General features: G+C 66.0%; 54 protein-coding genes (2 of these 54 only partly in view). 28 read left to right on the top strand and 26 right to left on the bottom strand.

The features are described 5' to 3' along the window. On the top strand, positions 1 to 582 hold the 3' portion of the coding sequence (locus ACNSN4_RS02755) for an energy-coupling factor ABC transporter ATP-binding protein (protein WP_418284229.1). Its footprint begins 210 nt before the window's first position; the window shows 582 of its 792 coding nt (coding positions 211–792); the start codon falls outside the window, past its left edge; it ends in the stop codon at positions 580 to 582. Beyond that, positions 579 to 1292, top strand: a complete 714-nt coding sequence (locus tag ACNSN4_RS02750; RefSeq protein WP_418284228.1) for an energy-coupling factor transporter transmembrane component T family protein — start codon at positions 579 to 581, stop codon at positions 1290 to 1292. Before ACNSN4_RS02755 ends, ACNSN4_RS02750 begins: the two co-directional genes overlap by 4 nt. 23 nt (positions 1293 to 1315) lie before the next feature. On the opposite strand, the gene ACNSN4_RS02745 is transcribed toward ACNSN4_RS02750, so the two are convergent. Continuing rightward, positions 1316 to 1669, bottom strand: coding sequence for a hypothetical protein (locus ACNSN4_RS02745; RefSeq protein WP_418284227.1), 354 nt, complete (start codon positions 1667 to 1669; stop codon positions 1316 to 1318). A 233-nt stretch (positions 1670 to 1902) separates the two neighbouring features. Here ACNSN4_RS02745 and ACNSN4_RS02740 point away from each other — a divergent pair, with 233 nt between their 5' ends. Further along, positions 1903 to 4095 (top strand): (Fe-S)-binding protein, encoded by a 2193-nt coding sequence (locus ACNSN4_RS02740; protein WP_418284226.1) that lies wholly within the window; start codon positions 1903 to 1905, stop codon positions 4093 to 4095. Between the two features lie 43 nt (positions 4096 to 4138). Here the strand turns inward: ACNSN4_RS02740 and ACNSN4_RS02735 are convergent, their stop codons facing one another. Both ACNSN4_RS02735 and ACNSN4_RS02730 read right to left on the bottom strand, forming a co-directional pair. Continuing rightward, on the bottom strand, positions 4139 to 4468 hold the full coding sequence (locus ACNSN4_RS02735) for a DUF7853 family protein (protein ID WP_418284225.1): 330 nt from the start codon (positions 4466 to 4468) through the stop codon (positions 4139 to 4141). Between the two features lie 85 nt (positions 4469 to 4553). Next, positions 4554 to 5411, bottom strand: a complete 858-nt coding sequence (locus ACNSN4_RS02730) for a DUF7260 family protein (RefSeq protein WP_418284224.1) — start codon at positions 5409 to 5411, stop codon at positions 4554 to 4556. A 250-nt stretch (positions 5412 to 5661) separates the two neighbouring features. On the opposite strand from ACNSN4_RS02730, the gene ACNSN4_RS02725 reads away from it, so the two are divergent. The 8 genes from ACNSN4_RS02725 (at position 5662) to ACNSN4_RS02690 (ending at position 14101) form a co-directional block, all read left to right on the top strand. Next, positions 5662 to 6729, top strand: coding sequence for a PstS family phosphate ABC transporter substrate-binding protein (locus ACNSN4_RS02725; RefSeq protein WP_418284223.1), 1068 nt, complete (start codon positions 5662 to 5664; stop codon positions 6727 to 6729). Between the two features lie 52 nt (positions 6730 to 6781). Further along, positions 6782 to 7756, top strand: a complete 975-nt coding sequence (gene pstC / locus ACNSN4_RS02720) for a phosphate ABC transporter permease subunit PstC (protein ID WP_418284222.1) — start codon at positions 6782 to 6784, stop codon at positions 7754 to 7756. Next, a complete protein-coding gene (gene pstA, locus ACNSN4_RS02715) occupies positions 7756 to 9534 on the top strand; it encodes a phosphate ABC transporter permease PstA (RefSeq protein ID WP_418284221.1) in 1779 nt (592 codons plus the stop codon). The genes pstC and pstA overlap by 1 nt, the downstream gene beginning before the upstream one ends. 1 nt (position 9535) lies before the next feature. After that, the gene (pstB, locus tag ACNSN4_RS02710; protein ID WP_418284220.1) at positions 9536 to 10378 is read left to right on the top strand and encodes a phosphate ABC transporter ATP-binding protein PstB; all 843 of its coding nucleotides are present in this window, start codon (positions 9536 to 9538) and stop codon (positions 10376 to 10378) included. Further along, on the top strand, positions 10378 to 11064 hold the full coding sequence (gene phoU, locus ACNSN4_RS02705) for a phosphate signaling complex protein PhoU (RefSeq protein WP_418284219.1): 687 nt from the start codon (positions 10378 to 10380) through the stop codon (positions 11062 to 11064). The genes pstB and phoU overlap by 1 nt, the downstream gene beginning before the upstream one ends. Positions 11065 to 11121: 57 nt before the next feature. After that, positions 11122 to 12153 carry a PhoU domain-containing protein gene (locus ACNSN4_RS02700; protein WP_418284218.1) on the top strand — a complete coding sequence of 344 codons (1032 nt, stop codon included), beginning with the start codon at positions 11122 to 11124 and terminating at the stop codon, positions 12151 to 12153. A gap of 32 nt (positions 12154 to 12185) precedes the next feature. After that, the gene (locus ACNSN4_RS02695) at positions 12186 to 12701 is read left to right on the top strand and encodes an arsenate-mycothiol transferase ArsC (RefSeq protein WP_418284217.1); all 516 of its coding nucleotides are present in this window, start codon (positions 12186 to 12188) and stop codon (positions 12699 to 12701) included. A gap of 143 nt (positions 12702 to 12844) precedes the next feature. Further along, on the top strand, positions 12845 to 14101 hold the full coding sequence (locus tag ACNSN4_RS02690) for an RNA-guided endonuclease InsQ/TnpB family protein (protein WP_418284216.1): 1257 nt from the start codon (positions 12845 to 12847) through the stop codon (positions 14099 to 14101). Between the two features lie 35 nt (positions 14102 to 14136). Here the strand turns inward: ACNSN4_RS02690 and ACNSN4_RS02685 are convergent, their stop codons facing one another. The 3 genes from ACNSN4_RS02685 to ACNSN4_RS02675 form a co-directional block, all read right to left on the bottom strand. Then, entirely contained in the window at positions 14137 to 14466 is a 330-nt protein-coding gene (locus tag ACNSN4_RS02685; RefSeq protein WP_418284215.1) for an ArsR family transcriptional regulator, read from the bottom strand. A 276-nt stretch (positions 14467 to 14742) separates the two neighbouring features. Then, positions 14743 to 15102: a hypothetical protein gene (locus ACNSN4_RS02680; RefSeq protein WP_418284214.1), complete on the bottom strand. Its 360-nt coding sequence runs from the start codon at positions 15100 to 15102 to the stop codon at positions 14743 to 14745. A gap of 411 nt (positions 15103 to 15513) precedes the next feature. Further along, a complete protein-coding gene (locus ACNSN4_RS02675) occupies positions 15514 to 16461 on the bottom strand; it encodes a VOC family protein (RefSeq protein WP_418284213.1) in 948 nt (315 codons plus the stop codon). 129 nt (positions 16462 to 16590) lie between these two features. Here ACNSN4_RS02675 and ACNSN4_RS02670 point away from each other — a divergent pair, with 129 nt between their 5' ends. From ACNSN4_RS02670 to ACNSN4_RS02660, 3 genes are read left to right on the top strand one after another with little or no spacing between them, the layout of a single operon-like run. After that, entirely contained in the window at positions 16591 to 17010 is a 420-nt protein-coding gene (locus ACNSN4_RS02670; RefSeq protein ID WP_418284212.1) for a cobalamin B12-binding domain-containing protein, read from the top strand. Next, positions 17011 to 18111, top strand: a complete 1101-nt coding sequence (gene meaB, locus ACNSN4_RS02665; RefSeq protein ID WP_418284211.1) for a methylmalonyl Co-A mutase-associated GTPase MeaB — start codon at positions 17011 to 17013, stop codon at positions 18109 to 18111. 47 nt (positions 18112 to 18158) lie between these two features. Then, positions 18159 to 19115, top strand: a complete 957-nt coding sequence (locus ACNSN4_RS02660; protein ID WP_418284210.1) for an alpha/beta fold hydrolase — start codon at positions 18159 to 18161, stop codon at positions 19113 to 19115. Positions 19116 to 19120: 5 nt separating this feature from the next. On the opposite strand, the gene ACNSN4_RS02655 is transcribed toward ACNSN4_RS02660, so the two are convergent. Continuing rightward, the gene (locus ACNSN4_RS02655; RefSeq protein WP_418284209.1) at positions 19121 to 19702 is read right to left on the bottom strand and encodes a DUF4442 domain-containing protein; all 582 of its coding nucleotides are present in this window, start codon (positions 19700 to 19702) and stop codon (positions 19121 to 19123) included. A gap of 183 nt (positions 19703 to 19885) precedes the next feature. Between ACNSN4_RS02655 and ncsA the strand changes: the two genes are divergently transcribed. Further along, complete coding sequence (gene ncsA / locus ACNSN4_RS02650; RefSeq protein WP_418284208.1) at positions 19886 to 20860, top strand: tRNA 2-thiolation protein NcsA; 975 nt, start codon at positions 19886 to 19888, stop codon at positions 20858 to 20860. Positions 20861 to 20904: 44 nt separating this feature from the next. Here the strand turns inward: ncsA and ACNSN4_RS02645 are convergent, their stop codons facing one another. From ACNSN4_RS02645 to ACNSN4_RS02630, 4 genes are all read right to left on the bottom strand, one after another. Next, complete coding sequence (locus ACNSN4_RS02645; RefSeq protein WP_418284207.1) at positions 20905 to 21522, bottom strand: hypothetical protein; 618 nt, start codon at positions 21520 to 21522, stop codon at positions 20905 to 20907. Between the two features lie 88 nt (positions 21523 to 21610). Further along, positions 21611 to 22825 (bottom strand): cell division protein FtsZ, encoded by a 1215-nt coding sequence (gene ftsZ, locus ACNSN4_RS02640; RefSeq protein WP_418284206.1) that lies wholly within the window; start codon positions 22823 to 22825, stop codon positions 21611 to 21613. Between the two features lie 4 nt (positions 22826 to 22829). Then, positions 22830 to 23009 carry a transcriptional regulator CdrS gene (cdrS, locus tag ACNSN4_RS02635; protein ID WP_418284205.1) on the bottom strand — a complete coding sequence of 60 codons (180 nt, stop codon included), beginning with the start codon at positions 23007 to 23009 and terminating at the stop codon, positions 22830 to 22832. A 216-nt stretch (positions 23010 to 23225) separates the two neighbouring features. After that, positions 23226 to 23813 carry a double zinc ribbon domain-containing protein gene (locus ACNSN4_RS02630; protein WP_418284204.1) on the bottom strand — a complete coding sequence of 196 codons (588 nt, stop codon included), beginning with the start codon at positions 23811 to 23813 and terminating at the stop codon, positions 23226 to 23228. Between the two features lie 172 nt (positions 23814 to 23985). Here ACNSN4_RS02630 and ACNSN4_RS02625 point away from each other — a divergent pair, with 172 nt between their 5' ends. The 3 genes from ACNSN4_RS02625 to ACNSN4_RS02615 are packed head-to-tail and all read left to right on the top strand — an operon-like array spanning position 23986 to position 28987. Further along, positions 23986 to 24381, top strand: a complete 396-nt coding sequence (locus ACNSN4_RS02625) for a DUF7518 family protein (RefSeq protein ID WP_418284203.1) — start codon at positions 23986 to 23988, stop codon at positions 24379 to 24381. A gap of 21 nt (positions 24382 to 24402) precedes the next feature. After that, entirely contained in the window at positions 24403 to 27987 is a 3585-nt protein-coding gene (smc, locus tag ACNSN4_RS02620; protein WP_418284202.1) for a chromosome segregation protein SMC, read from the top strand. Then, positions 27980 to 28987 (top strand): segregation/condensation protein A, encoded by a 1008-nt coding sequence (locus ACNSN4_RS02615; RefSeq protein WP_418284201.1) that lies wholly within the window; start codon positions 27980 to 27982, stop codon positions 28985 to 28987. Before smc ends, ACNSN4_RS02615 begins: the two co-directional genes overlap by 8 nt. Positions 28988 to 29186: 199 nt before the next feature. Here the strand turns inward: ACNSN4_RS02615 and ACNSN4_RS02610 are convergent, their stop codons facing one another. The 4 genes from ACNSN4_RS02610 to ACNSN4_RS02595 all read right to left on the bottom strand — a co-directional run bounded on the left by ACNSN4_RS02610 (position 29187) and on the right by ACNSN4_RS02595 (position 31900). Further along, positions 29187 to 29606 carry a CBS domain-containing protein gene (locus ACNSN4_RS02610; RefSeq protein ID WP_418284200.1) on the bottom strand — a complete coding sequence of 140 codons (420 nt, stop codon included), beginning with the start codon at positions 29604 to 29606 and terminating at the stop codon, positions 29187 to 29189. Positions 29607 to 29786: 180 nt separating this feature from the next. Continuing rightward, a complete protein-coding gene (mtnP, locus tag ACNSN4_RS02605) occupies positions 29787 to 30653 on the bottom strand; it encodes an S-methyl-5'-thioadenosine phosphorylase (protein ID WP_418284199.1) in 867 nt (288 codons plus the stop codon). Between the two features lie 45 nt (positions 30654 to 30698). Beyond that, positions 30699 to 31694 carry a YeiH family protein gene (locus ACNSN4_RS02600; RefSeq protein WP_418284198.1) on the bottom strand — a complete coding sequence of 332 codons (996 nt, stop codon included), beginning with the start codon at positions 31692 to 31694 and terminating at the stop codon, positions 30699 to 30701. Next, entirely contained in the window at positions 31694 to 31900 is a 207-nt protein-coding gene (locus tag ACNSN4_RS02595) for a hypothetical protein (protein WP_418284197.1), read from the bottom strand. The genes ACNSN4_RS02600 and ACNSN4_RS02595 overlap by 1 nt, the downstream gene beginning before the upstream one ends. A gap of 184 nt (positions 31901 to 32084) precedes the next feature. Here ACNSN4_RS02595 and ACNSN4_RS02590 point away from each other — a divergent pair, with 184 nt between their 5' ends. Then, on the top strand, positions 32085 to 33524 hold the full coding sequence (locus tag ACNSN4_RS02590) for an HD domain-containing protein (RefSeq protein ID WP_418284196.1): 1440 nt from the start codon (positions 32085 to 32087) through the stop codon (positions 33522 to 33524). Positions 33525 to 33583: 59 nt separating this feature from the next. Here the strand turns inward: ACNSN4_RS02590 and ACNSN4_RS02585 are convergent, their stop codons facing one another. The 4 genes from ACNSN4_RS02585 to ACNSN4_RS02570 form a co-directional block, all read right to left on the bottom strand. Beyond that, positions 33584 to 33847 (bottom strand): hypothetical protein, encoded by a 264-nt coding sequence (locus ACNSN4_RS02585; RefSeq protein ID WP_418284195.1) that lies wholly within the window; start codon positions 33845 to 33847, stop codon positions 33584 to 33586. A gap of 306 nt (positions 33848 to 34153) precedes the next feature. Next, on the bottom strand, positions 34154 to 35557 hold the full coding sequence (locus ACNSN4_RS02580; RefSeq protein ID WP_418284194.1) for an FAD-dependent oxidoreductase: 1404 nt from the start codon (positions 35555 to 35557) through the stop codon (positions 34154 to 34156). A gap of 167 nt (positions 35558 to 35724) precedes the next feature. After that, positions 35725 to 36357, bottom strand: a complete 633-nt coding sequence (locus tag ACNSN4_RS02575) for an HD domain-containing protein (protein WP_418284193.1) — start codon at positions 36355 to 36357, stop codon at positions 35725 to 35727. Between the two features lie 9 nt (positions 36358 to 36366). Beyond that, positions 36367 to 37062 carry a phosphoribosyltransferase gene (locus tag ACNSN4_RS02570; protein ID WP_418284192.1) on the bottom strand — a complete coding sequence of 232 codons (696 nt, stop codon included), beginning with the start codon at positions 37060 to 37062 and terminating at the stop codon, positions 36367 to 36369. Between the two features lie 490 nt (positions 37063 to 37552). Here ACNSN4_RS02570 and gatB point away from each other — a divergent pair, with 490 nt between their 5' ends. Genes gatB through ACNSN4_RS02550 form a run of 4 tightly spaced genes read left to right on the top strand, consistent with a single transcriptional unit; the run spans position 37553 to position 40637 of the window. Then, positions 37553 to 39040 carry an Asp-tRNA(Asn)/Glu-tRNA(Gln) amidotransferase subunit GatB gene (gene gatB / locus ACNSN4_RS02565; protein ID WP_418284191.1) on the top strand — a complete coding sequence of 496 codons (1488 nt, stop codon included), beginning with the start codon at positions 37553 to 37555 and terminating at the stop codon, positions 39038 to 39040. A 39-nt stretch (positions 39041 to 39079) separates the two neighbouring features. Beyond that, positions 39080 to 39313: a ubiquitin-like small modifier protein SAMP2 gene (gene samp2 / locus ACNSN4_RS02560; RefSeq protein ID WP_418284190.1), complete on the top strand. Its 234-nt coding sequence runs from the start codon at positions 39080 to 39082 to the stop codon at positions 39311 to 39313. Next, entirely contained in the window at positions 39310 to 39810 is a 501-nt protein-coding gene (locus ACNSN4_RS02555; RefSeq protein WP_418284189.1) for a GNAT family N-acetyltransferase, read from the top strand. The genes samp2 and ACNSN4_RS02555 overlap by 4 nt, the downstream gene beginning before the upstream one ends. A 26-nt stretch (positions 39811 to 39836) precedes the next feature. Beyond that, positions 39837 to 40637, top strand: coding sequence for an RlmE family RNA methyltransferase (locus ACNSN4_RS02550; protein WP_418284188.1), 801 nt, complete (start codon positions 39837 to 39839; stop codon positions 40635 to 40637). 11 nt (positions 40638 to 40648) lie between these two features. On the opposite strand, the gene ACNSN4_RS02545 is transcribed toward ACNSN4_RS02550, so the two are convergent. Further along, complete coding sequence (locus ACNSN4_RS02545) at positions 40649 to 41155, bottom strand: dihydrofolate reductase (protein ID WP_418284187.1); 507 nt, start codon at positions 41153 to 41155, stop codon at positions 40649 to 40651. Between the two features lie 119 nt (positions 41156 to 41274). Continuing rightward, complete coding sequence (locus tag ACNSN4_RS02540) at positions 41275 to 42315, bottom strand: ornithine cyclodeaminase family protein (protein ID WP_418284186.1); 1041 nt, start codon at positions 42313 to 42315, stop codon at positions 41275 to 41277. Between the two features lie 172 nt (positions 42316 to 42487). Between ACNSN4_RS02540 and ACNSN4_RS02535 the strand changes: the two genes are divergently transcribed. Beyond that, positions 42488 to 45280: a CARDB domain-containing protein gene (locus tag ACNSN4_RS02535; protein WP_418284185.1), complete on the top strand. Its 2793-nt coding sequence runs from the start codon at positions 42488 to 42490 to the stop codon at positions 45278 to 45280. Between the two features lie 55 nt (positions 45281 to 45335). Here the strand turns inward: ACNSN4_RS02535 and ACNSN4_RS02530 are convergent, their stop codons facing one another. The 3 genes from ACNSN4_RS02530 to ACNSN4_RS02520 all read right to left on the bottom strand — a co-directional run bounded on the left by ACNSN4_RS02530 (position 45336) and on the right by ACNSN4_RS02520 (position 48280). Next, positions 45336 to 46172, bottom strand: a complete 837-nt coding sequence (locus tag ACNSN4_RS02530) for an undecaprenyl-diphosphate phosphatase (RefSeq protein WP_418284184.1) — start codon at positions 46170 to 46172, stop codon at positions 45336 to 45338. 220 nt (positions 46173 to 46392) lie between these two features. After that, the gene (locus ACNSN4_RS02525; RefSeq protein ID WP_418284183.1) at positions 46393 to 47109 is read right to left on the bottom strand and encodes a hypothetical protein; all 717 of its coding nucleotides are present in this window, start codon (positions 47107 to 47109) and stop codon (positions 46393 to 46395) included. 67 nt (positions 47110 to 47176) lie between these two features. Continuing rightward, entirely contained in the window at positions 47177 to 48280 is a 1104-nt protein-coding gene (locus ACNSN4_RS02520; RefSeq protein ID WP_418284182.1) for a DUF4330 family protein, read from the bottom strand. Positions 48281 to 48409: 129 nt separating this feature from the next. Between ACNSN4_RS02520 and ACNSN4_RS02515 the strand changes: the two genes are divergently transcribed. From ACNSN4_RS02515 to ACNSN4_RS02505, 3 genes are all read left to right on the top strand, one after another. Next, on the top strand, positions 48410 to 48856 hold the full coding sequence (locus ACNSN4_RS02515) for a VanZ family protein (RefSeq protein WP_418284181.1): 447 nt from the start codon (positions 48410 to 48412) through the stop codon (positions 48854 to 48856). Positions 48857 to 49037: 181 nt separating this feature from the next. Further along, positions 49038 to 50024: an NAD-dependent epimerase/dehydratase family protein gene (locus tag ACNSN4_RS02510; protein ID WP_418284180.1), complete on the top strand. Its 987-nt coding sequence runs from the start codon at positions 49038 to 49040 to the stop codon at positions 50022 to 50024. A 124-nt stretch (positions 50025 to 50148) separates the two neighbouring features. Then, complete coding sequence (locus ACNSN4_RS02505; RefSeq protein ID WP_418284179.1) at positions 50149 to 50901, top strand: sugar phosphate nucleotidyltransferase; 753 nt, start codon at positions 50149 to 50151, stop codon at positions 50899 to 50901. Between the two features lie 2277 nt (positions 50902 to 53178). Here the strand turns inward: ACNSN4_RS02505 and ACNSN4_RS02500 are convergent. Further along, positions 53179 to 53784, bottom strand: a complete 606-nt coding sequence (locus ACNSN4_RS02500; RefSeq protein ID WP_418284178.1) for a PD-(D/E)XK family putative nuclease — start codon at positions 53782 to 53784, stop codon at positions 53179 to 53181. Positions 53785 to 54274: 490 nt separating this feature from the next. Then, a complete protein-coding gene (locus ACNSN4_RS02495; RefSeq protein ID WP_418284177.1) occupies positions 54275 to 54595 on the bottom strand; it encodes an antibiotic biosynthesis monooxygenase family protein in 321 nt (106 codons plus the stop codon). Positions 54596 to 54755: 160 nt separating this feature from the next. Here ACNSN4_RS02495 and ACNSN4_RS02490 point away from each other — a divergent pair, with 160 nt between their 5' ends. Next, a protein-coding gene (locus ACNSN4_RS02490) for a DUF6498-containing protein (protein ID WP_418284176.1) crosses the window boundary here: on the top strand, positions 54756 to 55528 show its 5' portion. The gene runs 694 nt beyond the window's last position; the window shows 773 of its 1467 coding nt (coding positions 1–773); its start codon is at positions 54756 to 54758; the stop codon falls past the right edge of the window.

Genomic DNA, 55528 nt, shown 5'->3' with positions numbered 1-55528 from the left:
GGACTCGTGACGCCCGACTCCGGAACGGTGCGGGTCAACGGGACCCCCGTCGGGGACGACCTCGTCGCCGCCCGGACCGCCGTGGGAATGGTGTTTCAGGACCCCCGAGACCAGATCGTCGCGGCGACCGTGGGCGCGGACGTGGCGTTCGGGCCGGAGAACCTCGGACTCCCCCACGCCGAGATCGACCGCCGAGTCGACGCCGCTCTCGCGGCCGTGAACCTGACCGGACGCGAGGCGGATCGGGTGGAGACGCTCTCGGGCGGCGAGCGCGAACGGGTCGCGATCGCCGGTGCGCTCGCGATGGAGCCGGACCACCTCGTCTTCGACGAGCCGTTTACCGGCCTCGACGAACCGGCGCGGCGGTCAGTGCTCGGCCGCCTTCGGGCGCTCCGTCGCGAGGGGACGAGCGTCATCGTCGTCACCCACGACCTCCGGGACGTGTTCGGGCTCGCGGACCGGATCGTCGGGCTCGCCGACGGGCGAGTCGCGGTGGACGCGCCCCCGGACGAGGCCGCGGAGCGCCTGCCCGCGCTCGACGTGCGCGTGCCCGACGCCGACGCGCGGGTACGCGGAAAGTGACTCTCGCGTACGTCCCGTGCGAGTCGGTCGCGCACCGGCTCGACCCGCGATCGAAGCTGCTGGTGCAGGTCGGGTTCGCGGCGGCCGCGTACGCGTACACCACCCCGCGTGGGCTCGCCGTCTTGACCGCGGTCGCCGCGAGCTGTCTGTGGCTCGCCGGGGGGGGTCCGAGGGACCTGTGGGGGTATCGGTTCGCGTTCCCGTTTCTCCTCATCGCGCCGCTCGTCGCCGGAGCGACCCTCGGCGCGCCGTGGTTTCGGTTCGACCGCGCGGCGGACACCGGGCTCGCGAGCTACCGGGTGCTGCTCATCCTCGTCGTCGCCGCTGCGTACGTCAGATCGACGCCGATCAGGGAGTCGCGGGCCGCGATCCAACACTCGATTCCCGGGAAGCCCGGGCAGTTCCTCGGGGTCGGCGTCTCGCTCGTCTTCCGGTTCCTACCGCTGTTGAAACGCGATCTGCTCGCGACGCGGGAGGCGATTCGCGCCAGAGTCGGCGACGCCCGGCCGCTACGGGACCGGATGCGGCTCGTCGCCGTCGGCGGAATCAATCGGGCGTTCGGACGCGCCGACCGGCTGGGGACCGCGCTGAACGCGCGGTGTTTCGCGTGGAATCCGACGCTGCCGCGGCTCGCGTTCGAGCGACTCGACGCGGTCGCGCTCGCGGTCGGTCTCGCGTTGCTGGCGGCGGCCGCGGTCGCCGGGGTGTGAGGGGCGATCGTCGCGCTGTGGCCCTACGGCTCGACCCGCGGAGCCGCTGGCTCCGTCCGCTCGACGACGCGGCTCAGCGCGACGCCGAGCACGAACGAGACGGCGAGCCACAGCCCGATCAACTCGAACCGGAGCGTGGGCTCGATGAGCGGCGGGATAAGCACCGACGCGGAGACGGCCTCCGCGAGGAACACCCCCTCGGCGACGGCGATCGCCCGGAGGATGCCCACGGAGACGAACGCGAGCGCCACACCGACTCCGGCGACCGCGACGAGTTCGATACCGCCGAAGTGGAACCCCTCCAGCGCGCCAGCGACGAGCGCGGTGACGATCAGCAGCGTGATCGCCTCGGTACGGTACCGTTCGGCATATCTCATCTCTGTTACCTATCTACCCGAATCCCATTAGCGTTTCGCCGGTGTGACCGCAACCGTCTCGACGAGCGCGGGGAGGTCGCCGTTCGACACGGGTCACGACGGACTCAGCGCGGCGGTTCCCTCGATCACCTCCTTCTCCAGTCGGTCGGATCCGGCTCTCGTTGCCGGAAACTGACGACGACGGGCTCCGTGTTGTGGCAAGGTTTAACCCTGCTGTATCCGGGTGATCGATCATGATCGCTTTGCAGGCGGCCACCCGCGAGACGTTCTGGACGATCGGTCCCGTCGGGAAGGCCGCGTTCTACTGGCTCGCCGCGGTCGCGATCCTCGTCTTCCTGTACGGAGTGTACGCCCGGTTCGCGGCGTACGCGCAGGGGAGCGCCGACCCGCGCGACCGCCTCGCCGACCTCCCGTCGCGAACCCTCGCCGCGACGAAGACGGTCCTGTCGAACGAGAACCAGTTCGACCGGGACCTGTACGCCGGCGTGATGCACACGTTCGTGCTCTGGGGTTTTCTGGTGTTGGTCGTCGCGACCGCCATCCTCGGGTTCGACATCGACGTGTACCGCCCGCTCGCGGGCGAGTCGTTCTGGGTCGGCGACTTCTATCTGGCCTACCAGTTCACCGTCGACGCGTTCGGCCTGCTGTTCGTCGTCGGCGTCGGCATGGCGATGTATCGTCGCTACCGGAACCGAGAGGGTCGCCTCTGGGGGAAACACACCTCGCTGGAGGACGACGCGTTCGTCTGGACGCTCTTCGCGCTCGGCGTCGGCGGCTTCCTCGTGCAGGCGGTCGGCATCGTCGGCCAGCCCGCCCGCGCGACGGAGACGGTGAGCTTCGTCGGCATGGCGATGGCGGCGGGCTTCCGGTGGGCCGGGCTGACCCAAGCGGGCGCCGAGGCGGCCTACGGCGTCGTCTGGTGGAGCCACTCGCTGCTCGCGTTCGCCTTCATCGCGTGGATCCCCTACGCGAAGCCGTTCCACATGATCTCGTCGTTCGCGAACGTCGTCGCCCGCGACGAGAAGGCGGGTGCACGGCTCCCGAACGTCCCCGCCGACCTCGATCACACGAACGCGGAGTCCATCGAGGACTTCACCTGGAAGGAGCTGCTGGACGGCGACGCCTGCACGAAGTGCGGACGGTGCACCGACGCCTGTCCGGCCGACACCGTCGGGCGGAACCTCGACCCGCGCGACGTGATTTTGGACCTGAAGGCGTACCGCGAGTCGCTGAGCGACGACCCGGTCGCGGGCGCGGGCGGCGGGGGATCGGTGGCGACCGACGGCGGCGTGGACGGCTCCGCCGCCGTCGCTGACGGCGGCACGGTCCCCATCGTCGCCGACGAGGGCGGCGTCATCGCCAGCGAGTCGATGGAGTCGTGCATGTCGTGTATGGCCTGTATGGACGCCTGCCCGGTCGACATCGAACACCTCACCTCGTTCACGAAGCTGAACCGCCAGCTCGTCGACGAGGGCGCGGTCGATTCGAACCTCCAGGGCGTGTTCCAAGACGTGATGCAGAAGGGGAACACCTTCGGGGAATCGCAGTCGAGCCGCGGCGACTGGGCGGACGACCTGGACGACGTGGAGGTCCCGGACGCCCGCGAGCACGAGGTCGAGTACCTCTGGTACGTCGGCGACTACCCGAGCTTCGACGACCGGAACAAGACGGTCGCCCGCGCGCTCGCCCGGCTGTTCGACGAGGCCGACGTGTCGTTCGGGATTCTGTTCGACGACGAGAAGACCGACGGCAACGACATCCGCCGGATCGGCGAGGAGTTCCTCTACCTCGAACTGGCGGGCCACCACGTCGAGACGTTCGCTGACTGCGAGTTCGACTCGATCGTGTGTACGGACCCGCACTCGTATAACACCATCAAGAACGAGTACCCCGCGGTCGACTTCGCCGAGTTCGCCGACGACCCGATGATGCCGTTCGACCGCGAGGAGCCGTGGAACCCGGAGGGAGACGTCGACGTGTTCCACTGGACGCAGGTCGTCGAACGACTGGTCGACGAGGGCCGACTCGGCCTGTCGGGCGACGAACTCGACTACACCGTCACCTACCACGACCCGTGTCACCTCGGACGCTACAACGACGAGTACGAGGCGCCCCGCGAGCTGATCCGCGCGACCGGCGCGGAGCTGTACGAGATGCCGCGCTCGCGGGACAGCTCGTTCTGCTGTGGCGGCGGCGGGGGCGGCCTCTGGACCGAACACGACGAGGAGATCAAGCCGAGCGAGGAACGGCTCCGCGAGGCGGTCGAAGACACCGACGCGGGCGGGGCGATCGAGAAGTTCGTCGTCGCCTGTCCGATGTGTACGACGATGTTCGAAGACGGACGGAAGACGGGGAACTTCGAGGACGACGTGGAGATCGTCGACGTCGCGGAGCTGTTGATCGAAGCGGTGGAGGCCGGATCGTAGGCGGATCGGGGAGAGGCGGGAGGCGTGTGTGAGACGGTCGCGGCTAGACCTTTCGACTCGCGTCGGGTGAGGCCGAGGACGACTGGGATTCGACCGCGTCGTCGATCCGGCGCAGCAGCGAGCGTCCGGGTGCGCGGTCGCGGATCGGCGCGTCGCCGAGGTACTCGATCAGCGCGTCTCGGAGGACGTCGATGTCATCTGAGTACAACGGTCGCCCGCGTTCGAGACGGCGGAGCGGGCGGCACTGCGGCGGGTCGGAATCGCCTCCCTCGGCCGCCAGCGCGCCCGCATCGAGCAGCGCGGCGTGGGCCACCCACGCCTCTTCGTCGGAGGCTACCGGTGCGGGGGTGTCAGCGTTCGTCGACGGGGACATTCGTTCGCGTTCTCCACGGTAGGGTACTTAAATATACGGCTTGGAGAACTCGGTTCGCGCGGTCGTCGGGGGCGGACGGGCGCCGTCACCGGCGACGGATGAGCGCGCGTTCGATCGACCGCCGCAGCCCCTCGAGCCGGTCGCCGACCGCGCCGACCGTCGCGAGCACGGGATACGTCACGGGGAGGTCGTGGTACAGATACGTCGCGAGGTCCGGGACCGCGTCGCTCAACCGTAGCGATCGACCGATTCCGGCGAGTTCGCGCTGTCTGCGAGCCGCGACCGAGTCGCAGCCCTCTCGGAGCGTCAGCGTCCGAACCCGGTACGCGTCGAGCGCGCCGAACCCCAGCTCGGAGCGGTCCGTCCCCGAGAGCGTCGCGATCTCGCCGAGGATCGAACACAGCCGGTCGGCCGCGCGGTCGATCGACTCGGACTCGGTGTCGAGCGCGTCGAGCAGTCGCTCGCGCTCCTCGATCGCCTCGTCCGTCTCCGAGAGCAGCGCCGACTTGGACCGGTCGTCGAGGGTCGGCTCCCGCGTCAGCGCGACCGCGAGGTCGGGGCCGAACTCCGCGGCGAGGCTGCTCTCGTAGGTGTCGTCGTACTCCGCCTCGTAGTGGGGGACGGACATCACCGTGTCGGCGTACGCGTCCCGTATCGCCACGAGGGGGCTGCCGGCGACCGCGCCGCGGTCGGTCCCGGGCAGTCGGCCGAGTCGGCCGGGAGCGCCGAACCCGCCGGCGGTGTCGACTTCCGCCCCGGACCCGTCGCTTCGGAGCCGCGGATCGGTTCCGGTGGCCGTCCCCGTCGAGACGCGCCGAACCCGGGTCCGAAACGCCTCGAACGCCTCCCGCTCGTCGACGGTTCGGCGGCGCTCGACGCGGAGCGTCTGGCGGGCGGCGCGCAGGACGTCGGCGGGGTCGTCGCCGGAGGGGTCCGTCGTCATACGCGGGGACACAGCGAAAGGGCGTTTAAACGATTATATGAGGGGTATCGTACGGATCGGACCGCTCCGGAGCGGTCAATAGCCGAGTCGGGAGCGGAGCGACACGAATACAAAAAGTCCGACACGAACTATATAGGGCTATATTGGCCACTGTTGCGTGTATAGCCGCCCGTACCGGTACCGAGAACTACTACGTCCCGTATATATCTCATAGCATACTACTTAACCGAAAATCGGTCATAGACGGGTGATGGCATCAAGCCACGACGCGGAGACTCAGGGCATCACGCGGCGGAAATCGCTCGCGGCGCTCGCGGGTGCGGGGGCGTTGGCGCTTGCCGGGTGTACGGAGACCGAGGGAGAGGACGGGTCCGGAGACGACGGCTCCGGAGACGACGGCTCTGGAGACGGTGGCTCCGGCGACGGGAGTTCCGGCGACGGCGGCTCCGGTTCGCTCTCCGGGTCGATCAACATCGCCGGATCGTCGACCGTGTTCCCGCTGATGAGCGCGGTCGCGGAGGACTTCGCCCGCGACAACCCGGATGTCGCGGTTGACATCAGTTCGACGGGCTCGGGCGGGGGGTTCTCGAACTTCTTCTGTGTCGGCGAGACGGACTTCAACAACGCCAGTCGACCGATCGCGCAAGAAGAGCAGGATCTCTGTGCCGAGAACGGCGTCGAGTACGTCGAGCTGATCGCGGCGACGGACGCGCTGACCGTCGTGATCAACAACGACAACGACTTCGTCGATTACCTCACCGTCGAAGAGCTGGCGCGTATCTGGGAGGCGGACGCCGCTGAGACGTGGGACGAGGTCCGTGAGGAGTGGCCGAACGAGCCGATCGACCGCTACGGTGCCGACGACACCTCCGGGACGTTCGATTACTTCATCGAGAACGTCCAAGGCGAAGAGCGCGGCCACACGGACGACTACCAGGCGACCGAGCAGGACAACACCATCGTGCAGGGAGTCCAGGGCAACGAGTACGCCATCGGCTACTTCGGCTTCTCGTACTACTACCTCAACCCCGACTCCGTGACGGCCGTCCCGATCGACGACGGGAACGGACCGGTCGAACCGACCCTCGAAACGGCGGCGTCCGGCGAGTACAGTCCGCTCTCGCGGCCGCTGTTCACCTACCCGTCGATGGACGCGCTCGCCGAAGAACACATCGCGGAGTTCGCCCGCTACTTCGTCGAGCAGACGACCAACGAGGAACTCGTCGCCGGCGACGTCGGCTACGTTCCCGCGACCGAGGAGACGCAGGCGGAGCAGATGCAGCGTCTCGAGGACGCGATCGAGCAGGCACAGGGGTAACGGAGACGATGACTCGGCGCACTGAACGACGACAATTCGATCGCGATCGGCCATGAGCGGAGGCACCGACGGCCCCGACCTGCAGCGACGGAGCGGGCTCGGGCGACTAAAGGAGGGAACTTACGGCGGGTTCTTCGCCGCGTGCGCCGCGGTCACTCTGCTCACCACCGTCGCGATCTTCGTGACGCTGCTGTCCGACGCGGTGGTGTTCTTTTCGGAAGTACCGATCGTCGAGTTCCTCACGAGCACCGACTGGAGCCCGAATCCGCGGGGCGGCCGACAGGTGTTCGGGATCGTCCCGCTCGTGATCGGGACGCTCACCGTGACGATCACGGCGGCGTTCGTCGCACTGCCCGTCGGGACGCTGACCGCGATCTACCTCAGCGAGTACGCCACCCAGAACGCGCGCTCGGTACTGAAGCCCCTCTTGGAGATACTCGCCGGGATCCCGACGGTCGTGTACGGCTACTTCGCGTTGGTGTACGTGACTCCGGCGCTGAAGGCGACGCTCTTCCCGGAAATGAGCACGTTTAACGCGCTTTCGGCGGCGCTGATGGTCGGTATCATGACGATTCCGATGGTGTCCTCTATCTCCGAGGACGCCATGAGCGCGGTGCCGGACGACCTGCGACAGGCCGGTTACGGGCTCGGCGCAACGAAGTTCGAGGTGTCGACGGGGATCGTCGTTCCCGCGTCCATCTCCGGGATCGCTTCCTCGTACATCCTCGCCGTCTCCCGCGCCATCGGCGAGACGATGATCGTCGTCGTCGCGATGGGCGCGCAGGCGCGGATGCCGGAAGTCCGAGAGGCCGCGTTCGGCGTCCCGTTCGTCAACCCCGCCGACGTCCTGCTCGACTCCGGAATGACGATCACCGTCGCGATGGTGCAGATCGCGAAAGGCGACCTGACGGGCGGGACGTTGCCGTACGACGCGATGTTCGCGCTCGGTCTCACGCTGTTCGTGGTGACGCTCGTAATGAACGTACTCAGTGACATTATCGCGGAACGATATCGGGAGGAGTACTGATGGCGACGGATACTGACACCGCTCGCGGCGGGGGGTTCGGCGAGGTGAGTCGCGTCCGAGGGGTTGCCTTCGAGTACCTCTCGCTCGGGGCGAGCGTCCTTGGCATCGTCGCGCTCGCGGCGCTGCTCGTGTACGTGACGATCGACGCGTTCGATCTGGTGAACGCGAACCCCCTCTGGCTGTTGACGTACTTCCTCACGCTCGTCGTTCCGTTCCTCGGATTCTGCCTGTACAGCGCCCGTGACCGAGCGGTGACGCGCCGCGCGGTCGCCGTGGCCGGCGGCGGACTCGTCGCGGTCGCCGCGGTCTTCACCGCGGTCGAGACGTTCGTCGGCCAGATCCCGCGACTCAACTGGCAGCTCGCGTACCTATTCGTCGTCGTCGTCCCCCTCACCGGATACCTCACGTACATGGGAGCGCGCGGCCGACCCGGATCGGTCGGCTTCGGGCTCATCGGACGGCTGATCGGCGGCACCGCCATCGGGCTGGCGCTCACCGTCCTCTTTTTGGTGTTCGACGCGCGGCTCTGGTTCCTCGCCTACACGCTCGGGGTCGCCCCGGCGGTGCTCGTCTACGGATACGGTCGACTCCGGGACGCCCCGCTCGCGCTGACGGCCGCGGTCCCGATTGCGCTCCTCGGAACCTTCGCGGCGGCGCTCTTACGACCCGTCGTCGACACGTACCCGACGACGATATTCATCTACCTCTGGACGCTAGCGATCCCGATCGCGGCGGCCGGAGCCCTCGTCGTGAACGCCCGGGCGAGCCGGACGGCGGCACTGGCCGTGGGGGGCGTTCCGCTCGTTCTCGCGACCGCCGCCGGACTCTTCGGAGAGACGCTCGGTCTGGGAGTCGGAGGGCCGAACGCGCTGGTGGTACTCGCCGTCGCCGGTACACCGACGGCCGTGTATCTCCACCGCGTGTTCGACGTCGGCGAGGGCGTCGTCGGGGTCGGGCTCCCTGTCCTGCTCGTCGGCGGTGCACTCGTCGGTGCGCTCGTCGTCGAGACGTTCGGCTTCCCGGCGCCCGACCCGTGGCTCGACGCGTCGTTCGTCACGAGCGCGCCGTCGAGACGGGCGGTCGACGCCGGTCTCTACCCGGCGATCGTCGGATCGGTCATCATCATCGCGATGGTCGCGGTGCTTTCGTTCGTCCTCGGCGTGGCGACCTCCGTGTTCTTGGAGGAGTACACCGCGGACAGCGGCGTCGTCGGCGCACTGACGCGTCTTCTCCAGATCAACATCGCGAACCTCGCCGCAATTCCGTCGGTCGTGTACGGGCTGCTCGGGCTCGCGGTGTTCGCGAACCTCCTCGGGTTCGGCTTCGGGACCGCGGTGACCGCGTCGCTGACGCTGTCGCTGCTGATCCTTCCCATCACGATCATCTCCGCGCAGGAGGCGATCCGGTCGGTCCCGGACGATCTGCGTCGCGGATCCGACGCGATGGGCGCGACTCGGTGGCAGACGACGAAGAACGTCGTGCTGCCCGAGGCGCTCCCCGGTATTCTGACGGGGACCATCCTCGCGCTCGGACGGGCGATCGGCGAGACGGCCCCCCTCATCATGATCGGAGCGGCGACGACGGTGTTCAGCACGCCGACGAGCCTGTTCAGTCGGTTCAGCGCGATGCCGATGCAGATCTTCGCGTGGTCGGACTTCCCGCAAGCGGAGTTCCGCTACGGCGTCGTCGCTGCCGGAGTTATCACTCTGCTAATAATCCTTATTGGCATGAACGGAACCGCAATTCTGCTACGGAACCGCGCGGAGCGCGGGAGCTAACATGAGTAACACCGAAACCAAAACGGAAACGAACGACTCGCTCATCACGACAGACGTACAGACCGGATCGAGCAGACGAGCCGACGCGACCGCGGAGACGGCGGTCGCCGCGCGCGACCTGAACGTCTTCTACGGCGACGAACAGGCGATCGACGACGTGTCGATAGAGATTCCGGAAAAGCGGGTCACCGCCCTGATCGGACCCTCCGGGTGTGGCAAGTCGACGTTCCTCCGGTGTATCAACCGGATGAACGATATGATCGACGTCTGTCGAGTCGAGGGGGACGTGGAGTTCGGGGGGAAGAACGTGTACGACGACGACGTCGACCCCGTCGCGCTGCGTCGGAAGATCGGGATGGTGTTCCAGAAGCCGAACCCGTTCCCGAAATCGATCCGCGACAACGTCGCGTACGGCCTGAATATACAGGGGTTCGACGGCGACGTCGACGAGCGCGTCGAGGAGTCGCTGAAGAGCGCCGCCCTCTGGGACGAGGTGAAAGACCAGCTCGATTCCTCCGGGCTCGACCTCTCTGGCGGGCAGCAACAGCGGCTCTGTATCGCTCGCGCCATCGCGCCCGACCCGGAGGTCATCCTGATGGACGAGCCGACCTCCGCGCTCGACCCGGTCGCGGCCTCGAAGATAGAGGACCTGATCGACGAGCTCGTCGAGGACTACACGGTGATCATCGTCACGCACAACATGCAGCAGGCGGCTCGCATCTCCGATAAGACGGCCGTCTTCCTCACCGGCGGCGAGTTGGTGGAGTTCGACGACACGAGCACTATCTTCGAGAACCCCGACGACCAACGCGTCGAGGACTACATCACGGGGAAGTTCGGATAATGCCCCGCGAGAACTACCAGCGCCGGCTCGACGCGCTCCGAGACGAGGTCGTCGAGATGGGCGAGCTGGTCGGCGAGCGGTACGACGCGGCGATCGACGCCGTCGAGACGGGCGACGACGCCCTCGCTCGCGAGGTGATCGAGGGCGACCACGAGGTGAACGAGCGGTACCTCGCGATCGAAGACGAGTGTACGGACCTCATCGCGCTCCAGCAGCCGGTGGCGGGAGACCTGCGTTTCATCGCGGCCTCGTTCAAGATCATCACCGACCTCGAGCGCGTCGCGGACCTCGCGACCAACATCGCCGGGTACGGCGGACCGGACGGCGGCGTCCATCCGGCGGTCAACCTCCGCGAGCTGGCCGAGACCGCCGGAGCGATGCTCGCCGACGCGGTCGCGGCCTACGAGGCCGGTGACATCGCGGCGTGCCGCGAGATCGCCGCCCGCGACGACGACTTCGACGAGCGGTGCCGACGCGCCAGCGAAGCGGTCGTTCGAGAGCTCCTCGAGACCGACCGCGCTCGGAACGGACACGCACGTGACGATGAGGGCCTCGAAGTCCCCCTCGACGAAGTCTCGCGGGCGTTGTTGGCGGTTCGCGACCTCGAACGCGTGGCCGACCACGCCGTCAACATCGCCGCGCGTACCCTCTACATGGTCGAGAACGACGACGAGCTGATCTACTGAGCCGAGAACCGATGGACGATCACACGCGGGCGGCGGCACACGGACCGACAAACGCTCATGACTAACATCGACGGGCCGTACGACCGGAAGATGCAGCTAACGGGGGGTGCGACGTACACCATCTCGTTGCCGAAGGCGTGGGCCGACGAACACGAGCTCGACGTCGGCAGCCGTCTGCGGATCCACCCGCGAGGCGAGCGACTGCTCGTCACGCAGCCCGACGCACGCGACGCCGACGTGACGGTCATTTCCGCCGATCTCGACGAGACAACGGCGATCTCGAGAGCTATCACCGCGGCGTACGTCGCGGGCGTAGAGACGATCCGAATCGTCGACATCGACGCCGCGAACGGCGAGACGGAGCGGATGACGAGAGCCGCGGTCCGGAGCGCCGTGGACTCGCTCGTCGGCCTCCAGCTGACCGAGGAAACGGACGAGACGGCGGTCGCGCGGGCGATGCTCGACGCCGATGACCTCTCCGCTGCGCGCACCGTCGCGCAGATGAAACGGATCGCACTCGACATGCACGCCGACGCGATGCGCGCTGCCCTGACCGGGGATGAAGACGCAGGGCAGGTGATAGCCGCTCGGGACGACACCATCGACCGGTTGTTCGGGCTGGTCTCACGGGAGTTTCACCGGTCGCTGGGTGACGTTGCCGGTCGCGAGGACGGACTGACCCGCTTCGAGTATTACACGATCGCCAGACAGCTCGAACGGACCGGCGACCACGCCGAGAACGTCGCAGAGGCCGCCGCGCTGATCGACTCGCCGCCGTCGGACGCCCTCGCGACGAGAATCGAGGACCTCGCCGCCGAAGCGCGGGACGTCGTCGGCGACGCGGTCGACGAGATGCTCGCCGGATACGACCCCGATCGGCTCAACGCCGTGATCGCCGACGGTACCGCAGTGGCGGAATTGGCGGCCACGCTCGACCGCGATCTGTACGAGCAGAACCCGACGAGCGGATACGCGCTCGCGACCGTCCTCGACAGCGTGTCACGGACCGCGGAGTACGGCGTTAACGTCGCAGAAATCGGTCTCAGGGCCGCACACCGGCCGACCGGGACCGATCCGGAGAGCCACTAGAGTTCCGACGGGCACTCAACGGACATTCAACCATGACTGACACAACCGATCTGACGGACGACGAACCGACCGCGAACGACGAACCGACTGAAAAGGAACGAGCAGGAGACGCGGCGGACGAAGGCGACGAGACCACGCTCACGTTCATGTGCGTCCGCAACGCCGGCCGGAGCCAGATGGCGACGGCGTTCGCGGAGCGCGAGCGCGACCTGCGCGGCCTCGGCGACCGCGTCGCGATCGTGACGGGCGGCACGATGCCCGCGGAGAGCGTGCACGACGTCGTCGTCGAGGCGCTCGCTGAGGTCGGTCTCGACGTGAACGGGCGAGAGCCACAGCACGTCTCCGACGAGACGCTCGCGGCGTCCGACTTCGTCGCGACGATGGGCTGTTCCACGCTCGAACTGGACGGCGTCGATACCGACGACTGGGACCTCGACGATCCGGGCGAGCGCCCGATCGAGGAGGTTCGCCCGATTCGCGACGAGATCGAACGCCGCGTGATCGCCGTCTTCGACGAGCGGTTCGGCGAGTACGACGGCGAGCGGTAACGGAGACCGCCTTCAACTGAAGCGGCAGCGCGGAGTCCCCTTCCTCAAGGAGCGACCAAAGGGAGAGAGTAGGGAGGGGAAGAGCGCGTTTGTGTCGGTCACAGAAACCAGTCTATAAGAAGCCACAATATTACATTGAAACTGTGGCAGACGACTACGTGCGTCGGACGGCAATCACTCGTCTCTCGGTAGATGGTAAGCAACGCGAGTTGCTTGAGGAAACCATCTCTGAGTGGAAGCGTGGTTGCCAGCTCGCCACCGACATTGCGTGGGGCAAGTGCAACGCCAAGAGCGACGTACAGCCCCTCGCCTATGACGACGTGCGTGAGCAAACCGGCCTCGGGAGTCAGCACGCGATTCTCGCCACCCACCAAGCCGCACAAGCTATCACCGGCTGTATCGAACGTCGGTCCAACGGCAAGAAGGTCAGCAAGCCGACGTTCACCGCACCCACGGTGAAGTACGACACCCGAACGATGACGCTGTTCGATGACGACACAGTTTCTCTCTCCACCACGGAGAGCCGCGTCCGGTGTTCGCTCGCCCTTCCCGATGCCGAGGATGGCTACCAACGGCAGTACCTCAACTCTGAGGAATGGAGCGTCACGGAAAGCACGCTCACCGCCCGTGGCGGCGACTACTTCTTGCATATCGGCTTCCGCCGACCGAAGACCGACACCGAACAGAAAACCGCCGAGGACGGAACGGTCCTCGGGGTTGACCTTGGCATCGAAAACCTCGCCGTCACCAGCACCGCCTACTTCTTTAGCGGACGGGAATTAACCCATAATCTCCGCGAGTTCGAGAAGGTGCGTGCCGGGCTCCAACAGGCCGGAACGCGAAGCGCCCACCGAACGCTCGAACAATCAAGTGGTCGGGAGATTCGGTACATCCGCGACGTACTCCACCGGGCGTCGAACGCCATCGTAGACGAAGCACTCCGATACGAGTGCGATGTGATCGCGTTCGAGGACCTAACCCAAATCCGCGAACGCACGGGTGCGTCGTGGGGGCACAAGTGGGCGTTCCGAACGCTGTACGAACAAGTCGAGTACAAAGCCGAAGTGAACGGTATCTCGGTGCGGCAGGTGGGTTCAGCGTACACGTCGAAACGATGCGCCGAGTGTGGCTTCACAGCCGACGAGAATCGCCCGAGTCGAAACAATTTCTGCTGTCAGAAGTGCGAGTCGGAAGCGAATGCAGACTACAACGCGGCGAAGAATATCGGTATGCGGTACGTCCGTCGAGGCCAACAGTCGTCTCGGCGGACGGGCGACAGTCAGCTCGCCCTGAAGTCTGGAACGGTGACGCTGAGTGGCGGATTTACCGCCCACCCGGACGGGTTCGAGGTCAAGGACACGGACAAGCCCCACCCTCAACGAGCGAAGTCGACAGACTGAGCGAAGTAGGGTGGGGTAGTTGACAGCCTACCCGCTTACAGCCACTCGTCGGGGAGTTCGTCTTCGTGGGCAGCGAGCATTTCGAGCAGCGGGCGGATCTCTTTGAACTTCGCACCCTTCGAAATCTCGTTGCTGTCTCGGTTCCAGTCGATGTACCCGTAGTCCTCCAGTTTGGGGAGGTGAACGTGTTTCATCCCGACGATCCGCTTAAGCTCCTCGTCGTCCGATTCGTCCGCGTCGACTTGTACCGACTCATCGTCCTGCGGATTGTGAACGAGTAATGCACGGAGCAACTTCCGGCGCTGAACGTGCCCGAGAGCATCGAGGCACTCATCAAGTGTTCTCTCAACTGCGACGCTTTCCATACGCTCTGCAGATGTCACAAGCGGAAGTAATCACGCGGTATTCACTGCAGACTGTTTGAGGAGTAAGTGAGTGACACCGAGGGGGATTCGCTGAACGGAAGGCGCCGAGACGAGTTCGCTGAACGGAAGTCCGACACTCGCGCGATCGACGAGGGGTCAGCCGGTTGAACTATCGAGCGCGCTCGATGTCTGTGTGACACAGACACCGAGAAGTTCGTTCAGAGAACACCGCAAAGCGCGTATCCATCAGAGATCCGAAACGATGTTGCAGTGCACTCAGTCGATAGTCGGATTCGTCGGGTGGAACACCCCCGCGGGATTTCCGCGGTGAACCCAGACGTGCAGCGCCCAGAACGGTGATCCGGGAATCGGTCCCCAGCCGTTTTCTTCTGACACTGCAAGGCTGCGACCGGCGGACTCGTCTGAGAAGATATTGCCGGGGACACCGGTCTCGGAGTGGGCGAATTCGACGCCGCCGAGCCGAAGTTTGTCATCGTGAGCCGGGTCGTGAATATCGCTGGGTCCCGGATTGTAGCTGCCAGTCGTGTAGTAGACCAGAATTGGTGGTTCCGAGAGATCGACCGGCGTACTCGCATCACCAGCGAAGAGCGCCGAATTGACGAAATGGAATCCCATGTTCGGGACGTACGGAGACACCATGGTATCGTATCCGTCCTCTCGTGCAGTGGCCACGTCCCGGTACTTCCGTGTCGCCGCTCGAACCTCGTTGAGTTCGCACGCGAATGTGTCGCTCTGTGCGCTCGCTGCCCCGACGGGACCAGTGAGAAGGGCCGTACCGGCCGACCCAAGCCCTACCGTCTTCAGTAACGGGCGTCGTCCGACTGCGAGACTCTCGTCTACCGATGCGTTGTGTATCATTGATACTCAGGACTCTTAGTGGCTTTGTGAGCCGTTAACTCATTCCACATGTAGTATGCTAGCATGAGTTAGCTGAGATCAGTCCTCCAACCGGTGACGGGTACACGCGCCGTATTGACCACCGCGGGTCACAACGCGTTATAACTCAGTACGTCGCCGCGTGTCCGGTCACTCCGTTCGAACGCGAACCTCGATACCGTCGGCGTCCGTCACGGCGATCCCGTCTTCCCGTTCGTCGACGGCGAGGTCGACGTCGCCACCGGACGCCACCGCGTCGAGCCGGGTCCGTACCGCGTTCAGGGCGGTCGCGTCGGGAACGATCACCTCGAACCACGCGAGCCCGCGCCCCGCAGCGGGCGTCGTCCGTCCCCGCCACGTGTTCGCGGCGAGGTGGTGATGGTAGCCTCCGGCCGCGACGAACCGAACGTCCGGTCCCGTCATCCCGACCTCGAAGCCGAGTCCGTCGACGTAGACCGCCTCGAACGCCGACAGCGACGTGGCTTCGAGATGAACGTGGCCGAGGTCGGTCCCGAGCGGGACGCGGTCGGCAGGGCCGGAGTCACCGGCGTCGGTCGGTTCGCCCGCCGCCGCGGCCACTCCCTCGGTATCGAGCGGTTCGGTCGCCATCTGGACCGTTCCGTCGTCGGCGACCGGCCAGTCCTCGCGGGGACGGTCCCGATAGATCTCCACGCCGTTGCCTTCGGGGTCGTCGAGGTACAGCGCCTCGCTGACGAGGTGGTCGGACGCGCCGCCGAGCCGCCAGCGGTCGCGGACTCGGCCCAGCGCCTCGCCGAGCGCGGCCCGCGACGGGACTCGGAACGCGGTGTGGAAGAGCCCGGCCTCGGTGGGACCGCGCTCGGGGCGATCCGGGTCGCGCGTCAGGACGAGCAGCGGGACGGGGTCGCTGTCAGCGTCCGCAGCCCTGGCGGCGCTGTCGGCGTCCCCGGGTCCGGCGGCGACGCCGAGGACGGCCGTCTCGTCGTCGCGATCGAGGACGACGAGTCCGACGACGTCGCGGTAGAAGACGGTCGTCTCGTCGAGGTCAGCGACGCGGAGCGCGGCGCGGCCGATCCGCGTTCCGGCGGGGAGCCCACCGGCCGAGGAAGGGTCTGTCATGTCGCACACAACGACCGTCCGCGCGTTCAACGCGTCGGTCGTAGATCGCGGGGGGCTGTGAGTCGTCGACGACGAAATATGTCCCGAACGTCCGTTAGAGTCAAACGGGCCCGCGACGCAGTACCCGATATGAGCGTCGAACAGGAGGAGCGAGCCATCCGGTGTCTGGTCGCGAAAGTCGGCTTGGACGGCCACGACCGAGGTGCACACGTTATCGCGCGGGCGTTCCGGGACGCCGGCTTCGAGGTGGTGTACTCCGGGCTGCACCGCGCCCCGGACGACATCGTACAGGCGGCGGTCCAAGAGGACGTGGACGTTCTTGGCATCTCGATCCTCTCGGGCGCGCACAACACGCTCGTGCCGAAGGTGATCGAGGGGCTCAAGGAGTACGACGCGTTCGAGGACACCCTCATACTCGTCGGCGGGATCATCCCCGACGACGACGAGGCCGAACTCAAGGAACTCGGCGTCGCCGAGGTGTTCGGCCCCGGCACTCCGATGGAGGAGACGGTCGAGTTCATCCGGAACAACGTTCCGGAGCGGGCGTAGATGGACGGGCCGGAACGCGACGGGTCGGCGACACCGAACGCGCCGGGCCTGAGCGACCGCGACGCCGCCCTCGTCGACGAACTACTCTCGGGGAGCCATCGGGCGCTCGCCCGCGTGATCACCCGGATCGAGAATCGCTCGCCGGGGTACCGGACGATCGTCTCCGCGCTCCACGCGCACACCGGCGGCGCTGACGTGATCGGGATCACTGGCTCGCCCGGCGCCGGAAAGTCAACCCTCGTCGACAAGCTCGCGGCCACGTACCGGGAGCGCGGCGACACCGTCGGCGTCGTCGCCGTCGATCCCTCGTCGCCGTACACCGGCGGCGCGGTGCTCGGCGACCGGATCCGGATGGGATCGAACGTCGGCGACATGGACGTGTTCTTCCGGTCGATGAGCGCGCGCGGCCAGCTCGGCGGGCTCTCCATGGCGACCGCGGACGCCGTGAAGGCGCTCGACGCCTTCGGGAAGGACGTGGTGATAATCGAGACGGTCGGAGCCGGGCAGAACGAGGTCGACGTGGTCCGGACCGCCGACACGGTCGCCGTGCTCGTCCAACCCGGCTCCGGCGACGACATTCAGACGCTGAAGGCCGGAATCTTAGAGATCGGGGACGTGTTCGTCGTCAACAAGGCCGACATGGACGGCGCCGAGCGAACCCTCGCCGAGCTGGAGGAGATGGTTCACCGACGCGAGAGCCCGACGAAGGGACTCGACACCGGTCACCACGGATTCGAGGTTCCGGATCACCCTGACGACGGGGTGTCCGCCGACGTATCAGCCCCGTGGACTCCCGAGGTCCTTCGGACGGTCGCCAACACCGGCGAAGGGGTCGACGAGCTTATCGACGCCTTCGCGGCCCACGCGGCGCACCTCAGCAACAGCGGCGAGATCGAGGAGACCGAACGCCAGCGGTACGCCGAAGAGATTCGAACCCTCGTGCGCGCGGACGTCGGTGCGCTCGCGACCGCGGAGATCGATCGGCGCGGCGGTATCGACGACCTCGCCGACGCGGTGCGCCGACGGGAGACCGATCCCTACAGCGTCGCCGCGGACATCGTCGCCCCGATCGCCGACTGCGTGGAATCGAACGACCGCTAGCGCGGGCTCCCGCCGATTATAAGTCGCCCGCGAACCAACACGTTTCCATGAGACTCAGGAACCTCGTCGGCAGTGCCCTCCTCGGCGTCGGCGCGCTCGCCGCGCTCAACACCGGTCTCCGCTACGAGGGAGAGTTGGAATCTCCGCTCGACGGCGACGACGGGAGCGTCCGCTGGCGCGGGATGGAGGTCGCGTACACCGAAGCCGGGAGCCCCGACGACCCGGACCTCGTGTTGCTTCACGGGATCAACGCCGCCGGATCCTCCGGCGAGTGGCGCGAGGTGTTCGACGCCCTCGCCGCCGACTACCACGTCGTCGCCCCAGATCTGCCGGGGTACGGCCGCTCGGACCGCCCTCCGCTGCGCTACTCCGCGGCGCTGTACGAGGACTTCGTCCGCGACTTCCTCGATCGGTTCGACGAACCGGCGGTCGTCGCCTCGTCGCTGTCGGCGGCGTACGCCGCGAGGGCGGCCGTCGACGACGGGTCGAGCGACGACGGCGTGACGCTGCGCGGGTTCGTCGGCGTGTGTCCGACGACCGTCGCGGGGCCGAGCCCGCCGAAGCCGTGGCTCCGAGAGCTGATCCGGTCGCCGCTCGTCGGCGCCGCGCTGTTCAACCTCATCGCGTCGAAGCCGTCGATCCGCTATTTCAACGCCGACCACGGCTACGACGACCCGACGAGTCCGAGCGAGGAGTGGATCGACTACGAGTGGCGGACGGCACACGTCGAGAACGCGCGGTTCGCCCCCGCGTCGTTCATCTCGGGATACCTCAACAGCGACCTCGATCTGGCGGCCGCGCTCGCCGAACTAGACGTGCCGCCGACGATCGTCTGGGGCCGCGAGGCCGAGGTGAGTCCGCTCGCGGACGGCCGCGAGCTCGCCGACGCGTCGGACGCGCGCCTCGTCGTCTTCGACCGGGCGAAGCTGCTCCCACACGTCGAGCACCCGGATCGGTTCGTGGAGACGGTCGAGGAGACGCTCGTCGCCGGTGTGACGGCCTGATACGGTTATTCACGCTGCTTGGTCTCCGCCGCGTCCCGTCTGACATACACCGTCTTGCGGCAGGCGGCGTGGACCGTTCCCTCCTCGTCGACGATGGAGACGAGGTACTCGCAGTCCGTCGATTCCCCGGGACTCAACTCCTCGCGAAGCCGTCGTGTTTCCGCTGACGAGAGCTCGAACTCCGCGTACAGCGTGTTCCGGCCCGGCTCGATGAATTCGATGGCGGCCGCCTTGTCCCACACGGTGAAGCCGTCGCCGAGGATCCGGCGGAGCATCGTCATGTACACCGGGTCGATAGCGGCGTAGAGGCTCCCACCGAAGACGGTGCCGACCGCGTTCCGCGTCCGCCAGTTGAACGGAATACGGATCCGGACGTACCGCCAGTCGGCGGCGATGTGGTCGACGCGAGCGCCGGTGCCGCGGTAGGACGGGACGAGGTTGAAGGCGTGTCGCCACAGCCTGGTGCGGAGGCTCTCGGTCGGCAGCGACTCGCGAAGCGGCCGCGGATCGGGGTCGCGATCGACGGCGGTGGCGCCGACGTCGACGTCGTGAGACTGATCGGCGACACCTGACGATGGCTCGGTCACGTCCGAGTGAGACGACTCCGGGGAGAAACCCGTGTCGGAACCGGCGACAACCCGCGGACGGTTGTCGGCGGCGCGTCGCCCTCGTAACTCCGTCGCAGCTGCGGCGTGCCCCCGTCGCGCCGCCGCCGACTCCGGGCGCCTCGCCCGAAACGGGTATCCCCGCGGGTCGGTAACCAGCCACCGATGGAGTGCGACAAGTGCGGGGCCGACGCGATCCACCACGCCGCCTACTCCGGGGCGCATCTCTGTGGCGATCACCTCCGCCGATCGGTCGAGAAGCGTGTGAAACGCCGAATCCGGACGGACTCGCTCATCGATCCGGACGCGACGCCCGAGGACCCCGACCGGTGGGTGATCGGTCTCTCCGGCGGGAAAGACAGCGTCGCGCTGACGACGATTCTCGACGACGTGTTCGGCGAGAACCGGCGCGTCGAGATGCTCGCGCTGACGATCCACGAGGGGATCGAGGGGTACCGCGACGCGAGCCTCGACGCCTGCGTCGAACTCACCGCCGATCTGTCGATCCGCCACGAGGTCGTCTCCTACGAGGAGGAGTTCGACGTGCGGATGGACGACGTCGTCGAGAGCGACCCCGAGAACATGGCCGCCTGCGCGTACTGCGGCGTGTTCCGACGCGACCTCCTCGAAAAATACGCCGCCGAGTTCGACGCCGATAAGCTACTCACCGGCCACAACCTCGACGACGAGGCCCAGACGGCGATGATGAACTTCCTAGAGGGCGACGTGCGACAGGTCGCGAAACACTTCGACGCCTCCCTCGGCCCGTTCGACGAGCGCGAGGGGACCGACCGGTTCGTCCCCCGCGCGAAACCCCTCCGCGACGTGCCCGAGAAGGAGATCGCGCTGTACTGTCACGTCCGTGATCTCCCGACCCACATGGCCGAGTGCCCGCACTCCTCGGAGGCGTACCGCGGCGAGATCCAGTCGGTCATCCACGAGTTGGAGGAGAACCACCCCGGGGCGCGCCACTCGATCATGGCCGGCTACGAGGAGCTGTCGGCGCTCGCCGCCGAGCGCTACCGCGAGACCGGCGACGGCGACTCCCCGGATCTGTCGAACTGCGAACGGTGCGGCTCGAAGACGAGTCGGTCGGTCTGCCGGAAGTGCCGCCTGCTGGACGCCATCGAAGCGGTCTGAACGGCCACCACGACCAGCGCGGTCCGCTGGGGAGTCGCCGCCGCTCACCGCAGCGCGGAGACCGCCCGCTGCACGATACCGTCGGATTCCGAAGTCAGCCCGCCGAGGAACCGCTCTTGAACGTCGGCGACCCTGGACGCGAGGTCTTCCGACACCGTTCGCAGAAGATCGAAGTACCACGCGTGTCGGCGGTGCCGCGACTCGATCGTCCACGAGATGTCGTGCTCGGCCGCCGTATCGGACAGGATCGATCTGGTGAGCCGGACCCCTGTCTCGGCGTCGTAGTCCCGCGCCAGGTAGTGGCGGTACGGGTGGCGGATCGACGAGTACTCCCAGTGCGCGTAGACGTCGACGCCGCCGTCCCCGTCGTGAAGGATCGCGTGTAACTGGTGGTCCGCGAGCAGCGAGTCGCGGGAGACCCACGACCCGTCAGAGATGTTGCCGTCGACGCGAATCTTCAGTGAAGCCACGAGGTTCCGGCTGAATCCGACCGAGGCCAGCAACTCCTCGACCTCCGGTTCCGCGCAGTGTAGCGTTCCGACGTATTCCTCGGAGGGCGTGTCGCTGAGGGCGTAGCCGCCGACCAACGCGTCCAGCGCGCTGTGGAACGCCGGTAGAACCCGCATCCGGAACGCGTTGTAGGTGTCGGCTGGTCGTCCCATACCGACTGTTCACGCCGAAGCGGAATAACGCTGTTCTCGGTGATCGGACCTGGCTCAAAAACAAGCAACTGACCGGGCGTCGGCGGCGTTACCGGATGACGTCGAGTCCGTTGTTCGTCTCGGTGGGTTCGGTGCCGCCGTCCGACTCCCACGCACCGCGGTCGTCGCCGCCGGAGGCGACCGCGTTGCTGGCGCCGTTCTGTGTCGCCCGCGATCGCGAGTCGCCGAGGTCGTCGCCGTCGACCGCGGCGCGAGATTTGTCGGCCTGCTTCTGGGTCGACGGACCGAGCACCTGTGCGCTCTGGACGCCCGTCATGATGGCCATGACGCGGACCTTCCCCTTGTACTCGTCCTGGATGCGGGCGCCCCAAATGACGTTGGCGCTCGCTTCGAGGCGTTCGGTGATGTTGTTCGCGATCCCCTCGGCCTCCTTGAGCGTGAGATCCGGGCCGCCCGTGATGTGGACGAGCCCGCCCGAGGCGCCGCGGTAATCGACGTCCAACAGCGGGTGGTTCATCGCGTCGTTGACCACCTCTTGGGTCTTGTTCTTGTCCTGGGTCTCACCGACGAGCATGACGGCCACGCCGCCCTGGTTCATGATCGTGGACATGTCGGCGTAGTCCAGGTTGATGAGGCTCGGCTGGGTGATCGTCTCCGAGATGCCCTTCACCGTCTCCGCGATGATCTGGTCCATCACGGAGAACGCCTTCCCGATCGGCAGGTTCGGAACGTAATCGAGCAGCCGGTTGTTGTCGAGGACGATGATCGAGTCCGCCTCGTTGCGGAGGGACTCCAGTCCTTCCTCGGCTTTCACCGTGCGAGCGCGCTCGACGTTGAACGGGGTCGAGACCATCCCGACGACGATAGCGCCCTGATCTTTGGCGATCTTCGAGACGACCGGCGCCGCGCCGGTTCCGGTCCCGCCACCCATCCCGGCGGTGACGAAAACGAGGTCGGCGTCGCCGAGGACTTCCTTGATCGTGCCTTGGGCCATCTCCGTCGCGCGTTCGCCCATCTTGGGATCGCCGCCGGCGCCGAGCCCCTGCGTGAGCGACTTGCCCACGAGGATCTTGGTGTCGGCCTCGATCATCTTCAGGTGCTGTTTGTCCGTGTTGATGGCGACGGTGTCGGCACCGTCGACGCCGATGTTGTACAACCGGTTGATCGTGTTGTTTCCGGCGCCGCCAGCGCCGACGATGACGATTCGGGGGTCCCCGAACTCGTCGTCGTCGTCCATGCTGGCGTCCATCTCGCGTTTCTCCGCTTCCGCGTTGTCGAGGGCGTCCTGAACGAGATCTTGCATCAGTTTACACCTTCGCCCAGTTGCGGCTGCGGCCGCGCTCCTCGCGCTCGCCGTCCTGTTCATTTAACATGTCGCGGACGGCCGACCGGATCGCCTCGCTCCGGTTCGGGAACTCACCCGTCTCGACCATCTGTTCAACCTCATCGATTTGCTGTTTCGGAATTCGTAGTGTCACACGCTCCATTGGTATTCCCCCGGTAAGACGGCGAACACGCGACGCGTGTGTCTTACAGCGACGAATCGCCCGACGGCGGGGGGAACCCCCACCGCGGACGGCCACTGTAAGACGACCGTCTTACGCAGTAGAAGTCACCGAGGCTATCAATATAAAACTACCGGCGCTTGTAAGACAAACCGTGAAAACGCTAGAATATAGCCGTTTACAGCGCCTATACGCCACTTATCGATCCTTCAACACGTCCGCCGCCGGGGTTCGACGTCCACAGCCGGGACAGAACGCCCAGTCCGTCCGGAGCTCGTCACCGCATTCACAGAACGCCCTGTGGGACTGTTTCTCACCACAATTCGGGCAGTAAACGTGATCCGACGGGACGATATCGCCGCATCCGCCGCAGGCGTTTTCGCGCGTTTGCACGTCCGTATCCACGGGCGTCTTACGCGTCTTCGACTCGGCGTCACGAGCCGTCTCACGCGTCACACTCGCGTCGCTCTCGTCGGCTCCGGGGGCGTCGAGTGTAACGTTTACGTTGATATCACCGGCGTTTCCGGGCGTATACGCCGCGCTCGGATCCATCGAGCGACCGCCGAGTCGCTCGTCTAACGCCGCGTCGAGCCGCTCCGCGATGAGGTCGTCGACGCGATCGACTAGCGCCGCGTCAACGCTCCCGTCGGACGCGTCCGGTTCGGCGTCGACGACCTCGTTGAGGTGCGTCCGGAGCGCTTCCCGCATCACCTCACTTTTGGAGGCGTCACACGCTTCCAGGCGCTCGACGAGGTCGTCGTCAGCCCGGAAGGTGATCTTACTCATACAGGACGAGTATCTGCCCGGAGTACAAGTATCTTCCCCACTCGTCCGACGATCGACAGACACGTTTCAGTCTCTCGAAACGAACGCCCGCGCGGCCGTCGCGGACCGTGTCACTTGGTCACACATGTGTCTGACACAGGTTTATACGGCCCGCGTGGGCATACGTGTGTATATGAGTAATCGGGTCGAAGACCTCGAACGACAGGTCGCGGAGCTGCAGGCGGCGGTCAACGGGCTCACCGAGGAGCTCGTGGAAATGAAAGAGCGCGTGCGACAGGTGGAAGACGCTCAAGAAGTCGCCGTCGAGGCGGAGGCCGCCTCGGAGCCGACCGAGTCAGAAGAGCCTACGGGGACGACCGGCGGCGAGCGCCGGACCCACTCCGACGATCACGTCGAGGTCGTCGAACGCACCGACGACGGGAAGACGGCCGACGACGCGGAGGCGAGTGACGGCGACGACGTCGTGGCTCCTGAGGAATCGGCGGCGACGCCGGACGCCGAAGCCGCTAAGTCCGACGAGGCGGAAGGCGGCGACGAGGAGTCGGACAGCGACATTATCGTCGCGTAACCGGCTTCGTTCTCGCCCCCCATGCATATCACTGAAGTCGTTTTGGACGGGTTCAAGAGCTTCGGACGGACGACGAGGATCCCCTTTTATGACGACTTCACGGTCATCACGGGGCCGAACGGCTCCGGGAAGTCGAACATCATCGACGGCGTCCTCTTCGCGCTCGGACTGGCGCGCACCCGCGGGATCAGAGCGAAGAAGCTCACGGACCTCATCTACAACCCCGGCCACGACGACGGCGAGGAGACCGGCGGGCCGAAGGAGGCCGCCGTCACGGTGGTGCTGTCGAACGCGGACGGGACGCTCGACCGGTCGCAGGTCGTCTCCGCGGCCGGAACGGAGAACGTCGGCGACGTCTCAGAGATCACGATCAAGCGCCGGGTGAAAGAGACCGAGGACAACTACTACTCGTACTACTACCTCAACGGGCGCTCGGTGAACCTCTCGGACGTGCAGGACCTGTTGGCGGCGGCGGGCGTGACCCCGGAAGGGTACAACGTCGTGATGCAGGGCGACGTCACCGAGATCATCAACATGACCCCCTATCAGCGGCGGGGGATCATCGACGAGATCGCGGGCGTCGCCGAGTTCGACGAGAAGAAGGAGGCCGCCTACGAGGAGCTCGACACGGTCGAAGACCGGATCGGGGAAGCGGACCTCCGGATCAACGAGAAGCAGGACCGGCTCGACCGGCTGGCCGACGAGCGCGAGACCGCGCTCAAGTACCAAGGGTTCCGCGAGGAGCTGGAGGAGTATCGCGGCTTCCTCAAGGCCTCCGAGTTGGAGGAGAAACGAGAGACGCTCGCAGGCGTAGAGGGCGACATCGACGACGCCGAGGCGGAGATATCGGCGCTCCGCGAGGAGCTCGACGCTAGACAGGGGAAGCTCACGCGACTGGAAGAGGACCTCGCGGACCTCAACCACGAGATCGAGACGAAAGGCGAGGACGAGCAGATCCAGATCCGCTCGGAGATCGAGGAGATAAAGGGCGAGATCTCGCGGCTGGAAGACAAGATCGAAGCCGCCGAGGAGCGCGCCGCCGAGGCCGAGACGGAACGGCGCGACGCCTTCGTCCAGATCGACCGCAAGGAGGAGACGATAGACGAGCTCGAGTCGGAGATCCGCGACATAAAGGTCGAAAAGGCGTCGGTCAAATCCGAGATCGCGACGAAGCGCTCCGAGGTCGCCGACGTCGAAGCCGAGATCGAAGGCGCCGACACGGAGTTCGACGAGCTGAAAGACGACCTCTCCGAGAAGAAGGAGGCGATCGAGGCGTTACGCGAGGAGAAAAACGAGACGCAACGCGAGAAGGACCGCCTGCTCGACGAGGCGCGTCGCCGCTCGAACGCGGTGAGCGAGGCTCGCTCGGAGCTGGAAGAGGCGCGGGAAGCGATTCCGGAGCACAAAGCGCGGCTCTCGGAGCTGCACAGCGAGCTCGACAAGGCGCGGAAAAACGAGGAGACGATCGCGGACGCCGTCGCCGACCTGTTCGCGGAGAAGACCGAGACGAGCGAGCGGCTGGAGGCGGTCGAGGAGGACCTCCGCGAGAAACAGAACGAGTACGCCAAGCTGGAGGCGGCCGCCGACCAGCGCGGCGACACCTCGTGGCCCCGCGCGGTGACCGAAGTGAAAAACGGCGGGATCGACGGCGTCCACGGCGCCGTCGGCGAACTCGGCTCCGTCGAGGCGGAGTACGCCGAGGCGTGTGAGACCGCGGCCGGCGGTCGGCTCGCGAACGTCGTCGTCGACGACGACGGCGTCGGGTCGACGTGTATCGACTACCTCAAGCGCCGCAACGCCGGACGTGCGACGTTCCTCCCGATCACGAAGATGGACGACCGAGGACTCCCGCGAAAGCCGTCGCTCCCGGGCGTCGTCGACTTCGCGCGGAACCTCGTCGAGTACGACGCCGAGTACGAGTCGATCTTCTCGTACGTGCTCGGGTCGACGCTCGTCGTCGAGGACATGGCGACCGCCCGCGATCTGATGGGCGACTACCGGATGGTCACCCTCGACGGCGACCTCGTCGAGAAGTCCGGCGCGATGACGGGCGGGTCCGGCGGCGGCTCCCGGTACGCGTTCACCAAGTCGGGCGGCGGGAAGCTCGAACGGCTCGCGACGGAGATCTCGGACTTAGAAGACGAGCGACAGTCGCTGCAGGCCGAGGTCGACGAACTGGCGGCCGACATCGACGACGCCCGCGACCGGAAGGCCGACGCCGCCGAGCGCGTCCGGTCGCTGGAGGCGGACGTCGAGCGCGCGGACGAGGACCTCGCGGACGCCGAAGCGCGGATCAGCGAGCTCGAAACCGAACTCGAGGATCTGGAGGCCGAACGCGAGTCCGTCGACGAGCAGATGACGGAGCTCGACGGCGAGATCGACGGGCTCGACGCCGAGATATCGGAGCTGCAGGCGGCGATCGACGACATCGAGACGGAGCTCGCGGACTCGAAGATCCCGGAACTCTCCGAGCGGGCCGACGAGATCCGCGGCGAGATCGCCGACCTCGAAGACCGGATGAGCTCGCTCGACGGGCGTCGCAACGAGCTGGAGCTGGAGAAGGGATACGCGGAAGACGCGGTCGACGACCTCCACGACACGGTCGAGAAGGCACAGAATCGGAAGGCCGACGCCGAGGAGTCGGTTACGGAGTACGAGACCGCGATCGACGGGAAAGAGGAGGTGCTGGCCGAGAAGCGCGAGGCGATCGCCGACTTGGAAGAAGAGCTGACGGAGCTGAAGGCGGACCGCGAAGAGCTCCGCGAGGAGATCAAGGAGGCCACGCGCGAGCGCGACGAACAGCGCTCGCTCGTCGCCGACGCGGAGTCGACGCTGGAGGACCTGACGGACCGACGCGACCGGCTCGCGTGGGAGATCGACGAGCTGGAGTCACAGGTCGGCGAGTACGACGCCGACGAGATCCCCGACCTCGACGAGGTGGAGTCGCGCATCGAGGAGCTGGAAGCGGAGATGGAGGCGTTAGAGCCCGTCAACATGCTCGCGATAGACGAGTACGACGAGGTGCAGGAGGCGCTCGATACGCTCCAGGAGCGCCGCGACGTGCTCGTCGAGGAGCGAGACGGGATCGAGGAGCGCATCGAGGGATACGAGGCCGAGAAGAAGGCGACGTTCATGCAGACGTTCGAGTCGATCAACGACCACTTCGAGGACATCTTCGCGCGGCTCTCGGCCGGGAGCGGCGAGCTCCTGTTGGAGAACCCCGAGGACCCGTTCGAGGAGGGGTTAACGATGAAGGCGCAGCCCGCGGACAAGCCGGTCCAGCGGCTCGACGCGATGAGCGGGGGCGAGAAGTCGCTGACCGCGCTCTCCTTCATCTTCGCGATCCAGCGGCACAACCCGGCACCGTTCTACGCGCTCGACGAGATCGACGCGTTCCTCGACGCGGTCAACGCCGAGCGCGTCGGCGACATGATCGAGGAGTTGGCCGCGGAGGCGCAGTTCGTCGTCGTCGGTCACCGCTCGGCGCTGTTGGAGCGCTCCGACCGCGCCATCGGCGTGACGATGCAGGGCGACAACCTCTCGGCGGTCACCGGGATGCAGTTCGGCGACGACGCCGACGAGGAGGAGGTGACGGCGGATGACTGAGCCGCCGGAGTCGGCGGGAGGCGTCCCGGACCTCGACCTGACGAGCGAGCGCGACGGCGGGTCGCGAGACGGATCACGAGACGGGCCGCTGCCGGGAGCGCCCGGAGACGACGAGCCGAGCGCGGACGAGACGGGCCCCCGACGAAACGGCGATGTCAACGAGGAAGACGGAGCGCCCGAGAAAGGCGGAGAGCCCGACGGAGACGGCAAAGTCGAGCCCGTCGAGCTCCTCGTACAGCTCGCCGAGGAGGGCGAGATCGAGCCGTGGGACATCGACATCGTGCAGGTGACGGACGCGTTCTTAGAGCGCCTTGACGAGACGGACCTCCGAACGACCGGGCGGGCGCTGTTCTACGCCAGCGTCCTGCTTCGGATGAAAAGCGACGGGATGTTGGCCGACGACGACGATGACGACGAGGAGCCCGAGCCGGAGCCGTGGGAGGTCGCCATGGAGGGCGGCGCGGCCGACCCGGTGGCGGACGGGTTCGACCCGGTCGACAAGCTGGAGGCGGAGATGGACCGGCGGCTCGACCGGAAGAACACGCGGGGATCGCCCGAGACGCTGGACGAGCTCGTTCGGGAGCTCCGCGAGGCCGAGCGCGGCTCGTGGTGGAAGGAGTCCCGCGAGTACGACACCTCCGAGTCGCCGCACGGCTACGGCCGCGGGACGCAGACGCTCGATTACCACACCGGCGACGAGTTCCGTCGCGACGGCGAGCCGACGGCGGCCGAGGCGACCGACCGCACCCACGACGAGGACATCGAAGAGGTGATCGACGACATCGACGGCGCCCTCAGGACGCAGTTCGACCGCGGCCGGACGGAGGTGCTGTTCGCCGAGATCGAGATGGCCGGCGGTCGGCGATTCATGACGTATCTCGCGCTGCTGTTCATGGCGCATCGCGGCTCGGTACGGCTCCAGCAGGACGACTTCTTCGGCGACCTGTGGGTGAAAGACCCCGCGGCGATCTCGGCGGAGTCGGAAGCGATCGCGGACTAGTTCGCGGGGTCACTCGTCGTCTCGGCCACGGAGGAGCGAACGACGAGCCAGCGGTCTGGCGGTCGACACGGATACCGATAAAGGGTACCGAAGTCCCGGGATCGGGCGCCCGCGCGTCTCGTCAGCGTGGCACGCGGGAGGCGCGTCCCGTTGGACGCGCCCCGGGCCGCCGTCGCGGGTCGGGATACGGTAGCGGCGGTTAGTACTCCGGACGCTGGGCACGGATGACGTCCGCAAGTTGCTGTTCCTCGTCGGCGATGAGCTCGGTCAGATCGTCGGCAGTGATGATCCCGACGAGCGAGTCTCCCTCGACGATCGGGAGCCGCCGGATCCCGTTGTCAGCCATCAGTGTCGCCGCTTCGAAGAAGCCGGCAGTGCGCTCGATCGTGGTGAGATCGTCGGTCATCACGTCTCCCGCGTGTTGCTCGCCGGGGTCCAGTCCGTCACCAAGAACACGAACGGCGAGGTCGCGGTCCGTGACGATACCGACCGGCGTATCGCCGTCGGTGATCACGATACTGCCGACGGACTCTTCGGCCATGGTCGTCGCCAAGTCGGCCACGGGCGTCTCGAGTCCGGCTGTTACCACGTCGCTTCGGGCAAGATCATCGATTGGCATGGGAATTCACCCACGTGTAGTTTCAATCTCTATTATTTAATTAATTGTCATTATTTCGAACGAGTGAGAATTACCGGCGGTATACACGCGGTTCGGGCCGAAACGGTTCGAGCCGAAGGAGTTCGAGCCGAAGGAGTTCGAGCCGAAACGGTTCACCTACCCATCACCGTGTGTCGGCCGTTAGAGGTACTTGCCGAGCAGCGGCTCGACGCGGTCGCGAGTGTCCGCCGGAATCGCCTCGGTGGGCGTGTTGACCGTACCGTCGAGGGCGGTGTGCGCGTCGCACTCGAACTCGTCGGGGAACGTTCGGATCGCCGCCTCGACGGCGGCCTTGATCGCTTTCTGGTTCTGTTCGGCGTTCTCCAGCACCTCTTCGAGCGTGACCTCGCTGTCCGCCTTCCAGACGTCGTAGTCGGTGACGCCGGCGATCGTCGCGTAGGCGATCTCGGCCTCGCGAGCGAGCTTCGCCTCCGGGATCGCGGTCATACCGACGAGGTCCCACCCTTGGCTCTTATAAAATTCCGACTCGGCGCGCGTCGAGTACTGCGGGCCCTCGATGCAGACGTAGGTGCCGCCCTTGACGACGCCGGTATCGGCGGGTGCGGCCGACTCCGCGGCCTCGGTCAGGTGGTCGACCAGTTCCGGACTATAGGGGTCCGCGAACGGCTGGTGGACGACGACGCCGTCGCCGTAAAAGGAGAGGTCGCGACCCTTCGTCCGGTCGTAAATCTGGTCGGGGACGACGAGCGTGCCCGGCTCCAACTCCTCTTTTAAGCTGCCGACCGCGTTCGACGCGAAGATATGGGTGACGCCGACCTTTTTCAGAGCGTACATGTTCGCGCGGTACGGGAGGTCGGTGGGCGAGACGCCGTGATCGGAGCCGTGCCGGGGAAGGAACGCGACTTCTGTGCCCGTGTCCCCGAACTCGCCGATCGTGATGGCGTCGCTCGGCTCGCCGTACGGGGTGTCGTACTCGACCTCGCGCACGTCGTTCAGGGGGAGTGCGTCGTAGATACCGCTGCCGCCGATGAAGCCGATAGTGCTCATACCCGGAGTGTGTTCGCCCGCTACTTATACGGACTGAAAGGGGGACTACAGCAGCCAGCGCACCGCCATCAGCGCGAGCGCGCTCACGACGAGGAGGTGGACGAGGACCGCGCCGACGGCGGCCCCCCCGACCTCGCGCATCTCCCGGAGGCGAATCGAGAGCCCGAGCCCGACGAACGCCAGCGTGAAGAGCGCGTTCGAGGTCCGGCCGATCGAGTCGAGCGCGGCCGCCGAGAGGAGGCCGCTGTTCGCGATCGCCGCGACCGCGAGGAAGCCGAGGAGGAACTTCGGGAACTCCGCCCACAGCCGGCGCACGTCGGGGTCGGTCGCCGACCGCGCAGTGTACGCGAGCGAGTACGCGATCGCGACGCCCCCCAGAAGCGAGTTGCGCGCGAGCTTCGTCACGGTCGCCCACTGGCCCGCCTCCGGGGAGTGCGCGAACCCCGCGGCCGCGACGGGCCCGGTCGAGAACATGCTCACACCGGCCCAGACCCCGAACTGCCGTCCGGTGAGTCCGAGCCACTCGCCGGCGATCGGAAACGCGACGAGCGTCGCGGCGTCGAACAGGAGTACCGTCGCGGCCGCGAACGTGATCGCCGACCCGCGCGCGTCGAGCACGCGTCCGATCGCGACGACCGCGGAGACCCCGCAGATGCTCGCCCCGGCGGCCAAAAGGGACGGCGTCGTGCCGTTCAGTCGGAAGAGCACCCGCGCGATCAGCTCTGCGAGGACGAGTCCGCCCGCGACCGCGACGAGCACGAGCCCGAGCACGGTCGGCCCCGCGGCGAGGAACTCCTCGACGACGACCGCCGCGCCGAGCAGGACGATTCCGGTCTCCAAGAAGAGCTTGTCGACGCCGACGCCCGACTCGGCCACGGAGGGCGTTCCGACGGTGTTGCCGACGAGCGCGCCGATCGCGACCGCGACGACCAGCGGCTGGAGTCCGTCGACCGCGCCGGCGACGACGTGCGCTAGGAGCGCCCCGGCGGCGAGGACGGCGAGCCCGGGGAGATAGGGACGAGCCGCGGCGACGAGCCCCATTAGAAGAGTCCCGCGGCCTGTCCCGCGCCGTGGACGGCGACGACGGCGAGCCCGAGCGCGAGCGCTTGCCAGCCGCGGTCGAGCTCGAGCCACCGAGCGACGAGCGGGGAGTCGGCTCCGGCGGACAGGGTCTCGATCTCGTCGGCGTCGCCCGGGCGAGCACTCGTTCCGTCGGCGTCTGATGCGCCGTCGGCGTCCGATACCATGCGTGTGCGTCGCCGCGCAGACTACTTATGCAGACGGAATCCGGCCGGTTTCTCGGCAGCGGCCGGTCCGATTTTCTCAGCAACGGCCCGATTCACCCCCTATCCGGACCCGAGTGGCCTCGCGTGTCTCGCGCTTGCGGACCGAAAAAGCGAGGTCGCGGGGGACCGTCGATCCGGCAACTCGATGCCCACCACACAGATCAAAGACCCCGTCCACGGGTACGTCGAGCTCCCGGACGCGCTCGTCGAGGGCGTCGTCGACACGCGTCCGTTCCAGCGGTTGCGGTACATCCGGCAGCTCTCGGCGACACACCTGGTCTACCCAGGCGCGAACCACACGCGGTTCGAGCACTCGCTGGGGGTCTACCACCTCGGTCGGACCGTCTTCGAGAACCTCCGCCGACAGTCGTATTTCACGCGGGACGCGGCCGTCGACGAGTTAGAGGAGATCCAACGCACGCTGGAGTGCGCCTGCCTGCTCCACGACGTCGGTCACCCGCCCTTCTCACATCTCTCCGAGGGGTTTCTCGACGAGACGGTGTTACGCGAGCGGGTGGTCGACACCGGGCTGGTCGACGCGTTCGACGACGCCGGGGTGGGAGGTGCGCCGCTTCGGTCGGCGAGCCCGCACGAGCTGCTCGGCTGTGTCCTCATCGTCGAGGAGTACGGCGACGCGCTGCGCGCGTTCGACGTGGACCCGTTCGAAGTGTGCGCGTACGTGCTCGGCTACAGCCTCGCGTACGAGCGCGGCGAGGCGTGGCAGTACGGGGTCGGCGCCCAACTGCTCCACTCGCCCATCGACGTCGACCGCCTCGATTACATCACGCGGGACAACTACATGACCGGCGCCGGCGTGCTGAGCTTCGACGTCGACCGGATGGTCGACGCGTACACCGCGCACCCTAAGGAGGGACTCGCGCTCACGGAGAAGGCGCTGTCAACCATCGGTAACTACCTCGAAGGCCGGATCGCGCTGTACATGTGGGTCACCCAGCACCACAAGTCGGTGTACGCCAACCGGCTCCTCCAAGCGATGCTCGGCGAGTACGAGGCCGAAGTCGGAGAGAGTCCGGTGACCCTCGAGGGGATCGTCGACCGCGAGCTCGACGACAACGGGGTGCTCGAACGGCTGCGGATCGCCGCGCGCGAACACCCGGACTCGACGTTGGCGTCGATGTACGACCGCTTCCGGGGGCGTCGGTTCCCGGAGACGTGCTGGAAGCATCGGATCGCACTCGCGGACCGGGTCGGCTCCGCCCTCGGCGGCGACGGCGACGGCGACCTCGGCGGGGACGGCGGCGAGGCCCTCGACGCGTTCACGGCGTGGCTGACCGCTGAGGACGACCGCCTGGAACGGCTCCTCGCCGACGCCCTCGACGTGCCGGTCCACGAGGTGTGGATCGACCGGTCGTACGTGCCCGCCTACGACCCCGACGAGCTGGAGGACATCCCGATCGCGTACGGCGGTACGACTCGGTCGGTGGGGGACTGGGGGCTGTACGGCGACCGGGCGTTCGACGTGCCGATTCCCTTCGTGTTCGTTCCCGACGGGACGAAGCGGCGGGCGATCCGCGTGCTTCGCGAGGCGTTCAAGCGGGAGGTCGGCGAAGCGGCGCGAGCGTGAAAACGGGTCAGCGAGCGGCGTCGGTCGCGAGACGAGCGATGTCAGCCGAGGAGCGAGCGTTATCGGCCGGGGGCATTCCCCGCGACACCGTTCGCGCCGTCGCTTGCGCCCGCAGCCACGTCGCTCCCACCGGGAGTCATACGGCTGATCGTCTCGCCGATTCCGCCCGCCGCGTCGCCGGCCGTGGAGCCGACCTTACCGAGGATGTCTTGAACGAACGCGGGGGCCTGCGTAGCGATGTCTGCCGGCGGTCCGATCTGCAGGGCCGTCCGGGTCGCGTCGGTTGCGAGCGTTGCCGTCGTAAGCGGGTCTGTTTCGAACATTGCAACTCGCCGTAGCCGACAGGCGAACATAAGGGAAGATGGCCCTGCAGCCGGTTTAGATACAGTTTCGCCGGTTTAGATCGGTCACATCCGACTTAACCCGGATAGGGACCTCGCACAGTGGCGGCGACCGGTATCGGCCGGAGAATCGACCGATTCCGCACGGCGCGTGGCCGGTGCGCGCGTCGACGGAACGGTGACGCGGTTCGACGGGAGGGCGACACGCGCTTCGACGACTCGTGAATCGGAACCGGAAAGAAACGAGCCGAGGGGACCGGACGTCGCTGGCGGAGTCGCTCGGCCGGATCAGTCGTCGGCTTCGGCGGGAACGCGGTCGTCGTCCGCGTCCGCCCCCGTCTCGACACTCGTCTCGTCGGCCCGCGGGAAGTTCCCGATCGTCGCGTCACGGAACGCGACCTCGTCGAACTCGTAGTCCTCGTCGAGGAACCCGAGGACCGTTTCGATGTCGGTCATCGCGTTCTTCAGTGCGGTCGAGGCGCCCGGCGAGGGCGTGATGTTGAACAGGATACCGTCGCCGGTGATCTTCGCTTCGCCCATGTCGAGTTCCTTGGTCTTCGTGTTGACGATCTGCGGGCGCACGCCGCCGTACCCCTTCGCGCGCTCGATGTCGTCGACGTCGATGCTCGGCACGACCTTCTGGACGTCCGGCAGGAACGCGCGCTTGCCGATCTCGGGGATGTCGTACACGAGGTTCCGGACGACGTAGGGGAAGAGAATGCGGTCCGAGAGGATGTTGGCGTAGCTCAGGAACGACGCGGGGGAGAAACCGAACACGTCGGCGAAGTCGCTCACGGTGGACAGCTCGCCGCGTTCGAGCGCGGGGACCACCTTCGCGGTGGGACCGAACCGGGTGACGCCCTCGTCGTGGACGTCGGCGTCGCCGTGGACCGCGGCGAACGGGAGCTTCTTCATCTGAAGCGTGTACACCTTCCCGTTCAGCAGGTCGTCGGCGAGGAAGAAGCTCCCGGCGACGGGGAGCAGGGACATGTCCTCGCCGTACCCCATCTCCTTGGCGAACTGGAGGCTGTGGGAGCCGGCGGCGACGACGACGGCGTCGGCAGCGAAGTCGCCGTCGTCGGTCTCGACGGTGAAGCCGTCGCTCTCCTCGTCGACGTTCGTCACGGTCGTGCCGAGGTGAACGGAGACGCCCTCCTCGTCGCGGGCCTCGTCGACGAACGACTTCGCGACCGCGCCGTAGTCGACGACGTAGCCGTCTGGCGTCTGTAGCGCCTTCAGCTCCCTGTCGGGGTCGCGCCCCTCGACGACTTTCGGCTCCAGCTCGGCGATCTCGTCGCGGCCGATCTCGCGGAGCTTGCCGAAGAGGTCGCCGAACCCGTTCTCGTGGTAGCGCTCCTCCAGCTTGGCGACCTCCTCGTCGCCGACGCCGAGCACCATCTTGCTCCGTTTGCTGTGCATCTCCCGGTCGGGGTCCGTCCCCTCGAGGTAGCCAGCGAGCAGCTCCGCGCCTTCCTTGACCTCCTTGGCCTTCTCCAGGGTGTAGTTCGTCTCGATGTCCCCGAAGTGAAGCGTCTGGGAGTTGTTGGTTCGGTGAGAGTTGATCGCCGCAATCTCGCGTTCCTTCTCGATCAGCGTGATGTCGTCGACATCGGTGAACTTCGCGACCGTGTACAGAAGCGACGCCCCGCTGATACCCCCGCCGACGATGACAAGATCTGTGTGTTCGGACATGCGTGGTGAACGCTCTCACTCGTCGGCACGGGCTCATCGGTTAACGTTCTTGCTATCCGTTTCGGCTGATCGGCGGGTAGAGAGCCTACGTTCGTCGATTATTGGGTTCGACGAGTGTCGAACAGATGAGTCCGCAGCGACGTGCCCGCCGCCCTACACCCGACGGCTTACCCCCCGTCCCGCACCGCCCGATACCGGTCGCGGAGCCGCGCGAACAGCGCCCGGCCGGTGTCGGTCCGCAGCCGCGGTTCCGCCGTGGCGAAGAACTCGTCGAGGTCGTCGTACTCGCGGAACGCGTCCGGGTCGCCGTCGGCGGGATCGTACCGACCGTCGCGCTCGTAGACGACGGCCTGCAGGCAGACGTCGAGGAGGTCGCACTCCTTGACGAGGACCGCCTCGGGCGATTCGCGGGCCTCGTACGCCTCCCACGCGTCCCGGACGCGGTCAGGGAGCGGCCCGGCGAGATCGGCCATCGCGTCGCGCTCGGCGGTCTCCTTGGCGGTCGGGTCCGGAGTGTCCGCGGTCGAGTCGGCGCGGGTCGCGACGTCGCCCGTCTCCGCCTCGGCGACGTCGTGGACGACGGCGAGTCGGAGCGCGCGGTCGAGGTCGAGGCCGGGGAGCTCCGCGCGGAAGCGGTCGCCGAGCGTCAGTACGAGGTACGCGACGCCCCACGTGTGCGCGGCGACCGATTCGGGGTCGTCGACGCCGCGGAGCTGCCAGCCCGTGCGCCGCTCGTCTTTGAGGGCGTAGGCGTCGAGGAGGGCGTCGATTGCGGAGGCACGGTCTCCGTCAGCGGTCATCGCGATCGGCTACTCGGCGAGCGTCCACGCGGCGTCGCCGGCGGCGTCGGCCACGCCGCGGCGGACCATCTCGCTGAGCACCTCGTCGAGGCGGTCGGGCTGGGCGACCTCCATCTCGATGCGGCCGATGCTGTGGTACTCCTCCAAGTAGTGGCGGACGTCTTCCCGGTCGAAGACGGTCTGGTCGGCGCGCTCCATGGCGCCCTCGGTCAGGTCGACCAGGTCTTCGAGGAAGTTCCACGGGTAGACGACCCAGGTCCACTGTTCGAGTTGCTCGCCGACGAAGTCCGGCTGAAACTCCGAGGTGCCGAGCAACTGGAGGGTGGCGGTGCGGATCTCGCCCGCGTCGCGCTCCTCGACGTACTCCTCGGCGCGGCGGATCGAGCCGCCGGTGTCGGCGATGTCGTCGATGATCAGGACGTTCTTGCCTTCGACGCTCCCCTCGGGCATCGGATAACGGATCTGCGGTTCGTCGCTCTTCTGTGCGGCACCGACGTAGTGTTCCATCTTGAGGCTCGTCAGGTCGTCGAGGCCGAGGAAGTCGCAGATGCATCGGCCCGCGAACCAGCCGCCACGGGCGAGGGCGACGACCATGTCCGGCTCGAAGTCGGCGCGTTTCACCTCGTTCGAGACGTTGCGGCAGAGCCCGTAGATGTACTCCCAGTTGGTGAGGGTGCAGTCGAAGTCGTCCGGGAGGTCGCTCATACGACCGCTTCTCCCACCCGCGCGCTCATAAGGGTTTAGCAACGTTCCCAGAGCGAAATGGACCACGTCGAGCCGCTGCTCGGCAAGCACTTATAAGCCGACCCGTGGTGCGGTGGCGCGTGCCCGCGAGCGGAGCGAGCGGCGAGGCTGGGGAGGTGTGAGGCTGCGGTCCCGCGAGCGACGAAGGGAGTAAGCGGGAGCACGGAAATCGCAGCCCGCGCAGCGAACGGAGTGAGCGCAGGACTAGGGAGAGACCGGAGGTCTCGCTTGCTCACGCGGTGAAACCGCGTGACCGTCTTCCGATGGTGCTTGTGCGGGGCGGGGTGGGACTCAAAGGGGCTGGGGCTTTGGAGGCGTTCACCGCGTTGGCAGCAGTGGCGTATCACCGAGAACCACGAAAACGAACCCCCGAGTCCACGCCAACTCGACGGAAATCCACGTCATATCGGTCCCGACACGATTTAGGTGACCCGCCCGCAACGGGTCGGTAATGAGCACTCAGGCCGCGACGGAGGAGCGAACCGTCGTGATCGGGCTGGAGGTCCACGTCCAGCTCGAGACCGACACGAAGATCTTCTGCGGCTGTTCGACGGAGCCCGTCGACGACGAGGAACCCAACACGCGCACGTGCCCGACCTGCCTCGGGCTGCCGGGCGCGCTGCCGGTCCTCAACGAGGGCGCCGTCGAGGCCGCCGTGAAGATCGGCAAGGCGATCGACGCCGATATCCCCGAGACGACCACGTTCCACCGGAAGAACTACTACTACCCGGATCTCCCGAAGAACTTCCAGCTCACCCAGTACGACGCCCCGATCTGTCAGTCCGGGGAGCTGGAGGTCCGCGTCGACGACGACCCCCGAACGATCGGGATCACTCGCGCGCACCTCGAAGAGGACCCCGGCAGCCTCCAGCACGCCGGCGGCTCCATCGAGAACGCGACGCACACGCTCGTCAACTACAACCGCGCCGGGACGCCCCTGATGGAGATCGTCACCGAGCCGGACTTCCGCTCGCCCGCGGAGACCCGGGCCTTCTTGGCGAAACTCGAAGAGGTCTTAGAGTACCTCGGCGTCTTCGATCCGACCCGCGACGGGAGCCTCCGCGTCGACGCCAACGTCTCGCTCGTCCCCGACGAGCACGTCGGCGACGACGGGACCATCACCGAGGACGCCCTCGCCGCGGCCAACCGCGCCGAGGTGAAGAACATCTCCAGCCACAAGGGCGCGGAGCAGGCGCTCGCCTACGAAGTCACCCGCCAGCGCAACGTGCTCCGGCGCGGCCGCGAGATCGAACAGGAGACCCGCCACTGGGACGAGGGGCGCGGCGTCACCGTCTCGATGCGCTCGAAGGAGGCCGAGAAGGACTACCGCTACTTCCGGGAGGCCGACCTGCCCGCGCTGGAGGTGTCGGACTGGAAGGCGCAGATCCCGATCCCGGAGCTGCCGGACGCCCGCCGCGAGCGCTTCCGCGAGGAGTACGGGCTCGACCGCGAGTCGGCCTCGAAGCTCACCTCGACGAAGGCGGTCGCCGACTTCTTCGAGGACGTGGCCGAGTCGTTCGACCCGGAGCTCGCCGCGACGTGGGTCGCCGACAACCTCCTCGGCGAGCTCAACTACCGCGAGATGGCGATCACGGACGTCGAGGGCCGCCTCGACGAGTTCACGCGCCTGATCGAGCTGGTCGACGCCGAGGAACTGACGGTGAAAAACGCCGAGGAGATCGTCCTCCGGGGGATGCTCGACGAGGGCGACGACCCCGAGGCGATCATCGAGCGCGAGGGGCTCGGGAAGGCAGAAAGCGGCGAGGTCGCGGCCGCGGTCACCGCCGCCATCGACGACAACCCCGACGCCGTGGCGGACTACCGCGACGGCGACGAGGGCGCGATCAACTTCCTCGTCGGACAGGTGATGCAGGCGACCGGCGGGAGCGCCGACCCCGGACAGGTGAACGGGCTGCTCCGCGAGGAGTTAGACGGGTGAACTCGCGTCCGACGCCGACGCTGTGGAGGTGAGTCGGCGGTGAACGTCACCGTCGAGGTGGTCGGCGAGGAAACCGACGAGTACGACCTCCCCGACGACGCCACCTACGCCGACCTGATCCGCGCCGCGGGCTACCACCCGCAGGAGGCGTCCGCGCTGGTCGACGGCTCCCCCGTTCCCGGCGACCGCGTCGTCGACGCCGACGAGGTTCAGCTGCTCAGACTCATAAAGGGCGGTGCGACGGACAGTGTCCCGTCGGACGGAAGCGCGTGAGCGGAGAGCGATCCACTGGCGACCCGCCCGAGGGCATCGCTATCGGCACGGCTTCGCCGGACGACCGGCTCGACGTCCTCCGCGTGCTCGACGCCGCAATGTTGGAGACGGACGCCGACCGCGTCGACGCCGCGATCGGCGACGGCGGCGCGCTCGTTGCCCGATTTAAAAGGACCGGCGCGGTCGTCGGCGCGCTGGTCGCGACGCGTCCGGATCCGGAGCGGCTCCACGTCGACGCCGTCGCGGTCAGGCGGGCGCGTCGCGGACGTGGAATCGGCTCCGCGCTCGTCGCCGCGGCGGTGCGGCAGGCCGAGCGCGATCCCGAAATCGACCTCGTCACCGCCGAGTTCGACCCGAAACTGGAGGGGTTTTACTCGGCGCTCGGATTTGCGGTCGGCGACGGGAGCGATCCGCACGAGACCGACCGGCTGCGCGGTCGCCGCCCCGTCGGATCGACACGGGGCGACGCCCAGGGAACCGGCGAACGACGCCGATAAACGGCCGGACGGTCTACGACGGGGCAATGAGTGGAAAGGACGAGTACTACAACAAGTCGAAACAGCAGGGCTACCGAGCCCGGTCGGCCTACAAGCTGAAACAGCTCGACGAGGAGGCGGACCTGTTCGAGCGCGGCGACACCGTCGTCGATTTGGGGGCCGCCCCGGGCGGGTGGCTGCAGGTCGCCGCCGAGGAAGTCGGCGAGTCTGGCACCGTCGTCGGCGTCGACCTCCAGCGCATCGACGACCTCGACGAGCACGACGTGGAGACGATCCGCGGCGACATGACGCAAGAACGCACTCGCCACTACCTGCGGGAGGCGATCGGTGAACGCGGCGCGGACGTCGTGCTCTCCGATATGGCCCCGAACATGACCGGCGAGTACAGCCTCGACCACGCCCGATCGGTCCACCTCGCGCGGCAGGCGTTCGACGTGGCCGAGGAGCTGCTCGCGCCCGGCGGCGACTTCGTCGTGAAGGTGTTCCAGGGCGAGGACCTCGACGCCTTCCGCGAGGACGTCCGCGAGGAGTTTCAGTACCTCCGCACGGTCTCGCCGCCCGCCTCCCGCGACTCCTCCTCCGAGGTGTACCTCGTCGCGAAGGGACTCACCACGGCCCCCGTCGAGACGGGCGATCGGATCGAGGTGACCGTCGAGGAGGTCGGCGACGAGGGCGACGGCATCGCGTACGTCGAGGGGTACTCGCTGTTCATCGCCGACGCCGCGGTCGGCGAGACCATCGAGATTATCGTCACTGACACCAAGCCCCGGTTCGGGTTCGCCGAGCGGGCGGACGCCGCGAGCGACTCCGCGAACGGCGACGAGTAAGGGACCGCGGCTCAGGCGCTCGCCTCCCGCCGAACCCACTCGCGGAGCGTGAACCGGTCGTACGCCGTCTCGCTGTCGACGGCCCACTCGTCGTCGTCCCACGCCGGGAATCGCGTGTCCCCCTCATACGCGCCGTGGACGTGGCTGAGCGCCATGCGGTCGACGTGCGGTTGGAAGAGCTCGTAGATCGCACCGCCGCCGAGGACGTACACCGTCTCGTCGGGGTAGTCGCCCTCGGCGACGGTCTCGCGAGCCAGTTCGATCGCGGCCTCGACGCCGTCGGCGACGGCGGCGGTCGGGACGTCGATCGCGTCGACGCTGCGGCTCACGACGATCTGTCGAGCGCCGGGGAGGTCGTCGCGCATCGAGTCGAAGGTCCGACGGCCCAGGATGACGGGCGAGCCCGCGACGCGCTCGCGGTACTGCCTGACATCGGCCTCGATGTGGTCCCACGGGACCTCGCCGTCTCGACCGATTACTCGGTTCTCCGCGAGCGCCGCGACGCTGACGAGTTGCACGGCTGTGGTAAGGGGCGGCGCGACCAAAAGATATCGGACGGGGCGGTCGTGGAAGTCGCGGCGGTCGTGGAAGTCGCGGCGGTCGTGGAAGTCGCGGCGGTCGTGGAAGTCGTGAGGGCTTACTCCGCGAGGCCGAGCAGATCGAACGGGTAGCCGTTGTCGTTGGCGTCGGCCTGCTCGTAGACGACGCGTGCGGCCGCAACGTCCTGAATCGCGAGGCCGGTCGAGTCGAAGACGGTGACGCCCGACACGCCGTCGTCGCCCGTTCCGGCGGCTCCGACGCGGCCCGCCCGAGCGCCGACGACGATCTCGCCGATCTCGCCGTAGATGTCGGCGTCCGTGAGCACGCCCGCCGCGTACGGGACGTTGATCTCGCCGGAGTGCGTGCACTGCTCGTGGTCGTCGATGACGACGGTCGCGTCCAGCAGGAGTTCGTCGGCGAGTTCGTGTTTGCCCGCGGCGTCCGCGCCCATCGCGTTGACGTGAGTGTGCTCGCCGACGTCGTCGGGGCCGACGATGGGGTCCTCGACGGGGGTCACCGTCGAGAGCACGTCGCAGTGTCCGGCCTCGGCGATGGAGCCGGCACGAATGTCGAACCGGTCCTCGAAGGCGTCGATGAAGTCGGCGACGCGCTCCTCGTCGAGGTCGCTGATCACGACTTCCTCGATGTCGCGCACTGCGGCGATCGCCTCCAGCTGAGTGTACGACTGGACCCCGGCGCCGACGATTCCGAGCGAGGAGGCGTCCGGAACCGCGAGGTGGTCGGTGGCGACCGCGGCCGCGGCGCCCGTGCGCTTCATCGTGAGCGTCGTCCCGTCGAGGATCGCGAGCGGGACGGCGGTCTCGGGGTCGGAGTAGATCATCGTCCCCATCACGGTCGGGAGGTCGTGGTCGGTCGGGTTGTCGGTGTGGACGTTCACCCACTTGATCCCGGCGGCGTCCCAGCCGGTCTCCTCGTCGGTGTCCTCCGTGCGGACGTCGAGGTACGCGGGCATCGACCGGAAGTCGCCGTTGTACTCCGGCAGGTCGATGTACGACTTCGCGGGCATCTTGGCGTCGCCGCGCTCGTAGGCAGTAAACGCACCGCGAACCGCGTCGATGACGCGGTCCATACGGGCGTTCTCGTTGACGTCGTCCGCGTTCAAAAGCAGCGTCTGCATGTCGCGAAATTTGCCGGACGGGTAGTGAGCCTTTCGAACATGCGTCGGGAGCCGCGAGCGCTCGTCGAACGGTCGCCGTGAGACGATCTACGCGCGGTCCAACAGCGATATAAGAGAGGATTAATCGCGGTTTCGAGCCCATTACAATCTGCTCTCGTCCGCTCATGTGCGTATGTCTGGCCGCAAGGTCGTCGTCGCGTGGATCAGTGTGGCAGTCCTCCTGTCGACGCTTACGTTCGCCGGAGCCGTCGGCGAAAACGTCTCAGCCGCCGGAAACAGCGCTGATATCGAGCTGGCGAGCGCCGATATCGAAAACAACCCGATCGTCGCGGGTGGGACCACCAAAGTTACCGCGACCGTCGAGAACGCCGGAGACGTCGAGGGAACTGAGACCATAGAGATGACCGGCGAGGGAGAAGTCAAAGACACGCAGGATGTTCGCGTCGGTCCAAACAACTCGGAGACCGTCACGCTCACCGGAACGTTCAACCAGGCGGGGGAGTACCCGATCACCGTTAGCAGCGAATCCGCAGGACCAGTCGAAGCAGGAACGCTCGAGGTTACGGAACCCGCGTCCGCCGAGTTTGACGTGACTAATCTCGGACTCTCCGAGACTGAAATCGTCGCCGGGGAGAGCGTCGACGTGACGGCCACGGTCGAGAACGTCGGAGACGCCGAGGGAAGTGAGACCGTAGAACTGACCGCCGACGGAGAAGTCGTGGACGAAATAAGCGTCACTCTCGCACCCGGCGAGACGGAAGAGATCACATTTACCGAGACGTTCGACCAAGCGGGGACGTACCAGATCGATATTGACGGGGAACGTGCAGGAACGCTCGAGGTTACGGAACCCGCGTCCGCCGAGTTTGACGTGACTAATCCCGGACTCTCCGAGACTGAAATCGTCGCCGGGGAGAGCGTCGACGTGACGGCCACAGTCGAGAACGTCGGAGACGCCGAGGGAAGTGAGACCGTAGAACTGACCGCCGACGGAGAAGTCGTGGACGAAATAAGCGTCACTCTCGCCCCCGGCGAGACGGAGAGTATCATCTTCATCGAGACGTTCAATCAGGCGGGGACGTACCAGATCGATATTGACGGGGAACGTGCAGGAACGCTCGAGGTTACGGAGCCCGGCTCCGCCCGGTTCGAGGTGGGTAGTGTTGGTCTCTCTCAGACCGAAATCGTCGCCGGGGAGAGCGCCGATGTGACGGCCACGGTCGAGAACGTCGGAGACGCCGACGGGGCCTACACCGCGGAACTCACCGTCGGCGGAGATCTCAGGGACGAAACGACCGTTACTCTCGGCCCGGGTGAGACGGAGACCGTCACCTTCACCGAGACGTTCGACGAGGCAGGTGAGTACCCGATCGCTGTCAACGACCAAAACGCCGGGACGCTCACCGTGGTCGAACCCGCAACGGTCTCTATCGGCGACGTGGACGTGTCGAGGACGGAAATCGCCGTCGGGGAGTCCGTCGACGTGACGGTCGGACTCGAGAACAACGGCGGCGTCGAGGGAGCGTTCGAGACGGAACTCCGAGACGACACCGGCACGTCTGAGACGATCACCCGAACTGTCGGCGCGGGCGCGACCGAGACCATCACGTTCGAGCGAACGTTCGAGACGACGGGTGAGTACGGACTCACCGTCAACGGCGAGTCCGTCGGTACGGTCGCCGTACTCGAACCGGCAAACGTGTCGCTCGGCGAGTTGTCGCTCAACGCCGACTCCGTCGAGGTGAACGAGTCGGTCCAACTCACCGTCGAACTCGAAAACGATGGCGAGGCGACGGGACAGCGGACCCTCGACATCGCGCTCGGCGACGGCACAACCACTCAACAAACCGTAGACGTGCCCGCAAGCGGAACCACGCTGACGGTCAACCACGCCTACGAGGACGCCGACACGTACACGGTGTCGGTCGACGGCACGACCGTCGGGGACGTGACGGTCACAGATCCGCAGGAGGGCTCCGGCTCCACGGGTGGGTCGGGGTCGTCCGGGTCCGCCGGATCGTCCGGATCGTCCGGATCGTCCGGATCGTCCGGGTCCGCTGGATCGTCCGGATCGTCACCGACGAGCACCGACGCGCCGACAGTGGTCCGGTCCGAGTCGACCGACGCCGTCACAGTCAACGTCGACGGCGTGGTCGACCAACGCTACACCGCCGAAATGGCGCTCTCCGGGCCTTCGGAGACGCGACCCGCGGTGTCGCTGTCCGCGCTCACGATCGACACGACCGGTGACCGCGAGGCGTTCGAGGCGACCGTCGAGCGGCCGACGGCCGATCCCGGGGATCGCGGCGCCGTCCCGTACGGGATAGCGCTGGGGTACGTGGGAGTCAATTCGACCCTCGACGCGACCGAAACGAGCGGCGTGACGCTTCAGTTCGACGTCGACCGCGACGCGCTCCCCGACGGCCTCGGACCGGAGGACGTCGCGGTGATGCGGTACGCCGAGGGCGAGTGGACGACGGAGGATGTCACCCACGGCGTCGAAGGGGACGCTCACACCGCGACGATGCCGAACGCCGCACCCGTCGCCGTCGTCGCGCTCACTCCCGGAAGCGTCGAAATCGTCGACAGCGACGTTCCGGCAGACCGGGTCCGCGTGGGACACGAGACGACGCTCCGCGCGACGGTCGAAAACCCCGGCGGCCGATCGGCGAACCGGACGCTCACCGTCACGATGGGCGACGAGCAGGTCGCCGAACGCGAGGTGTCGCTCGGCCCCGGCGAGAACGCCACCGTTCGGATCGCGTTCGAGCCGATCGAAAGCGGGACGGTGTCACTCAACGGTAACGAAGCCGGATCCATCGCCCTCTTCGGCGACGACGAGACCGGAGAAACGACCGACACCGAGACGGAGACGGACGTGCCGGGATTCGGCCTGACCACCGCAGTGCTGGCGTTCTTCGCGCTCTTCGCGGCCGCGCTGGCCGTTCACGTCGGTCGGCGGTGAGCGGCGGGCGTTGTCACGCGATCGGCCCGCGGTAACCCGTGTTGTACAAGCCCTCTCACACAACGACCGCTACGACGCCGCCGCCCACAATTGCCAGCCCGCCGAGCCCGAAGCAGACGGCCCAGAACGGCACGCGATCGACGACTCGCATGAGGACATCGATTGTCAGGTAGCCGACGACTGCGCTCACGGAGAGCGCGACAGCCGCGGCCGATAGACTAATTCCCGGGAGCCCGCCAGCGCTCAGCAGGGTGAGAACTGCCGCTCCGAGGCTCGCGGGGATCGACAGCAGAAACGACAGCCGGAACGCGGCCGGTGGCTCGTAGCTGCGGAAGAGGAACGCACTCGTCGTGACGCCCGACCGCGAGATCCCGGGGAGGATCGCAACCCCCTGAACGGCGCCGACAAGCACGGAATCGCGGAGTGTCGGAGTTGTTCGCCCGCCCATCGAGACGGATTCGGAGGCGAACTGGAGAACGCCCGTTGCGATGAGTAAGACGCCGATGACCGCGATGAAAACGCCCCCGGTGAGTTGGCCTGCGAGATCGACCGCAAACAGATAGAGGGGGATACCGACAACGCCGGTCAGCAGACAGGCGACGACGACGTACGACGCGATCGCGTTGTCGCCCTCGTAGGCCGCACGAGGTCGCCATCCCGGGACGGCCGCGAGCGCGGTCCGAATCTCGTCACGGTAATAGGTGGCCGCCGAGAGTGTCGTCCCCAGCTGCAGAAAGAGCGCGAGTTGGAGCGCGACGGCAGGGTCGGTGCCGACAAGCGTGAGAACCAACGCGAGGTTGCCCTGACTCGAGACGGGCAGCCACTCGACGATACCCTGCACGATCCCCGCGAGGATCGCGACGGAGAGGTCCGTGGAAAGCACTGTGTGCATTGGATAAAGGAGGACACTTAAGCAGTAGAGATTCAGCGCCGTGACGGCGGACTCGAACCGCGGGGCTGTCGAGCGTGTTGACACCCTCCTCGCCCTGAAGCGCGGGGCTTTCTCCCCGCACGTCCGTAACGCGCGATATCAACCACGGGCGGTGTCAGTGACAGGTCGTACCAGTGACGAAGCCCAGGCCAACTGCCTCATCCTCAGAGTCGGTGGGATGTCAACGGCGGTCAGATTCCGGTTCCGACTCGGAGTCTGGCGTCGGTTCCCACGACGCGTCTGACACCGACAGCGTCTCGGCCGGGTCGCCATCCTGCGAGGTCTCGCTGCGGGCAGACCGGGTGACCGCGGCGTCTGGCTCTCGGTCATCATCGGCAGCAGATTCGGGCGGGTCCGGTGGTGTGAACGCCGCACGCGCGAGTGTCATCGGACGCGTTTCCCGAAGCGTCGCCCAGTCGCGGTCGTCGCGCATCGCGAGCAGGCCCGCGACGGCAAGGCCGAGACCGACGGCCACGGACAGAAGCGAGACGCCGCCGCGGAGGCCGCTGGCAGCAATCGCGACACCCAGCACAGCGACCACGATACCGACGCTTGGAAGTGGCGCTGTGCGCAGTGACACTTCGGCGCGTTGACCGGCGCTGACCGCGCGCGAGGTCCCCGCTGCATCTCCGAGTCGACCGACCGCCCGATCGAGCAGCCGAAGCACCGGACCGACCGTCCGCGTCTCTCGGAGGTCGATCACGATCACCTCGGGATCGGGCTCGGCAGTGAGCCACTGATACAGCGCCGAGGCGCGGATCCACGAACCGAGCCGTCGGCCACACCCCCGCAGCGTCGTCGCAACGCGCGAGCCAGCCACCACCGCCGGCGTGTCGTCGTCGTCCGACCCGGCCGAGGTGTGTGACCCCGCAGAGCGGTCAGTCGAAGCGGGGGTCACGAGAGACACGTCCCGCGTTTGAGACTCGCCGTCGCGTGAGCGGCGACCAGCGAGCGGTCGTCGTCGATCATCCGGAGACGCTCACCACCTCGGCGTCGATGATTCGCGTGCCGAGATCGATCGTGACCGTGCGTCCGCCGCGCAGCGGCTCGCCTTTGAATTGGACGCCGGTCGTCGCCTCTCGAACGCGGAGCTCCGCCGTAATCGTCACGTCGCGGTTGCGCGGGTGATCGACGACGTTGACGCTGCCGTCCTCACCGGTAGCGATAATCAGCGACGGGGACACTTCGACGTCGGTGATCTCCGCGACAGGCTCGCTTGTATGCCCTTCAGTCATGCCCGGTCGGATGGTGCGTGCCGTGTCCGCGCGCACTTCGGAGAGCCGAAGCGTGACCTGTCGCGTCGCTGTCGTGCCCAGTTGGAGCTCGCCGTTTACACGCTCGATCTGTCCCGCGATCGTGTACTCGTCAGCGGGTAGCGTAACCGACTGTCCGCGCTGGAGGGGGACGCCACCGAAGCGGGGTTGCCCACGCTCGTTGTGGGTGTCGAGTTCCGTCTCGACGAGCACGCGCGTTTGGTTGGGAGCGCTCGTCGCGTAGGTGGCGACGTCGGTGATCGTTGCGACGGTGCGACCGGCCAGCCGAATTTCGTCGCCGGCGGTGACCGCGGTGGCCGTTTCGGCGTCGAGCGTGTCCCGAACGACGACGCGTTCGGTGTCGCCAGCGAGCGTGTCCCCCTCGCCGGTCGCTCGAATCTGACCGCTCAGTTCGTACCGAGGCGTCTCGATGGCGAGCGTCCGCCCGAGGCGCGGCGGTGCGTTCGCGTACGTGATGGTATCGTCGTTGGCCTCGCCGTTGAGTTCGACGCGGAGCGTGACGCCGATCTCGTCTTCGCGCGGGGTGAGATGGACGTCTGTGATCCTGATCGTGGAGCTGCCGTCCGGCTCGTAGGTGTCGCCCTCGTTGATCGCGTCGACGACGTAGGCGGGCTGGGTCCCCATATCGAGCGTCGCGTACGTCGTGTCGGTGTCGGGTTCGGGCTCGGGTGCGGGGTCATCAGCGAGGACCAACGCCGCACCGGCGATGACGACGGCACCCACCATGAGAACCACGAGGGCGTCGATAACGTTGACGGCGCCGAAGAGGTTGCCGTCATCGTCGATCAGTTCCATGTTGGGGCCTCCGAGCACGGCATTATCACAGCGAAATCGCGCCTCGGGCAAAAACGTATTCGTTTACCGGACGCGAGCAGTGGCTCAATCCCGCAGGCTTATCTATTCCTCGGCGACAGAGCAAATACGATGCTGCGCATCCGGCTCCCGCTCGTCCCGCGAGCGCTTCGGTGGGGGATAGTCCTCGCGGTGGCGTCGACGATCCTCTATTTCTCGGTGTTCACGCCGCCCGGCAGCGGCGTGATTCGATACGGCCCGTTCGGGGTGCTCGCGTACAGCACGTGGCTCCACGGGCTGGCGTACGCCGGGCTCGCAGCGACGCTGGCGTACGCGTTCCAAGACCGCCCGTGGCGCGACCGGTCCGTGCTGGTCGTCGTGGTTATTCTCGCGGTGGGGTACGGGGCGGGGATCGAGCTGCTCCAGTCGACGCTGGACACGCGGACCGCCGATTGGGGTGACGTGCTCGTGAACGCGATTGGCGCAGGCGTCGCCGCAGTCGGGTGGCGCATCCTCACGCGTCGCGTGCGGTTTTATCGCGCGGGGCGGCTGGCGGAGCTCGAACTACCGGTCCAGTGAGTGACTGGTTGTGAGTCTAATCTTGTGTACGACGGTTGGTACGTGACCGATCAATCACGTCTGTGAGTCGGGAAGACGCTAGCGGGTCCGGGGTTTACGCGACGCGATCGAAGCGCTCTGCGCGATCAAGGCGATCGCATCGAATCGCGCCCGTTTTGTGTCAGCCGTCAGAACGCCGCATATGCAGATTCTCGTCACGGGCGGGGCCGGGTTCATCGGCGGACACCTTGCCGAGTCATTCCTCGCCGACGGTCACGACGTGACTGTTCTCGACAATCTCGAACCGTTCTACGCCGAGGGGATCAAACGCCACACGCTCGATGTCCACCGCGACGTGGCTACCGAACAAGACGTGAGCTACCGGTTCGTCGAGGGTGACGTTCGAGATCAGGAGACAGTAGACGCGCTCGTTGCCGACACAGACGTCGTTGTCCACCAAGCCGCACAGGCGGGGGTACGCGAGAGCGTCGATAACCCACGGAAGGTGACCAACATCAACGTCGACGGCACGGTGAACCTGCTTGAAGCGTCAACGGAGGCCGACGTGCAGCGGGTGATCCTCGCGAGCTCGTCGTCGGTGTACGGGAAGCCGGAGTCGTTGCCCTACGCGGAAGATCACCCGACCGAGCCCGTGAGTCCCTACGGCGTGACGAAGTTGACACAGGAGCACATGGCGCGGGTGTACACCGAGCTCCACGGGCTGCCGACGGTGTGTCTCCGGTACTTCACGGTGTACGGGCCGCGGATGCGTCCCAACATGGCCATCTCGAATTTCGTCTCGCGGTGTCTGAACGACGAGCCGCCCGTCATTTACGGGGACGGCCAGCAGACCCGCGACTTCACGTATGTCGCAGATGTGGTCGATGCAAATCGAACGCTCTTGGAGTCAGACGCGGCCGACGGCGACGTGTTGAACATCGGGAGTTCGGACACCATCTCGATTCAGGAGTTGGCCGAGACGGTCCGTGATCAGCTGGCGCCCGAACTGGAGATCGTGTACGAGCCCGCGCGGGAGGCCGATGCGGAGCACACCCACGCCGCGGTCGGGAAGGCCGGGGAGCTGATCGGGTATGAGCCCTCACGAACGATCACGGAGGGGGTCAGTGAGTTCATCGAGTGGTATCGGGCGAACCGAGAGTGGTACGAGCCGTTGGTGCGGTCGTCGTAGGCGGGTCAGGTTCGAGACTGGGTCCGGGCTAATAGGAATCAGTGACGTGGCCGGTGTGAGGCGATCGCATGCTTCACTGAGGTGCCGCTGACTCTGAGTTATCTGGCTTTCTCAGCTCCGCTGTGTGACACGAACCAATGGATTGACATGGCTGGTGAGTAGGGGCTCTCATATGGATGCGGTCATTCCCGCTGCCGGGCGCGGAACGCGACTCGGAGCGCTGACGGACGAACAGCCGAAGGGGCTCGTTGCGATCGCCGGGAAGCCGTTGCTCGCGTACGCGCTCGATTCAGCCGTGGAGGCTGGCGTCGACGAGCTGATCGTGATTATCGGGTACAAGGGTGGCCAGATTGTCGAACGGTTCGGTGACGCGTATCGTGACGTACCCCTTACGTACGTCCACCAGTGCGAGCAGTTAGGGTTGGGGCATGCCGTGTTGCAGGCGAAGCCCGCCGTCGACGGGACGTTTCTGCTCGTGAACGGCGATAACGTGTTTGCCGACGGGGTGACACCGGCAGTCGAGGCGGTACACGCGGAGGGCGTCGATGGGGTTCTCGGGGTCGAGGAAGTCTCGCGCGAGGTTGCCCAGACGACGGGCGTGATCGAGACGAAGGAAGGGAACATTACGGACATCGTCGAGAAGCCTGACAACCCGCCGTCACAGATGGTGACAACTGGTTGTTATGTTCTTCCTGCGGAGACGTTTCACGCCTGTGCGCTCGTTCAACCCTCCGCTGATGGGGAGTACCAATTGAGTGAAGCAGTCGGATTACTGTGCCGTGCGGGGTTCGATTTTGAAACTGTTGAACTCGGTGAACGCGTGAACGTGAACGAGCTGGCAGATCTTGAGCGGGCGACGGCGTTGCTTGAGAGCTAGACGGGTTCCATCGTGACACGGGAGCAATCGGGTATTGCACGAGCGACAACGGTGAAAGTCTTGGAGTGCGACCCAGATACTCCTCTGTTTTTCATCCATGCTGACAATCCAGACCTCTCCAGTAATTTCGATTTTACACGTCGAGTTATGACAAGCACAGTAATGCTATCAGGAACGTGTATAGACTGTCTCGGGATGTTTGATGCGCTCTTTTTTTATAGACACACAATATGATTTCCCGCTTTGTGCGAGTGAGACACCTATCACTGAGTATCAGTACCACCGCTATCGCTTGGCTTCAACTCACTGTCGGGCGAGCGTCGAAGACCAGAGATAACTTCTTCATATTCTGACCGTTGAAGGCCTTACTAGTGGCAACGAGAGTTCCACAAGAACGCGACTGTCAGCGCCAACCGTGTGAACGTGAATCGATCCCGGAAGCAGCCGACCACAGACGTCAGAGACGCGAATTGCGTACCGATCCACTCCGTGTGTGGCCCTGTACGTACCACCACCCAGCAGACGGCATGGCACCGCCACAAAGAAACCGAAGTACATCACGACGAGTAAAATTTGCAGGCCGACTGTGGATCGGCAGGTCGGAGTGCAGACGGATCCAACACGAACCACGCACTAGATCGCGACTTACTGGAGACACCCATACTGAGGCCCTTCGAAGCGGTGACGAACCCCGTCGATTGTGTGATGATACCGATCGGTGAGGGTGACACACGTGACGCTTCAGAACGTCGCCTTACTCGATGCATCATCGCTCGCTGTGGGAGCGAGCGCAGCATCCACAGAGTGGACGCGCCCGATGTTGATCCGGTAGTAGCCAGCGGTGGACACGCTATCACAGATATCCCACGCACGGATATCCAACGAACCTGCTGAACACTACAGAGTCGGCGAGTCGCACGGAGCGAATCGCAGTGCGGATTCGGAGGCTAGTGGAATAGTCGATGGCTCATAACGTGTGCTCATCGCCGACCGGAAGATCACTGGTTCACCCAGAACGTGGACGGGTTTCAGGTGACGCGCGTCGCATCTCACAGACAGAGACATCGCGGGTACGAACCGATGGCACCGACTCGGAGCGTCACCACGCTGATCACCGTCGTGGCGGTGTCACAGAGAGACACGGCGGAAGCCCACGACTGAAGTCGTGGGTCACTGACTGGCTCACTAGCACTTCACAGGAGTCGACAGTGGACGCTGACAGTCATCAGGATATCGTGTGTGATCGAAGCGGACAGGGAGACAGGAACGCGGCGAGACCGCTCTTGAACAGATCATCAGAACCTCAGCGTCCATTCACGGAACGTGTGAGGAAACGGCTAGTGAGTGCGCTCTCACCGGGTAACGAGAGGGTACTCATCGCCCCGTCACAGCCATCAGCACCACACAAAGCGGGGCTGCAGGCTATGTGTCTCCCACCGATAACGCGATGAGATCGCAGTATTGCCCCGTTATCGGATGGAAACGGCTCTGTTGTGGTTGTCAGCAACGACGGGTGAACGGGCACTCACCTTCGGAACGCCGCGTGTAGCCACGACCCACCTCGTTCGGACGTCCTTCGACAGGGGTCCTGTGGTTGGCTGTGAGACCGGTTCAGCAGTCCATTAGAGCAGACGATACGCTACCCTCTGTTGACAACGGGGTCGAATTGGTAGCGTCGTGTACCGTTGTGAGCGGCAATGTTCCCCGTGAGAGATTGGTTGTGAGATGCAGAGACCATCTCCATGAGGGAGCGGTCACCGGTGAGGACAGCCGTACTGTTGGGTGGATCGGCGATTTCGGTATCGGCCGTGACAAACCGGCTACGGCCTGAAAAACGGATTGTCAGCGCTGTGGTCGATAGCGCCCTGACGAGTGTGTGGCATGACTTCACGAACAGACGCGTAGTGAGGCAGTGACAACCCGCTCACCATCTGGCGCCGACCGCGCTGTCGAAGAGCGGGTCCACGGTAGTCCATCGGCGATCTCTCCGAGTGTGTGGTGCCCGCTGTCAATCTTCTTGCGGTCGCGGTGGCGTCCTTCTGTCTCTTACCTTGCGGTTGCGGTGGCGGTCCTCCTGTTTGGTTTCTTGCTGTTGCGGTCCCCCTGCCTGCCCTCTTCCGGTTGCGGTGACCGTCTTCACCCTATTGGTGCGATACCGGAATGAGTGTGGATGCGGAAGCGGCCTGCGGGAGTGTCGTTACGGTCATGTAGAGGCTGTCACAAAATGGGTAGACCACTTGCGTACTCGGTGTGTAGCCGTCGTCACCAGCCGAGATATTATGCGTAGACTAGTTCCCACTCACGGAGTAGTTCTATCGAGACATCCAACGCGGACAGCACGCGGGGCCACGGCAGGTCGATATACTGTCTTCCGGATCGTTGGCTACTATCGTACGTTGTCCAGCCCTCATCAATGATCGCGTCGATCCGCTCGATGGGTGTCATGATTTTCCCAATCTCGATGGCCGCGCCGCTTGCATCCACGCGATACACGAGCAGAAAGTAGTACGCCTCTGGTGTGGTTGATAACACCCAGTGATTGCGTTCCCAGATACGGAACGTTCCGGCCGAGCCCGACGGATACCAATTGATACAGCTTTTCGCTTCGATATCGACAGTGTGCTCGTCTGATCCCCATCGACTGTCATCATCTCTGACGACTGCATCGCGGCTTCGATACCGACTGATTCGAGCGCCATCGATGACGTATTCGAGGACGTGCTCGACATCATACCCTCGCCCGGCGGCTGTGTCCGGCCCGCGTCCCGACGGATTATTGGCGATGTCGGGTGGAAGATCCTCAAGCCGAAAGTGTGGCTGTTGGCCGATGCCATAGGGACGGGTCTTCCAGTACTGGCCGTGCTCCGCGTAGGGGTGTGGCATTACTCACCCGATCCGGTGGCCCGTTCGGCGTGAGCGTGTGACCGTCGGCGACGACGTGTTGGGTTGTGGTATGTGGGGTCATTCGTGGCCTGAGACAGGGTGTGTGACATACTCGTCGGTTCTCGTCAAGTCAGCATTAGTGGCGCGGCGTAACGGTAGCGTTTTCGAAAATTGTACGACTGGACGGCCCTCATGTCGATATGGCCGTCACGGTACGTAACGATGACACAACTCTAGCGTGGCTTCGGTACCGGGATCATGGCGGCTCAATCCGTCACGCTCGGATCGAATCGGCATAAGCGTTTGTGTCTGTTGGACCCCGCTCACTTGGGCGGTTCTGTGAGGGTGTGGCTACTCGTAGAGACTGATTGCCGATCGATCGTTCGAAGTGGTGATAGCTGGTCTTGCTGAAATCTTCAACAGGAGACACACGCTGTCCAGACGGTAGTCAGTGCAGGAGACTTACCGATCACTCAGTACAGGAATTACACTACGCAGGTGGGTCTGCGTCGTCCCCAAATCCACTTCCATACGATTCGATGACTTCCGTGACGGTGACCTCGTAGGCATCGTACCACTCTGTCCACCGCTGTTTCGCCTCTTTATGCTCTGAATATGCGCCAAACGTCTCAAGCGCGTCTAAGGACTCCCAGTAGTACGCGACGAGAACCTCCTCACTTTCTGGGGCAATCCACGTTCGCTTGCCGCGATAGCCGTCTGTATCCTCAGCAGCCGCCTGTATCGCGTCATTCAGCTCGTGAAACCCCTCGTCATACTCCCCCGGGTCGAGGCGAAACGTAACGAGATACATTACTACGAGATCGCCCTCGCGCGAGCAAGATGCTTTCTCTTCGAGAGCGAGATACGCAGTCTTCAGCGATTAGCTGTTTCGAAGGAGAATATGTCTGAAGGATAGGATTTCAGCAGAACCGGTTCCATACGCTTTTCCAAATAGGTTCAAAACGCTCGATATGCCCTCCACATCCGGTCCCGGTCGACATCGCCCACACTTCGGATTCGGCCCGATCCTTCTCGCGAACCTGATCCCGCTCTTCGGCGTTCTCCGTCTCGGATGGGACCCGGCGACGCTCGTGGTGATCTACGCGCTGGAATTGTTGTTCACATTCCCGCTTGCCGGTATGAAGGCCCTGTTCGCAGCGCGACCCCCGCGAACCGATCGCGAGGAATCGAGCGTGGTCAGCGTGTCGAGCGAACTGACGGAGACGCGCGGCTCCCTCAGACTCGTCCCGTGGCTACCGCCGGTATATCCGCGAAACCTGCCGTTCGCCACTGCCGTGGTCAACGGTGCCGTCTGGTTTCTGATCGCGTTCGGCGTCGTGCTCTCGAGTGTGGTCGCCGCCGGTGACGTCCTCACCCGTCCGGAGGTGCTGGTTGGCGCGCTCGCGCTCATCCTCGGCCAGTCGGTCGAGACGTTGCGTGACTTCTTCCGCGGCGGGTACGAGACAGCGTCGGCGTATTCGGTCATCGAGACACCGACGAGACAGGCGTTCTTCCTTACGTTCGCCCTAATGATGATTCCCGGTATCGGCGGCGTCGGAGCCGAGGGGGTTTTGGGCGTCATCGTGCTGGTCAAGCTCCTCATCGAGTGGTCGGCGTACCGCGCCACTACAGACGGGACCGGACGGCTCACCGACTGGCTCTCGGGACCGGAACCGATGGACGCCGACCTCGATCCGGTAGAGATACCCGACGACACTCCCGGCGCCTGCATCTCAACTGATCG

The organism is Halorubrum marinum, from assembly GCF_048381195.1.
GTDB lineage: Archaea > Halobacteriota > Halobacteria > Halobacteriales > Haloferacaceae > Halorubrum.
Note: the sequence above shows the minus strand (reverse complement) of the source record. Positions and strands in the feature narration are given on the sequence as shown.

What these genes read in the sequence shown, in the direction of transcription:
- ACNSN4_RS02745 (WP_418284227.1), bottom strand. Translation starts at nt 1,669, where the DNA reads ATGAGATATGCCGAACGGTACCGTACCGAGGCGATCACGCTGCTGATC.
- ACNSN4_RS02740 (WP_418284226.1), top strand. Translation starts at nt 1,903, where the DNA reads ATGATCGCTTTGCAGGCGGCCACCCGCGAGACGTTCTGGACGATCGGT.
- ACNSN4_RS02735 (WP_418284225.1), bottom strand. Translation starts at nt 4,468, where the DNA reads ATGTCCCCGTCGACGAACGCTGACACCCCCGCACCGGTAGCCTCCGAC.
- ACNSN4_RS02730 (WP_418284224.1), bottom strand. Translation starts at nt 5,411, where the DNA reads ATGACGACGGACCCCTCCGGCGACGACCCCGCCGACGTCCTGCGCGCC.
- ACNSN4_RS02725 (WP_418284223.1), top strand. Translation starts at nt 5,662, where the DNA reads ATGGCATCAAGCCACGACGCGGAGACTCAGGGCATCACGCGGCGGAAA.
- pstC (WP_418284222.1), top strand. Translation starts at nt 6,782, where the DNA reads ATGAGCGGAGGCACCGACGGCCCCGACCTGCAGCGACGGAGCGGGCTC.
- pstA (WP_418284221.1), top strand. Translation starts at nt 7,756, where the DNA reads ATGGCGACGGATACTGACACCGCTCGCGGCGGGGGGTTCGGCGAGGTG.
- pstB (WP_418284220.1), top strand. Translation starts at nt 9,536, where the DNA reads ATGAGTAACACCGAAACCAAAACGGAAACGAACGACTCGCTCATCACG.
- phoU (WP_418284219.1), top strand. Translation starts at nt 10,378, where the DNA reads ATGCCCCGCGAGAACTACCAGCGCCGGCTCGACGCGCTCCGAGACGAG.
- ACNSN4_RS02700 (WP_418284218.1), top strand. Translation starts at nt 11,122, where the DNA reads ATGACTAACATCGACGGGCCGTACGACCGGAAGATGCAGCTAACGGGG.
- ACNSN4_RS02695 (WP_418284217.1), top strand. Translation starts at nt 12,186, where the DNA reads ATGACTGACACAACCGATCTGACGGACGACGAACCGACCGCGAACGAC.
- ACNSN4_RS02685 (WP_418284215.1), bottom strand. Translation starts at nt 14,466, where the DNA reads ATGGAAAGCGTCGCAGTTGAGAGAACACTTGATGAGTGCCTCGATGCT.
- ACNSN4_RS02680 (WP_418284214.1), bottom strand. Translation starts at nt 15,102, where the DNA reads ATGGGATTCCATTTCGTCAATTCGGCGCTCTTCGCTGGTGATGCGAGT.
- ACNSN4_RS02675 (WP_418284213.1), bottom strand. Translation starts at nt 16,461, where the DNA reads ATGACAGACCCTTCCTCGGCCGGTGGGCTCCCCGCCGGAACGCGGATC.
- ACNSN4_RS02670 (WP_418284212.1), top strand. Translation starts at nt 16,591, where the DNA reads ATGAGCGTCGAACAGGAGGAGCGAGCCATCCGGTGTCTGGTCGCGAAA.
- meaB (WP_418284211.1), top strand. Translation starts at nt 17,011, where the DNA reads ATGGACGGGCCGGAACGCGACGGGTCGGCGACACCGAACGCGCCGGGC.
- ACNSN4_RS02660 (WP_418284210.1), top strand. Translation starts at nt 18,159, where the DNA reads ATGAGACTCAGGAACCTCGTCGGCAGTGCCCTCCTCGGCGTCGGCGCG.
- ncsA (WP_418284208.1), top strand. Translation starts at nt 19,886, where the DNA reads ATGGAGTGCGACAAGTGCGGGGCCGACGCGATCCACCACGCCGCCTAC.
- ACNSN4_RS02645 (WP_418284207.1), bottom strand. Translation starts at nt 21,522, where the DNA reads ATGGGACGACCAGCCGACACCTACAACGCGTTCCGGATGCGGGTTCTA.
- ftsZ (WP_418284206.1), bottom strand. Translation starts at nt 22,825, where the DNA reads ATGCAAGATCTCGTTCAGGACGCCCTCGACAACGCGGAAGCGGAGAAA.
- cdrS (WP_418284205.1), bottom strand. Translation starts at nt 23,009, where the DNA reads ATGGAGCGTGTGACACTACGAATTCCGAAACAGCAAATCGATGAGGTT.
- ACNSN4_RS02630 (WP_418284204.1), bottom strand. Translation starts at nt 23,813, where the DNA reads ATGAGTAAGATCACCTTCCGGGCTGACGACGACCTCGTCGAGCGCCTG.
- ACNSN4_RS02625 (WP_418284203.1), top strand. Translation starts at nt 23,986, where the DNA reads ATGAGTAATCGGGTCGAAGACCTCGAACGACAGGTCGCGGAGCTGCAG.
- smc (WP_418284202.1), top strand. Translation starts at nt 24,403, where the DNA reads ATGCATATCACTGAAGTCGTTTTGGACGGGTTCAAGAGCTTCGGACGG.
- ACNSN4_RS02615 (WP_418284201.1), top strand. Translation starts at nt 27,980, where the DNA reads ATGACTGAGCCGCCGGAGTCGGCGGGAGGCGTCCCGGACCTCGACCTG.
- ACNSN4_RS02610 (WP_418284200.1), bottom strand. Translation starts at nt 29,606, where the DNA reads ATGCCAATCGATGATCTTGCCCGAAGCGACGTGGTAACAGCCGGACTC.
- mtnP (WP_418284199.1), bottom strand. Translation starts at nt 30,653, where the DNA reads ATGAGCACTATCGGCTTCATCGGCGGCAGCGGTATCTACGACGCACTC.
- ACNSN4_RS02600 (WP_418284198.1), bottom strand. Translation starts at nt 31,694, where the DNA reads ATGGGGCTCGTCGCCGCGGCTCGTCCCTATCTCCCCGGGCTCGCCGTC.
- ACNSN4_RS02595 (WP_418284197.1), bottom strand. Translation starts at nt 31,900, where the DNA reads ATGGTATCGGACGCCGACGGCGCATCAGACGCCGACGGAACGAGTGCT.
- ACNSN4_RS02590 (WP_418284196.1), top strand. Translation starts at nt 32,085, where the DNA reads ATGCCCACCACACAGATCAAAGACCCCGTCCACGGGTACGTCGAGCTC.
- ACNSN4_RS02585 (WP_418284195.1), bottom strand. Translation starts at nt 33,847, where the DNA reads ATGTTCGAAACAGACCCGCTTACGACGGCAACGCTCGCAACCGACGCG.
- ACNSN4_RS02580 (WP_418284194.1), bottom strand. Translation starts at nt 35,557, where the DNA reads ATGTCCGAACACACAGATCTTGTCATCGTCGGCGGGGGTATCAGCGGG.
- ACNSN4_RS02575 (WP_418284193.1), bottom strand. Translation starts at nt 36,357, where the DNA reads ATGACCGCTGACGGAGACCGTGCCTCCGCAATCGACGCCCTCCTCGAC.
- ACNSN4_RS02570 (WP_418284192.1), bottom strand. Translation starts at nt 37,062, where the DNA reads ATGAGCGACCTCCCGGACGACTTCGACTGCACCCTCACCAACTGGGAG.
- gatB (WP_418284191.1), top strand. Translation starts at nt 37,553, where the DNA reads ATGAGCACTCAGGCCGCGACGGAGGAGCGAACCGTCGTGATCGGGCTG.
- ACNSN4_RS02550 (WP_418284188.1), top strand. Translation starts at nt 39,837, where the DNA reads ATGAGTGGAAAGGACGAGTACTACAACAAGTCGAAACAGCAGGGCTAC.
- ACNSN4_RS02540 (WP_418284186.1), bottom strand. Translation starts at nt 42,315, where the DNA reads ATGCAGACGCTGCTTTTGAACGCGGACGACGTCAACGAGAACGCCCGT.
- ACNSN4_RS02535 (WP_418284185.1), top strand. Translation starts at nt 42,488, where the DNA reads ATGTCTGGCCGCAAGGTCGTCGTCGCGTGGATCAGTGTGGCAGTCCTC.
- ACNSN4_RS02530 (WP_418284184.1), bottom strand. Translation starts at nt 46,172, where the DNA reads ATGCACACAGTGCTTTCCACGGACCTCTCCGTCGCGATCCTCGCGGGG.
- ACNSN4_RS02520 (WP_418284182.1), bottom strand. Translation starts at nt 48,280, where the DNA reads ATGGAACTGATCGACGATGACGGCAACCTCTTCGGCGCCGTCAACGTT.
- ACNSN4_RS02515 (WP_418284181.1), top strand. Translation starts at nt 48,410, where the DNA reads ATGCTGCGCATCCGGCTCCCGCTCGTCCCGCGAGCGCTTCGGTGGGGG.
- ACNSN4_RS02510 (WP_418284180.1), top strand. Translation starts at nt 49,038, where the DNA reads ATGCAGATTCTCGTCACGGGCGGGGCCGGGTTCATCGGCGGACACCTT.
- ACNSN4_RS02500 (WP_418284178.1), bottom strand. Translation starts at nt 53,784, where the DNA reads ATGCCACACCCCTACGCGGAGCACGGCCAGTACTGGAAGACCCGTCCC.
- ACNSN4_RS02495 (WP_418284177.1), bottom strand. Translation starts at nt 54,595, where the DNA reads ATGTATCTCGTTACGTTTCGCCTCGACCCGGGGGAGTATGACGAGGGG.